This window comes from Muricoccus vinaceus (genome assembly GCF_042433125.1).
Lineage (GTDB): Bacteria > Pseudomonadota > Alphaproteobacteria > Acetobacterales > Acetobacteraceae > Roseomonas > Roseomonas vinacea.
Genome location: NZ_JBHLVZ010000043.1, coordinates 1 through 56,261, shown reverse-complemented (window position 1 = coordinate 56,261; position 56,261 = coordinate 1). Strand labels below are relative to the sequence as shown.

At 72.7% G+C, this 56,261-nt stretch carries 51 protein-coding genes (1 of these 51 running past the window's edge); 23 read left to right on the top strand and 28 right to left on the bottom strand.

Going from position 1 to position 56,261, the window contains the following annotated elements; translation table 11 throughout:
* From ACFFIC_RS15495 to ACFFIC_RS15475, 5 genes are all read left to right on the top strand, one after another.
* A protein-coding gene (locus ACFFIC_RS15495) for a D-2-hydroxyacid dehydrogenase (RefSeq protein ID WP_377051899.1) crosses the window boundary here: on the top strand, positions 1–893 show its 3' portion. The gene continues 76 nt to the left of window position 1, outside the view; the window shows 893 of its 969 coding nt (coding positions 77–969); its start codon lies beyond the left edge, outside the window; its stop codon occupies positions 891–893.
* Positions 890–1,015: a hypothetical protein gene (locus ACFFIC_RS15490; protein ID WP_377051897.1), complete on the top strand. Its 126-nt coding sequence runs from the start codon at positions 890–892 to the stop codon at positions 1,013–1,015. The genes ACFFIC_RS15495 and ACFFIC_RS15490 overlap by 4 nt, the downstream gene beginning before the upstream one ends.
* 27 nt (positions 1,016–1,042) lie before the next feature.
* Positions 1,043–1,381 carry a lipocalin-like domain-containing protein gene (locus ACFFIC_RS15485; RefSeq protein ID WP_377051895.1) on the top strand — a complete coding sequence of 113 codons (339 nt, stop codon included), beginning with the start codon at positions 1,043–1,045 and terminating at the stop codon, positions 1,379–1,381.
* Positions 1,382–1,460: 79 nt separating this feature from the next.
* Complete coding sequence (locus ACFFIC_RS15480) at positions 1,461–2,675, top strand: CoA transferase (RefSeq protein WP_377051893.1); 1,215 nt, start codon at positions 1,461–1,463, stop codon at positions 2,673–2,675.
* Positions 2,676–2,699: 24 nt separating this feature from the next.
* Entirely contained in the window at positions 2,700–4,352 is a 1,653-nt protein-coding gene (locus ACFFIC_RS15475) for an acyl-CoA dehydrogenase family protein (RefSeq protein ID WP_377051891.1), read from the top strand.
* Positions 4,353–4,358: 6 nt separating this feature from the next.
* On the opposite strand, the gene ACFFIC_RS15470 is transcribed toward ACFFIC_RS15475, so the two are convergent.
* From ACFFIC_RS15470 to ACFFIC_RS15440, 7 genes are all read right to left on the bottom strand, one after another.
* Positions 4,359–5,801 carry an amidohydrolase family protein gene (locus ACFFIC_RS15470; RefSeq protein WP_377051889.1) on the bottom strand — a complete coding sequence of 481 codons (1,443 nt, stop codon included), beginning with the start codon at positions 5,799–5,801 and terminating at the stop codon, positions 4,359–4,361.
* Positions 5,802–5,880: 79 nt separating this feature from the next.
* Positions 5,881–6,870 (bottom strand): tripartite tricarboxylate transporter substrate-binding protein, encoded by a 990-nt coding sequence (locus tag ACFFIC_RS15465; protein WP_377051887.1) that lies wholly within the window; start codon positions 6,868–6,870, stop codon positions 5,881–5,883.
* Positions 6,871–6,908: 38 nt separating this feature from the next.
* Positions 6,909–7,265: a cupin domain-containing protein gene (locus tag ACFFIC_RS15460; RefSeq protein WP_377051885.1), complete on the bottom strand. Its 357-nt coding sequence runs from the start codon at positions 7,263–7,265 to the stop codon at positions 6,909–6,911.
* Positions 7,262–8,266, bottom strand: coding sequence for a quinone oxidoreductase family protein (locus ACFFIC_RS15455; protein ID WP_377051883.1), 1,005 nt, complete (start codon positions 8,264–8,266; stop codon positions 7,262–7,264). The genes ACFFIC_RS15460 and ACFFIC_RS15455 overlap by 4 nt, the downstream gene beginning before the upstream one ends.
* Positions 8,267–8,279: 13 nt before the next feature.
* The gene (locus tag ACFFIC_RS15450) at positions 8,280–9,164 is read right to left on the bottom strand and encodes a BKACE family enzyme (RefSeq protein WP_377051881.1); all 885 of its coding nucleotides are present in this window, start codon (positions 9,162–9,164) and stop codon (positions 8,280–8,282) included.
* A complete protein-coding gene (locus ACFFIC_RS15445) occupies positions 9,161–9,901 on the bottom strand; it encodes an SDR family NAD(P)-dependent oxidoreductase (RefSeq protein ID WP_377051879.1) in 741 nt (246 codons plus the stop codon). Before ACFFIC_RS15445 ends, ACFFIC_RS15450 begins: the two co-directional genes overlap by 4 nt.
* The gene (locus ACFFIC_RS15440) at positions 9,898–10,782 is read right to left on the bottom strand and encodes a dioxygenase family protein (protein ID WP_377051877.1); all 885 of its coding nucleotides are present in this window, start codon (positions 10,780–10,782) and stop codon (positions 9,898–9,900) included. The genes ACFFIC_RS15445 and ACFFIC_RS15440 overlap by 4 nt, the downstream gene beginning before the upstream one ends.
* A gap of 76 nt (positions 10,783–10,858) precedes the next feature.
* Here ACFFIC_RS15440 and ACFFIC_RS15435 point away from each other — a divergent pair, with 76 nt between their 5' ends.
* Entirely contained in the window at positions 10,859–11,896 is a 1,038-nt protein-coding gene (locus tag ACFFIC_RS15435) for a LacI family DNA-binding transcriptional regulator (RefSeq protein WP_377051875.1), read from the top strand.
* A gap of 23 nt (positions 11,897–11,919) precedes the next feature.
* Here the strand turns inward: ACFFIC_RS15435 and eda are convergent, their stop codons facing one another.
* Genes eda through ACFFIC_RS15420 form a run of 3 tightly spaced genes read right to left on the bottom strand, consistent with a single transcriptional unit; the run spans position 11,920 to position 15,281 of the window.
* Positions 11,920–12,561, bottom strand: a complete 642-nt coding sequence (gene eda, locus ACFFIC_RS15430; protein ID WP_377051873.1) for a bifunctional 4-hydroxy-2-oxoglutarate aldolase/2-dehydro-3-deoxy-phosphogluconate aldolase — start codon at positions 12,559–12,561, stop codon at positions 11,920–11,922.
* The gene (locus ACFFIC_RS15425) at positions 12,558–13,490 is read right to left on the bottom strand and encodes a sugar kinase (RefSeq protein ID WP_377051871.1); all 933 of its coding nucleotides are present in this window, start codon (positions 13,488–13,490) and stop codon (positions 12,558–12,560) included. Before ACFFIC_RS15425 ends, eda begins: the two co-directional genes overlap by 4 nt.
* A gap of 21 nt (positions 13,491–13,511) precedes the next feature.
* On the bottom strand, positions 13,512–15,281 hold the full coding sequence (locus ACFFIC_RS15420; RefSeq protein ID WP_377052188.1) for an IlvD/Edd family dehydratase: 1,770 nt from the start codon (positions 15,279–15,281) through the stop codon (positions 13,512–13,514).
* 310 nt (positions 15,282–15,591) lie between these two features.
* Here ACFFIC_RS15420 and ACFFIC_RS15415 point away from each other — a divergent pair, with 310 nt between their 5' ends.
* Entirely contained in the window at positions 15,592–16,590 is a 999-nt protein-coding gene (locus ACFFIC_RS15415) for a Bug family tripartite tricarboxylate transporter substrate binding protein (RefSeq protein WP_377051869.1), read from the top strand.
* 1 nt (position 16,591) lies between these two features.
* Here the strand turns inward: ACFFIC_RS15415 and ACFFIC_RS15410 are convergent, their stop codons facing one another.
* Entirely contained in the window at positions 16,592–18,115 is a 1,524-nt protein-coding gene (locus tag ACFFIC_RS15410; RefSeq protein ID WP_377051867.1) for an alkaline phosphatase D family protein, read from the bottom strand.
* 3 nt (positions 18,116–18,118) lie between these two features.
* Positions 18,119–19,435 carry an NtaA/DmoA family FMN-dependent monooxygenase gene (locus tag ACFFIC_RS15405; protein WP_377051865.1) on the bottom strand — a complete coding sequence of 439 codons (1,317 nt, stop codon included), beginning with the start codon at positions 19,433–19,435 and terminating at the stop codon, positions 18,119–18,121.
* 160 nt (positions 19,436–19,595) lie between these two features.
* Here ACFFIC_RS15405 and ACFFIC_RS15400 point away from each other — a divergent pair, with 160 nt between their 5' ends.
* Complete coding sequence (locus ACFFIC_RS15400) at positions 19,596–20,714, top strand: maleylacetate reductase (RefSeq protein ID WP_456306937.1); 1,119 nt, start codon at positions 19,596–19,598, stop codon at positions 20,712–20,714.
* Positions 20,715–20,946: 232 nt separating this feature from the next.
* Here the strand turns inward: ACFFIC_RS15400 and ACFFIC_RS15395 are convergent, their stop codons facing one another.
* Positions 20,947–21,708 carry an MBL fold metallo-hydrolase gene (locus tag ACFFIC_RS15395; RefSeq protein WP_377051863.1) on the bottom strand — a complete coding sequence of 254 codons (762 nt, stop codon included), beginning with the start codon at positions 21,706–21,708 and terminating at the stop codon, positions 20,947–20,949.
* A gap of 111 nt (positions 21,709–21,819) precedes the next feature.
* On the opposite strand from ACFFIC_RS15395, the gene ACFFIC_RS15390 reads away from it, so the two are divergent.
* From ACFFIC_RS15390 to ACFFIC_RS15370, 5 genes are all read left to right on the top strand, one after another.
* Positions 21,820–22,845: an Ldh family oxidoreductase gene (locus tag ACFFIC_RS15390; protein WP_377051861.1), complete on the top strand. Its 1,026-nt coding sequence runs from the start codon at positions 21,820–21,822 to the stop codon at positions 22,843–22,845.
* 41 nt (positions 22,846–22,886) lie between these two features.
* Positions 22,887–23,891 carry a Bug family tripartite tricarboxylate transporter substrate binding protein gene (locus ACFFIC_RS15385; RefSeq protein ID WP_377051859.1) on the top strand — a complete coding sequence of 335 codons (1,005 nt, stop codon included), beginning with the start codon at positions 22,887–22,889 and terminating at the stop codon, positions 23,889–23,891.
* A complete protein-coding gene (locus ACFFIC_RS15380) occupies positions 23,884–24,732 on the top strand; it encodes an NAD-dependent epimerase/dehydratase family protein (protein WP_377051857.1) in 849 nt (282 codons plus the stop codon). Before ACFFIC_RS15385 ends, ACFFIC_RS15380 begins: the two co-directional genes overlap by 8 nt.
* A gap of 20 nt (positions 24,733–24,752) precedes the next feature.
* Positions 24,753–25,799, top strand: coding sequence for an Ldh family oxidoreductase (locus ACFFIC_RS15375; protein WP_377051855.1), 1,047 nt, complete (start codon positions 24,753–24,755; stop codon positions 25,797–25,799).
* Positions 25,800–25,876: 77 nt separating this feature from the next.
* Complete coding sequence (locus ACFFIC_RS15370; RefSeq protein WP_377051853.1) at positions 25,877–26,842, top strand: Bug family tripartite tricarboxylate transporter substrate binding protein; 966 nt, start codon at positions 25,877–25,879, stop codon at positions 26,840–26,842.
* 9 nt (positions 26,843–26,851) lie between these two features.
* Here ACFFIC_RS15370 and ACFFIC_RS15365 read toward each other — a convergent pair whose 3' ends face one another.
* From ACFFIC_RS15365 to ACFFIC_RS15330, 8 genes are all read right to left on the bottom strand, one after another.
* Positions 26,852–27,856, bottom strand: coding sequence for a Bug family tripartite tricarboxylate transporter substrate binding protein (locus tag ACFFIC_RS15365; protein WP_377051851.1), 1,005 nt, complete (start codon positions 27,854–27,856; stop codon positions 26,852–26,854).
* Positions 27,857–27,918: 62 nt separating this feature from the next.
* Entirely contained in the window at positions 27,919–28,722 is an 804-nt protein-coding gene (locus tag ACFFIC_RS15360) for a class II aldolase/adducin family protein (RefSeq protein WP_377051849.1), read from the bottom strand.
* Positions 28,723–28,864: 142 nt separating this feature from the next.
* Entirely contained in the window at positions 28,865–29,752 is an 888-nt protein-coding gene (locus ACFFIC_RS15355; RefSeq protein ID WP_377051847.1) for an ABC transporter permease, read from the bottom strand.
* On the bottom strand, positions 29,752–30,681 hold the full coding sequence (locus tag ACFFIC_RS15350; protein WP_377051845.1) for an ABC transporter permease: 930 nt from the start codon (positions 30,679–30,681) through the stop codon (positions 29,752–29,754). Before ACFFIC_RS15350 ends, ACFFIC_RS15355 begins: the two co-directional genes overlap by 1 nt.
* Positions 30,682–30,690: 9 nt before the next feature.
* Entirely contained in the window at positions 30,691–31,965 is a 1,275-nt protein-coding gene (locus ACFFIC_RS15345; protein ID WP_377051843.1) for an ABC transporter substrate-binding protein, read from the bottom strand.
* On the bottom strand, positions 31,962–33,014 hold the full coding sequence (locus ACFFIC_RS15340) for an ABC transporter ATP-binding protein (RefSeq protein WP_377051841.1): 1,053 nt from the start codon (positions 33,012–33,014) through the stop codon (positions 31,962–31,964). The genes ACFFIC_RS15345 and ACFFIC_RS15340 overlap by 4 nt, the downstream gene beginning before the upstream one ends.
* 111 nt (positions 33,015–33,125) lie before the next feature.
* Positions 33,126–34,100: a Bug family tripartite tricarboxylate transporter substrate binding protein gene (locus tag ACFFIC_RS15335; RefSeq protein ID WP_377051839.1), complete on the bottom strand. Its 975-nt coding sequence runs from the start codon at positions 34,098–34,100 to the stop codon at positions 33,126–33,128.
* A gap of 25 nt (positions 34,101–34,125) precedes the next feature.
* The gene (locus ACFFIC_RS15330) at positions 34,126–35,103 is read right to left on the bottom strand and encodes a Bug family tripartite tricarboxylate transporter substrate binding protein (RefSeq protein WP_377051837.1); all 978 of its coding nucleotides are present in this window, start codon (positions 35,101–35,103) and stop codon (positions 34,126–34,128) included.
* A gap of 106 nt (positions 35,104–35,209) precedes the next feature.
* Here ACFFIC_RS15330 and ACFFIC_RS15325 point away from each other — a divergent pair, with 106 nt between their 5' ends.
* The 6 genes from ACFFIC_RS15325 to ACFFIC_RS15300 all read left to right on the top strand — a co-directional run bounded on the left by ACFFIC_RS15325 (position 35,210) and on the right by ACFFIC_RS15300 (position 43,508).
* Entirely contained in the window at positions 35,210–35,986 is a 777-nt protein-coding gene (locus ACFFIC_RS15325) for a GntR family transcriptional regulator (protein WP_377051835.1), read from the top strand.
* A gap of 73 nt (positions 35,987–36,059) precedes the next feature.
* Complete coding sequence (locus tag ACFFIC_RS15320; RefSeq protein WP_377051833.1) at positions 36,060–37,061, top strand: amidohydrolase family protein; 1,002 nt, start codon at positions 36,060–36,062, stop codon at positions 37,059–37,061.
* 5 nt (positions 37,062–37,066) lie between these two features.
* Positions 37,067–38,152 carry an Ldh family oxidoreductase gene (locus tag ACFFIC_RS15315; RefSeq protein ID WP_377051831.1) on the top strand — a complete coding sequence of 362 codons (1,086 nt, stop codon included), beginning with the start codon at positions 37,067–37,069 and terminating at the stop codon, positions 38,150–38,152.
* Positions 38,153–38,357: 205 nt separating this feature from the next.
* Positions 38,358–39,584: a gallate dioxygenase gene (locus ACFFIC_RS15310; protein WP_377051829.1), complete on the top strand. Its 1,227-nt coding sequence runs from the start codon at positions 38,358–38,360 to the stop codon at positions 39,582–39,584.
* A 104-nt stretch (positions 39,585–39,688) separates the two neighbouring features.
* A complete protein-coding gene (locus ACFFIC_RS15305) occupies positions 39,689–41,956 on the top strand; it encodes a hypothetical protein (protein ID WP_377051827.1) in 2,268 nt (755 codons plus the stop codon).
* A gap of 511 nt (positions 41,957–42,467) precedes the next feature.
* Positions 42,468–43,508: an aldose epimerase family protein gene (locus tag ACFFIC_RS15300; protein WP_377051825.1), complete on the top strand. Its 1,041-nt coding sequence runs from the start codon at positions 42,468–42,470 to the stop codon at positions 43,506–43,508.
* 10 nt (positions 43,509–43,518) lie between these two features.
* Here ACFFIC_RS15300 and ACFFIC_RS15295 read toward each other — a convergent pair whose 3' ends face one another.
* From ACFFIC_RS15295 to ACFFIC_RS15275, 5 genes are all read right to left on the bottom strand, one after another.
* Positions 43,519–44,502, bottom strand: coding sequence for an aldo/keto reductase (locus tag ACFFIC_RS15295; protein WP_377051823.1), 984 nt, complete (start codon positions 44,500–44,502; stop codon positions 43,519–43,521).
* Between the two features lie 142 nt (positions 44,503–44,644).
* Complete coding sequence (locus tag ACFFIC_RS15290; protein WP_377051821.1) at positions 44,645–45,226, bottom strand: septal ring lytic transglycosylase RlpA family protein; 582 nt, start codon at positions 45,224–45,226, stop codon at positions 44,645–44,647.
* A 377-nt stretch (positions 45,227–45,603) separates the two neighbouring features.
* Entirely contained in the window at positions 45,604–45,843 is a 240-nt protein-coding gene (locus tag ACFFIC_RS15285; RefSeq protein ID WP_377051819.1) for a hypothetical protein, read from the bottom strand.
* 246 nt (positions 45,844–46,089) lie between these two features.
* Positions 46,090–48,105, bottom strand: a complete 2,016-nt coding sequence (locus ACFFIC_RS15280) for an ATP-binding protein (RefSeq protein ID WP_377051817.1) — start codon at positions 48,103–48,105, stop codon at positions 46,090–46,092.
* Between the two features lie 6 nt (positions 48,106–48,111).
* Positions 48,112–49,632, bottom strand: coding sequence for an ATPase domain-containing protein (locus ACFFIC_RS15275; protein WP_377052184.1), 1,521 nt, complete (start codon positions 49,630–49,632; stop codon positions 48,112–48,114).
* 262 nt (positions 49,633–49,894) lie between these two features.
* Here ACFFIC_RS15275 and ACFFIC_RS15270 point away from each other — a divergent pair, with 262 nt between their 5' ends.
* The gene (locus tag ACFFIC_RS15270; protein ID WP_377051815.1) at positions 49,895–50,881 is read left to right on the top strand and encodes a Gfo/Idh/MocA family protein; all 987 of its coding nucleotides are present in this window, start codon (positions 49,895–49,897) and stop codon (positions 50,879–50,881) included.
* Between the two features lie 70 nt (positions 50,882–50,951).
* Positions 50,952–52,532 (top strand): aldehyde dehydrogenase (NADP(+)), encoded by a 1,581-nt coding sequence (locus ACFFIC_RS15265; RefSeq protein ID WP_377051813.1) that lies wholly within the window; start codon positions 50,952–50,954, stop codon positions 52,530–52,532.
* Positions 52,533–52,560: 28 nt separating this feature from the next.
* Here the strand turns inward: ACFFIC_RS15265 and ACFFIC_RS15260 are convergent, their stop codons facing one another.
* Both ACFFIC_RS15260 and ACFFIC_RS15255 read right to left on the bottom strand, forming a co-directional pair.
* Complete coding sequence (locus ACFFIC_RS15260) at positions 52,561–52,767, bottom strand: hypothetical protein (protein WP_377051811.1); 207 nt, start codon at positions 52,765–52,767, stop codon at positions 52,561–52,563.
* Positions 52,722–53,858 carry a molybdopterin cofactor-binding domain-containing protein gene (locus ACFFIC_RS15255; protein WP_377051809.1) on the bottom strand — a complete coding sequence of 379 codons (1,137 nt, stop codon included), beginning with the start codon at positions 53,856–53,858 and terminating at the stop codon, positions 52,722–52,724. The genes ACFFIC_RS15260 and ACFFIC_RS15255 overlap by 46 nt, the downstream gene beginning before the upstream one ends.
* Positions 53,859–54,134: 276 nt before the next feature.
* Here ACFFIC_RS15255 and ACFFIC_RS15250 point away from each other — a divergent pair, with 276 nt between their 5' ends.
* Together ACFFIC_RS15250 and ACFFIC_RS15245 are read left to right on the top strand one after the other, a co-directional pair.
* Positions 54,135–54,656 carry a molybdopterin-dependent oxidoreductase gene (locus ACFFIC_RS15250; protein WP_377051807.1) on the top strand — a complete coding sequence of 174 codons (522 nt, stop codon included), beginning with the start codon at positions 54,135–54,137 and terminating at the stop codon, positions 54,654–54,656.
* Positions 54,653–56,261, top strand: a 1,609-nt coding sequence (locus tag ACFFIC_RS15245; RefSeq protein ID WP_377051805.1) for a PAS-domain containing protein, incomplete at its 3' end; no start/stop codon positions are given. The genes ACFFIC_RS15250 and ACFFIC_RS15245, both read left to right, overlap by 4 nt.

Below are 56,261 nucleotides of genomic sequence, written 5' to 3'. Positions count from 1 at the left end.
ACCTGCGCCTGCACCTGGCGCAGGACAACGGCGCCATCGCTGGCCGGGCGGCGGAATCCCAGGTGCTCGTCTCCATGGCGCCCGCGGTCAACGCCGCCACGGTGCGCGCGCTGCCGCGCCTGCAATGGGTGCAGGCCATGACCACGGGCGTGGACAATCTGCTGATCATGCCGGAGCTGCCGCCGGGGGTCGCGATCACCCGCGTGCGCGGCATCCACGGCCCCCAGATGTCCGAGCTCGCGATCCTCGACATGATGCTGCTCGTCCGCGACTTCCCGGCCGTGCTCCGCAACCAGGAGAAGCACCGCTGGGAGCGCTGGCCGCAGAAGCTGCTCGTCGGGCGCACCGCGGTCATCCTCGGCGTCGGCTCCATCAGCGAGGAGCTGGCGCCGCGCTGCAAGGCCTTCGGCATGCGCGTGATCGGCATCAGCGGCCGCAGCGCGCCGCCCCCGGGCTTCGACGCCATGATGCCGCGCGAGAGGCTGCACGAGGCCGCCGCCCTGGCCGACTTCCTCGTGCTGCTGATCCCCTACACCCCCGAGACCCACAACATCATCGACGCGAGGCTGCTCTCGGCCATGCGGCCGGGTTCCTTCCTGGTGAACCTCGCCCGCGGCAACGTGGTGGACGAGGACGCGCTGGCCGAGGCGCTCCGCGCCGGCACCATCGCCGGCGCGGCGCTGGACGTCTTCGCCCAGGAACCCCTGCCGGCCGAAAGTCCCCTCTGGGACGTGCCGAACCTCATGATCACGCCGCATATCGGCGGGATGAGCGACACCTACGCGGAACAGGCGCTGCCGACGCTCCGGCAGAACCTGGCCGATTTCGTGCAGGGCGGCGCGGGCGCCCTGAAGGACCGCGTGGAGCGGCCGGCGAGGGCGGGGACGGCATGATGCGCCGCCCCCTGCTGGCCGCCCTCGGCGCCCCGGCGCTGGCCACGTCCCCCGCCCGCGCCGACGAGGCATCCGACCGCGCCCGCGTCGTCGGCAACTGGAAGCTGGTCGGCGTGGTCTAGGAGGACGCGGCGGGCCAGCGCACCCCCGTGCTCGGCCAGCACCCCACCGGCTACCAGATCGCCATCGCCGGCGGCCGGTGGCTCGCCCTCGTCACCGCCGAGGGCCGCCCGGTGCCCCAGACCGACGTGCCCCAGACCGACGCGGAGCGCGCCCAGGCGCTGCGGACCATGATCTCCTACACGGGCCGCTGGCGCGTGAAGGGCGACCGCGTGGTCACGCACGTGGAGGCCGCCTGGAACCAGGCCTGGGTCGGCACCGACCAGGCCCGCATCTTCCGCTCCGAGGGCAACCTTCTGCACCTGGAAAGCCCGCCCCAGCCGCACCCCAACCTGCTGGGGCAGGTCGCGCGGATCATCGTCACCTGACAGCGGGACGAGGAGGGGCGGCATTCCGCCGCAGGGCCGGGCGCGCTATGCCGCTCCTCCTTTCCGGCGAGTGCCCGCAATGACCAACCCGATCCTGCAAGGCCTGCGCGTCGTGGAGGTCTCCGCCTTCATCGCCGCCCCCATCGGCGGCATGACGCTCGCGCAGATGGGCGCCGAGGTGATCCGCATCGACCCCATCGGCGGCAACATCGACTACCGCCGCTGGCCCCTCGCCCCCTCCGGCACCAGCCTCTACTGGGCCAGCCTGAACAAGCGGAAGCGCTCCGTCGCCCTGGCCCTCAACACGCCCGAAGGCCGCGAGATCGCGCGCGCCCTGATCGCCGCGCCGGGCGAGGATGCGGGCATCCTCCTCACCAACCTTCCCGCCAGCGGCTGGATGAGCTTCGACGAGCTCCGCAAGTCGCGGGAGGACCTCATCATGCTGCGCCTGACCGGCAACCACGACGGCACCGGCGCCGTGGACTACACGGTGAACTGCGCCAGCGGCTTCCCCATGGCCACCGGCCGCGGAGAGGAGCCCGTGAACCACGTCCTCCCGGCCTGGGACATCGCCGCCGGCCTCTATCTCTCCACCGGCCTGCTGGCCGCCGAGCGCGCCCGCCGCCGCGACGGGCAGGGGCGCGAGGTGACGCTGGCCCTGTCCGACGTGATGCTCGCCAGCGTCGGCAACCTCGGCTACCTCGCCGATGTCGCGGTGAACGGCACCGTGCGCCCGCCCATGGGCAACGAGCTTTATGGCGCGCTCGGCCGCGACTTCCAGACGGCGGACGGCCGCCGCGCCATGCTCGTCGCCATCTCCGGGCGCCAGTGGCGCGCCATCGGCAAGGCCACGGGCCTGGCGGAGAAGCTCGCCATGATCGGCCCGATGCTGGAGGTGGACCTTTCCACCGAGGGCGGCCGCTTCGCCGCCCGCCGCGCCATCGCCGCCGTGCTGGAGCCCTGGTTCGCCGCCCGCAGCCTGGCCGAGGTGGCCGCCGCCTTCGAGGGCAGCGGCGTCCTCTGGGGTCCCTACCAGGATTTCGGGCAGCTCCTGGCCGAGGACCCCCGCTGCTCCCCGGCCAACCCCCTCTTCGCCACCGTGGACCAGCCCGGCGCCGGTCCCGTCCTCGCCCCCGGCGTCCCCCTCGCCTTCTCCACCAACCCCCGCCCCGAGCCCGCCCCCGCCCCCGCCCTGGGCCAGGACACCGACGCGGTGCTGGCCGAGGTGCTGGGCCTCTCGACCACCGCCATCGGCCGGCTGCACGATGCGGGCACCATCGCCGGGCCCACATAGGGCCGGCTGCCGAGGAGACGCCCCATGCTGGACCACCCCGCCCCCGCGCTGGTCGATGGCTGCGCCGCCGTGCTGGACGCGGCCGAGCGCCTGCACGACGCGACGAGGGCCGCCCTCGCGGCGCGCCTCGCCCCCGAGGGCCGCGCCGACCCCGCCCGGCTGGAGGCCGCCCAGTTCGGCGCCCACGGCCTGGCCTGGCAGGCGACCTATGTGGAGGCGCTGCGCCAGTCCCTCGCCTGGGCCCGCCGGCTCCAGGACACGGGCCGGCTGGGCGAGGTGGAAAGCGCCATCCTCCGCATCGGCTTCGCGGAATACGGCGAGCAGCTTCTCGGCGGCATCCCCATGAGCCAGGCGGAGATCGTCCGCCCCGGGGACATGGGCGTGCCCGACGCCAGCCTGGAGGCGGCCCGGCCCGGCCTGCGCGCGCTGTCCGACCCCGCCGCCCTCGACGCCGCGCGCCTGTCGCTGGCCGCCGCCGTCTCGGAGAACCGCTTCGGCGACCTCGCCCTGGAGGACGAGGCCATGGAGGCCGTGCGCGGCGAGTTCCTCCGCTTCGCCGCCGCCGAGGTCGCCCCCCACGCCCAGGACTGGCACCGCGACAACGCCCTGATTCCCATGCCCGTGGTGGAGAAGCTGGCGGAGATGGGCGTCTTCGGCCTGACCGTGCCCGAGGAATTCGGCGGCCTCGGCCTCGGCAAGGTCGCCATGTGCCTCGTCTCGGAGGCCCTCTCCGGCGCCTATCTCGGCGTCGGCTCGCTCGGCACCCGCTCGGAGATCGCGGCCGAGCTCATCCGCCTCGGCGGCACCGAGGAGCAGCGCGCGCGCTGGCTTCCCCTCATCGCCTCGGGCGAGATCCTGCCCACCGCCGTCTTCACCGAGCCCGACACCGGCTCCGACCTCGGCAACCTGCGAACGCGCGCGGTGCGGGAGGGCGACACCTACCGCATCCACGGCGCCAAGACCTGGATCACCCATGGCTCGCGCTCGGACCTGATGACGCTGCTCGTCCGCACCGGCGCGCCCGGCTCGGGCTATCGCGGCCTGTCCATGCTGCTGGCCGAGAAGCCGCGCGGCACGGAGGAAAACCCCTTCCCCGCCCCCGGCATGAGCGGCGCCGAGATCCACGTCCTCGGCTATCGCGGCATGCGCGAATACGAGATCGGCTTCGACGGCTTCGCGGTGCCCGCCTCCGCCCTGCTGGGCGGCGTGGAGGGCCAGGGCTTCAAGCAGCTCATGGAAACCTTCGAGAGCGCGCGCATCCAGACCGCCGCCCGCGCCCTCGGCGTCGCGCAGAACGCGCTGGAGCTCGGTACCGCCTACGCCAACACCCGCGCGCAGTTCGGCAAGCCCATCCTCGCCTTCCCACGGGTGCACGCGAAGATCGCCTGGATGGCCGCCGAGACCATGATGGCCCGCCAGCTCTCCTACTTCGCCGCGCGCCAGAAGGATGCCGGCCGGCGCTGCGACGTGGAGGCCGGCATGGCGAAGCTGCTGGCCGCGCGCGTGGCCTTCGCCAACGCCGACTGCGCGCTGCAGATCCACGGCGGCAACGGCTACGCGCTGGAATACCCGATCTCGCGCGTGCTCTGCGACGCCCGCATCCTCTCGATCTTCGAGGGCGCCGCCGAGATCCAGGCGCAGGTCATCGCGCGCGGCCTGCTCGGGCGGGTGAACTGAGGGCCGTCAGCCCGCCGCCCGCGCCTCCAGCCCCGCCGCCCTGCGCCGCGCCTCCGCGGCGGCGGCCTCGGCATCCGCATGCAGCAGCCGCCCGTCGCGCTTCAGCACGCGCCCATCCACCATCACGAAGTCCACCGCCCCCGCCCCGCACTGCATCAGCGTGGAGGAGACGGGATCAAGCACCGGCGATGTGCCGACCGTATCCGCGCGCAGCAGCACGATGTCGGCCCGCTTGCCCGGCGTCAGGCTGCCCGTCACGTCGCCCAGCCCCGCCGCCCGCGCCCCACCCAGAGTCGCCCAGCCCAGCGCCTGGCGCGTGGTGAAGGCCACCGCCCGCAGCGGCGCCCCGGCCCGCAACGCCTCGGCATTGGCCAGGCCGCGCGCGGCGGCGAGCGCGATGCGCGCCTGGGCGAACACATCCCCGCCCACCCCGGCCGAGATGTCGCTGCCGATGCCGGCCACGCCGCCCGCCCGTTGCATGCGCGGCGCGGAGGGAAAGCCATGCCCCATCTGCATCTCCACCTCCGGCGTGGAAACGGTGCTGCCGCCGGCATCGGCCAGCATCTTGTACTCGTCCTCGTCAAGGTCGTTCGCGTGGGCGAGGCTGATGCGGGGGTTCAGCAATCCCTTCTCGTGCAGCGCCGCGATGCTGCGCCGCTTGCGCTCGGCATAAACCGGCGCGCCCGCGTGGAACTGCACGAGGAGATCGAGATCGCGGGCCAGCCGCAGGTCGCTCTCCGCCTCCTCCAGCGAGGAGAAGTCCGGCCCCCGCATGGCCAGCGCCAGCCGCACCCGTCCGGGCGAGGCCATGCGGCCCGCGCGCAGCCGACGGATGTCGGCGGCCACCGCCTCGGGGCTGTTGGCGCTGGTGGTGCTGCCCGCGCCCGACCCCGCCAGCCCATAGGCGAAGACGGCGCGGATGCCCGAATTCTCGAAGGCGTCCAGCGCGGCATCGGCATGGGCGGAACTGGTGGTCTCGCGGCTCCAGTCCACCACCGTGGTGACGCCCGCCGAGAGAAGCTCGAGCGCCCCCGCGTAATCCGCCGCGCGCAGGTCGTCGGCCGTCAGGCGCGAGGACCTGCGGGCCACCACGGCGCCGAAATACTGCGCCAGCGTCTGGTCGCCCGACATGCCCCGCTGCAGGGCCTGGCCGAGATGAATATGCGCGTTCACCAGCCCGGGAATGGCGATGCGCCCCGCGCCATCCACCACCTGCGCCCCTTCAGGCAGCGGAAGGTCGCGCCCGATCGCCGCGATGGCGCCGTCGCGCACCAGGATGTCCCCCGCGGGCAGGTCGGGCACCGAGGGGTCCATCGCCACGACGGTGGCGCCCCGGATCAGCACGGGCCGCGACGGATCGGCCGCGGGCGCCTGGGCCGCGGCGGGAAGGCTGGCGACCAGCGTGGCCGCGGGCACGGCGCCGAGCAGCGAGCGGCGGGACGGGGTCATGGACGCGTTCTCCTGCGCCCTTCGTTGCAGCGGAGCCGCGGGCGGGCGCTGCCCGCGGCCCCTTGAGGACACGCGCAGGTCAGTCGGCGTATTCGCCGGCGGACTGGATGATCGGGCGCCAGCGCGCGACCTCGGCCTCCAGCAGGGCGCGGTGCGCCTCCGGCGTCGCGCGGGCGGCCGGCTCCGGCGTGGTCGCCAGCTCCGCGAAGCGCGTCACCACCTTCTCGTCCGCGAGCGCGGTGCGGAGCGCCTGGGACAGGCGGTCGATCACCGGGCGCGGCGTGCCGGCGGGCACGTAGAAGCCATGCCACACCGTCACCGTCAGCCCGGGCAACCCGCCTTCCGCCGCCGTGGGCACGTTGGGCAGGGCCGCCAGACGCTGCTCGGTCGTGGTGGCGAAGGCGCGCACGCGGTTGTCCTGAATGTAGGGCACGGTGTTGGTGGTCTGGTCGCAGGTCAGGTCCAGGCGGCCCGCCATCAGCTCCGTCATGATCGGCGCGGTGCCGCGGAAGGCGATCGGCGTCATCGGCGTCTGCAGCAGGGAACGCAGCAGCGTCGCGCAGAGATGGCTGGCCGAGCCGAGCCCGGCATGGCCGATGTTCACCTCCGCCCCCGGCCGCTTCAGCCAGGCCACCAGCTCCTGCAGGTTCGCCGCCGGGATGTTCGGCCGGGCCACCAGGGTCATCGGCACGGGCGTGATGAGGCCCACCGTGTCGAAGGACTTCAGCACGTCATAGGGAAGGTTGCGGTACAGGGTCGGCGCCGTCGCCACGCCGATATTGCCGAGCAGCAGGGTGTAGCCATCCGGCCGCGCCTGCGCGACGCGCTGCCCGCCGATGGTGCCGCCCGCGCCCGTGACGTTCTCGGACACCACGGAAACCCCGAGGTCGCGCCCCATGGCCTCGCCGAGCTGGCGGGCCACCACGTCGGTCGGCCCGCCGGCCGCGAAGGGCACGATCACGGTGATGGTGCGCTCGGGGAAGCGCCCCTGCGCGCCGGCGCCCGGCAGGGAAAGCAGGACCGCCGCGAGGCCACCCACCAGGCGGGTGACGATGGATCGGATGTTCATTCTCTTTCCTCCCTTGTTCTCGTTCGGTCCGCCCCTGGTCACCCAGGCGGCGCGAGGGGCATGGCCAGCACCACCGCCGCCGGCCGGTTGGTCCGGTTCTCGAGCTGGCGCCCCTCGCCCGGAGCGATGCGGCAGGAATCGAGCCGCGCGAGCGTCGCCTCCTCCCTCGCGCCGTCGCGCTCCGCGATGATCGTCAGCTCGCCCTCGACCACGACGTAGTGCTTCTCCACGGGCGAGGCGTCGAGCGTGGTGCGCCCGCCCGGCAGCAGCCAGGAAAGCCCGAGCCAGAGGCTCTCCGCCGGTCCGGCCTCGCGCCCCTGCAGGCGCAGCATGCGCATGTCGAAATGCCCCGGCGCCTCGTAGGCGGGGGCATCGGCGAGGCGGGTGACGTTCAAGCGCCCATCTCCAGCAGCACGCGCTGCGGCGCGCCACCGAGCACGATGCGATAGGCCTCCTCCGCGCGCGACAGCGGGAAGACGAAGTCCGGCTCGATCTCATAGGGCGTCAGCGCGCCGGATTCGAAGCCCGGCCGCAGCGCCTCCAGCACCGCGCCCGTCTCCGCCGCCGAGAGCGCCAGCGTGTCCACCCCGACATAGCGGTGCTGCCCGCGGTAGAAGAGAAAGATGTCGAAGGGCACGGCGCGGTCGAGCGTCGCGATGAAGATCTGCGTCGCCCCATGCGCCATGGCCGCGTTGCCCGCCGCGAACCACGGCGAGCCGACGCAGTTGAACACGAGGTCGGCGCCGTGCCCCCCTGTGGCCTCGCGAACCGCCGCGGCCACGTCGCCCGCCTCGCTGTCGAACACCGCCTCGGCGCCCTCCACCGCGATGCCCGGCCGCCGCACGCCCGCGAAGACGCGCGCCCCCGCGGCCCGCGCGATGCGGCACGCCGCCTGCCCCACGCGGCCATTCGCCCCGAGCACGAGCACCACCTGCCCTGCCCTGACGCCGCCCGCCTCGCGGAACCCGACCTCGGCCGTCACGAAGGGCACGCCGATCGCGGCGGCCTCGCGCATGGAAAGGTTCCCCGGCTTGGCGAAGACCGCGTCCGGCGGCAGCGCCAGCAGGCTGGCATGGCTGCCGTCGCGGGAGATGCCGACATCCCCGCCCGACCCCCAGACCTCCATCCCGACCAGCCCCGCCGGCCCTTCCACGATCCGCCCCGCGAAGTCGCGGCCGGGCGTGCGCGGGAACACCGCCTTGGGCATGACGCCCATCAGCGCCTTCACGTCCGAGGGATTGACCCCCGCCGCCGCCACCTCCACCAGGCACCAGCCCGGCGGAACATCGGGCGAGACCTCCGCGTGGGAGAGGCCCAGCGCCCCGGGTCCGGCGGCCTTGGCCTCGATGCGCAGCCCCGGTCCGCGGCGCGCCTGGGTCTTGAGCGAAGCTGACACGTTCAGGACCCCTTCAGGACAGGCCGATGATTTCGCGCGCACGCGCGGGCCCGACGACGCGCGGCCCGAGGTCCTCCACCATCCGCCGGGCCTTCTCGACCATGGCGGCGTTGGAGGGGGCGAGCACGCCGCGCGCGATCATGGTCGCGTCCTCCAGCCCGACGCGCGCGTGACCGCCGGCCAGGATGGACTGCGCGAGCATCGGGAAGGCGCTGCGGCCGATGCCGATCGCCGTGAACTGCGCATCCGCCGGAAGCAGGTTGCGCGCGTAGACCACGGTCTCCGGCGAGGGCTGGAAGCCGTACTTCACGCCCATGACGAAGGAGGTGAGCGCCGGCGCCGCCAGGCTGCCATCCGCCAGCATGTCGCGCATCAGGGCGATGTCGCCGGAATCGAACAGCTCGATCTCCGGCACCGCCCCGGCCTCGCGCAGGAAGGCGGCCATGCGGCGCACGTTGCGGGGCGTGTTGATCACCACCTCCCGCCCGGAGTTCATGGTGTTGAGGTCGAGCGTCGCGATGTCGGGCCGCAGCGCGGTGATGTGGGCGGTGCGGATCTCGGGCGTCGTCAGCGTCGTGCCCGGCCCCGCGACCTTCGGGTCCTCCTCGCCGACCACGAAGCGGCCGCCGGGGCCGGTGGTCAGGTTGATGATGAGGTCCTTGTTGCGGCCACGGATGCGCGCGACCACGTCCTTGTAGTATTCCAGCTCCATGCTCGGCTTGCCGGTGGCCGGGTCGCGCACGTGCAGGTGCACCACCGCGGCGCCTTCCTCGGCCGCCGCCAGCGCCGCGTTCGCGATCTCCTCGGGCGTCACCGGCAGCTCCGGGTGCTGCTCCCGCGTCGTCAGGTTGCCCGTCACCGCGCAGGTGATGAAGACCTCGTCCCGAATGGACCTCAAAGCGCACGCCCTCCGTCGACCAGGATCAGCGATCCCGTGGAATAGGTCAGCAGCGTCGCGCAGGCGAGAACGGCATTCGCCACGTCCTCGGGCTGCGCCACGCGCTTCAGCGGAATGGAGGGCGCGAGCTTCGCGTTCGCCTCCGGCCCCCGCCCCGGCACGAAGCCCGTCTCCACCACGCCGGGGGAGACCGACATCACCCGCACCTTCGGCGCCAGCGCGCGCGCCAGCGACTTGGTCAGGCTGTCCGTCGCCGCCTTCACCGCCGCATAGACGAGGTTGGAGCCCGAGCCGTTCAGCCCCGCGATGGAGGAGATGTTCACCACCAGCCCCCCGGAGTCCTCCAGCAGCCCGCGAAAGGCGCGCACGGCCGAGAGCGGCCCGCGCCAGTTCACGCGCCACATGGAGTCCAGGAAGTCGTCGTCCAGCGCATCGAGATCCGTGTGCGCGATGGCCCTGGTGAAGCCCGCGCTGTTCACCAGCACGTCGCAGCGGCCATGGCTGCGCGCCACATCGGCCGCCAGCGCCTCCACCGAGGCGCGGTCCTCCATCGTGGCCGGCCGCGCGTCATGCCCCTCCCCCGGCAGGGAGGCCACCAGCGCCCGCGCCTCCGCCTCCCGCCCGCGATAGCTGACGATCACGGCGGCGCCCGCCTCCGCCAGCACCCTGGCCGTCGCGGCGCCGATCCCGCCGGAGCCGCCGAGGATAACCGCGGTCCTTCCCGCGAGCGCGCTCATTGGATCGGGGGCACCGGCAGGCGCGCCTCGCCCGGTTCCATGTGGAAGGTGTAGTCCAGCGACCACCACTCCCCCTCGCCCCCGTCCGGCGCCGGCCCCTCGCCCTTCACGTAGCCGCCGACCAGCGCCTGCGTCACGCCGAAGACCACGTCGCTCTCCAGGTGCTCGTCATCATCCACGAAAACCTGGGTGATCAACGTCTTGAGGCCGGGCTTGTGGATCAGGAAGTGCAGGTGGGCCGGGCGGAAGGGGTGCCGCTCCTGCGCCCGCAGCAGCTCCCCGGTGGGCCCATCCGTCGGCACCGGATAGCCTGCGGGCTTCACGGAGGTGAAGCGGAACCGCCCCTCGGCGTCGGTGGTGAACTGCCCGCGCAGGTTCATGTCCGCCATGCCCGGGTCCTGGTTCTCATAGACCCCCTCCGGCGAGGAATGCCACACATCCACCCGCGCCCCGGCCACGGGCTTGCCGCCGGAGAGCACCTGGCAGCCCGCGAACAGCCTGGGCCCCGGTGTCGGCCCGCGCACGATGCTGCCGCCATCCTCCACCTTGGGCGAGTTGTCGCGCCAGAACGGGCCGAGCAGCGCGGCGGCGGTTTCCGTCACGCCCGTCGCGCCGTTGTTCAGCAGGCACACCAGCGTCGAGACGCCCACCGCGTCGGAGAACAGCACGCCCTCGTTGTGGGTGGCACTGTTCGCCTGCCCGATACGGCCGAGGTAGTCCACGCCGAACTCCCACTCCTCCTCCGTCGGGCGGACCTCGCGGATAAAGGCGTGCAGGTGGCGGACCAGCGCCGCCGTCACCTCCCGCAGCCGCGCGTCCCTGGTGTTGGCCATCGCCTCCAGCACGGCCGGAGTGACCATGGCTTCGCCGTCGATGATCACGGATCGCCCTCCCGAAGAAATCTTGCAATCGTTTGTAGTGACGTTCGCGGCACGCTGCAAGTGCTATGTGGGGACCATGGCGCCTCCCCTCCCCCGTTCCGTCAATCTGCGCCGCGTGGCCGAGGAGGCAGGCGTTCACCCCTCCACCGCCTCGCGCGCGCTCAACCCGGCCACCCGCCACCTCGTCGCCGCCCCCGCCGCGCACCGGGTGCAGGAGGCCGCGGCGCGGCTGGGCTACCGGCCGGATGCCGCGGCCATGTCGCTTCGCACTGGCCGCTCCCGCCTGGTGGGCGCCCTGGTGCCCGGCATCGCCAATCCCGTCTTTGCGCCCATCCTCGCCGCCGCGGCGGCGGCCCTGGCGGAGGACGGCCATGCCCTGCTCGTGGCCGATCCCGGCGACGACCCGGCCCAGGCCGCCGAATTCGTCGCCGAACTCGCCGCGCGCCGCGTGGACGGCCTGTTGCTGGCCACCGTCGCCCTGCGCGACGACCCCGCCCTGGCCGCTTGCCTCGTGCGGGGCCTGCCCACTGTTCTGATCAACCGCAGCGGCGGAGAAGGCATCCCCGCCGTCGTCTCCGACGACCGCGCCGGGATGGCCATGGCCGTGGCCCATCTGGCCTCCCTCGGCCATCGCCGCATCGCCCATGTCGGCGGCCCCGCGCCGCTCTCCACCGGCCTGCTGCGGCGGGAGGGCTTCGAGGCCGCCATGGCCGCGCAAGGGCTGGAACTCCCCCCCGGCTGGGTGGAGGCCGCGCCCACCTATGGCCGCGCGGAGGGCGAGGCCGCGGCCAGCCTCCTTCTTTCCCGCTGCTCCGGCATCACGGCCCTGGCCTGCGCCAACGACCTGCTGGCGCTGGGCGCCTACGACGCCTGCCGGCGCGCGGGGCTGCGCATCCCCGCGGACATCTCCGTCACCGGCCACAACGACATGCCGCTGGTGGACATGATCGAGCCGCCGCTCACCACCATCCGCATCCCGCACGCGGAAATGGGCCGCCGCGCCGCGCGCCTCCTGCTGGACCGCATCCACCAGGGCACGGAAGCCGGAACCGCCGTGCTCGCCCCCGCGCTGGTGGAGCGCGGTTCCACCGGCCCGCCACGCGCTCAGGCCTGAGCAAGGCGGCCTCAGCCAGCCCCTCAGCCCGCCTGGGCCGCCTGCATCGTGCGGCGCGCCCGCGCCTCGATCGCGCTCCACTCGCCCGCCGCGATCTCCGCCGCCGGGGCCAGCCAGGAACCGCCCACCGCCACCACGTTCGGCAGGGCCAGGTAGTCGCGCATCTCCTCCTCCCCGATCCCGCCCGTGGGGCAGAAGCGCGCTTCCGGGAAGGGAGCGCCGAGCGCCTTCAGCGCCCCGATCCCGCCGAGCTGGGCGGCGGGGAACAGCTTCACCGTGGTGAAGCCCCGCGCCGCGGCCGCCATCAGCTCGGAAGCCGTCGCAATGCCGGGCACAAAGGGAATGCCGTCCTCCGCCGCCGCGTCCAGCAGCTCCGGCGTCGCACCGGGGGAGAAGGCGAAGGTGACGCCCAGCGTGCGGGCCAGGGCGAGGTCCCGCCGCGCGAGCACCGTGCCCAGCCCCACCACGGCACCGGGCACCTCCCGCAGGATGGCCTCCGCGGCCTTGGCGCCCGCCTCGGTGCGCAGCGTCACCTCCAGCGTGTTCACGCCGCCGGCCACCAGCGCACGGGCCAGCGGCACGGCCTGCGCCGCGTCCCGGATGGTCAGCACGGGCACGATCCGGGCCGCGCGCAGCAGGTCGGCGATGGGATTGGGCGTGGTCATGCGGACTCCGGGGAAAAGATGTCGGCTGGCATGGCGTCGCGCGGGATGATGGCGCCGGGGTACCGCACCACCACAGCCGCCAGGCGGTGCCCGGCCAGGGCCGCCGCCTCCGGCCCCAGGCCGCGCAGGCGGGCAGCGAGATAGGCGGCCGCGAAGCTGTCCCCCGCGCCCGTGGTGTCCACCGGCTTCACCGGGGCGGGCGGCGGCACCGGGGTGGATTGCTCCGCGGATGCCACGATGCAGCCGGGTTCGGCCAGCTTCACAACCACCTCGGGCACCCCGGCCTCGCGCAGCCGCGCGATCAGCCCCTCGGGCGTCGCCTTTCCGTCCAGCAGGGTGAAGTCCTCCACCCCCGCCAGCACGGTGGTGCTGAGGGCAACGGCACGGGCGAAAGCGGCGCGCGCCTCCTCCGGATCGGGCCAGCCGCGCGGGCGGAAGTTGCTGTCGAAGGCGACCTGTCCGCCCGCCGCCCGCACCGCCTCCAGCGCCGCGAAAAGCCGCTCGCGCGCCGGGCCGTGGAACAGGGACAGGGTGATGCCCGAAAGATAGACCAGCCCGGCCGCGGCCAGGCCCGCCTCGATCCGCGGCGTCTCCGGCTGGTCGAACAACTGCCGCACGGGCGCCTCGCCCCGCCAGTAGGAGAAGCGCCGCTCGCCCTTCTCGTCCGTCTGGATCAGGTAGAGGCCGGGCACACGCCCGGGCAGGCGGAGCACGAGGGAGGTTCCCACCCCCTCCTCCTCCCAGCCCCGGAGCATCTCCTCGCTATGCGCGTCGTCCCCCAGCGCCGTCGCATAGCCGACCTCCACGCCGAGGCGCGCGAGATAGACCGCCGTGTTCAGCGTATCCCCGCCAAAGGCGCGCGAGAGCAGCCCGTCCGGCCGCTCCCGCAACTCGATCATGCACTCGCCCAGGCAGACGATGCGGGTCACGGCCCCTTCCTCACCGGCGCATCAGTGCGAGTTGCGTGGAAGGCCGGCCGTGTGCACGAGGTCCTGGTAGGCCACCGTGTCCTCCATGCAGGCGCCGGTGGAAAGCTGCCCCACCGTGGCGCGGTAGATCGCCTGCCACGGCGTCTGGTTGGTCAGCTTCACCGGCGGCAGGGCGGCGCGCCGGGAGGCGATCTCCTCCTCCGACACCAGCAGGTCCACGCGGCGCTTGGGCAGGTCCACCCGCACGCGGTCCCCGGTGCGCAGGATCGCGAGGTTCCCCCCCGCCGCCGCCTCGGGCGAGACGTTGAGGATGGAGGGGCTGGCCGAGGTGCCGCTCTGCCGCCCGTCGCCGATGCAGGGCAGCGCGTGCACCCCGCGGCGGATGAGCTCGTCCGGCGGCTGCATGTTCACCACCTCCGCCGAGCCGGGATAGCCGACCGGCCCGCAGTTGCGGATGAACAGGATGCAGTGCTCGTCGATCTGGAGCGAGGGCTCGTTGATCCGGTGGTGGTAGTCCTCCGGCCCCTCGAAGACGATCGCCCGCCCCTCGAAGGCGTCGAGGTCGTCGGGGTTCGACAGGTAGCGGGCACGGAACTCGGGCGAGATCACGCTGGTCTTCATGATGCCGGAATCGAACAGGTTCCCGGTCATCACCAGCATCCCGGCCTCGGGCACCAGCGGCTCCGCGAAGGGCCGGATCACGTCGTGGTCGTGGGATTCCACACCCGACAGCGTCTCGCCCATGGTGCGGCCGGACACGCAGAGCGCATCGGCGTGCAGCAGCCCGGCATCCAGCAGCTCCCGCATCACCGCGGGCACGCCGCCGGCGCGGTGGAAGGCCTCGCCCAGATAGGCGCCGGCCGGCTGGCAGTTCACCAGCATGGGCACGTCGTGGCCCACCCGCTGCCAGTCGTCCAGCGAGAGCTCCACGTCCAGGTGGCGCGCGATGGCGATCAGGTGCGGCGGCGCGTTGGTGGAGGCGCCGATGGCGGAGGCCACCATGATCGCGTTCTCGAAGGCCTGCTTGGTCATGACCTTCCGCGGCGTCAGGTCCTCGCGCACCATCTCCACGATGCGCAGCCCGGTGTCGTAGGCCATCTGCCCGCGCTCGCGGTAAGGCGCCGGGATGGCCGCGCAGCCGGGCAGGCTCATGCCCAGGGCTTCGGCGAGCGAATTCATGGAAAGCGCGGTGCCCATGGTGTTGCAGTGCCCGACGCTGGGCGCCGAGGCCGCGGCCATGTCCATGAACTCGCCATAGCCGATCTCCCCGGCCGCGAGCCTCTGCCGCCCTTCCCAGATGATGGTGCCGCTGCCCGCCAGCCGCCCCTTCCAGTGCCCGTCCAGCATCGGCCCGCCCGAGAGCACGATGGCCGGCATGTTCACCGTCGCCGCCGCCATCAGGCAGGCCGGGGTCGTCTTGTCGCAGCCCGTGGTCAGCACGACGCCATCCAGCGGATAGCCGAAGAGCACCTCCACCAGCCCGAGATAGGCGAGGTTGCGATCGAGTGCCGCCGTCGGCCGCTTGCCCGTCTCCTGGATCGGGTGGACCGGGAACTCCATGGGGATCCCGCCGGCCTCGCGGATGCCCGCCTTCACGCGCTCCGCCAGCATCAGGTGGTGGCGGTTGCAGGGCGCGAGGTCGCTGCCCGTCTGCGCGATCCCGATGATCGGCCGCCCCGATTGCAGCTCCGCCCGGGTGATGCCGTAGTTCAGATAGCGTTCAAGGTAGAGCGCGGTCATGCCGGGGTCGTCGGGATTGTCGAACCAGGCCTGGCTGCGCAGCTTGACCATGACGTCGCTCACTTTCTTTCCGTGGGCCCCGGCCCGCCCGACACACCGCGCCGGACCGGCCCAACCGCCTTTGGTTTCGCGCCGCCCCCTTCCGCCGTCAACCGGTCCCGCCGACCGGCCAGCGAAAAGAAGGCCGTTGCGAAGGGACGGATCCGGTAGATGGCGCCGGCCCCGCGCCGCGCCTGTCACGGCTGCGCGAGCCCACGTCGCCCCGCCCCCCCTCCAAGCGGCGATCCGCCGCCCCCATCCTACCTAGCCAGGGCAGGGCGGAACCGCCACAAGGCGGCGCCTGAACAGGGAGAAAACGACGATGACGGCAGCAAACGATTCGGGCTGGCGGCCCACCCGGCGCGCGGCGATCGGCGCGGGCATGGGCCTCGCCCTGCCCTACGGCGCGCGCGCCCAGGCGCCCTGGCCCACCCGCCCGATCACCCTGGTGGTGGGCTTCCCCCCGGGCGGACAGACCGACTTCGCCGCCCGCATGGTGCAGCCCGGCCTGGGCACGGCGCTGGGCCAGACGGTGGTGATCGAGAACCGCGGCGGCGCCGGCGGCAACCTGGGCACGGAGGCCGTGATGCGCGCCCGCCCGGACGGCTACACCCTGCTGGCCGGCAATTCGAGCCCCATGGCCATCAACCCGCACACCTTCTCGAACATGGCCGTCAACCCGCTGGACATGGTGCCGATCGGGCTGTCGCTGCAAAGCTCCATGGTGCTCTGCGTGCATCCCTCCGTGCCCGCCAACAACGTCCAGGAATTCGCCGCCTGGGCCAAGGCGCAGCGCAACGGCGTGAACTACGGCACCCCCGCCGCCGGCAGCCTGTCCCACTGCGCGATGGAGCTGTTCCGCACCCGCATCGGCAACCCCGCGATGGAGAACGTGCCCTATCGCGGCAGCGGCCCCGCCATCCAGGACTTCATCGCCAACCGCTTCAGCGCGATGTTTGACGGCGCCTCCGTGGTCGCGCCCTTCGTCAAGTCCGGGCAGCTCCGCGCCATCCTCGTCACCGGCGCCAACCGCTCCTCCGCCTTCCCCGACGTCGCCACCTCCGCCGAGCAGGGCCTGAGCAACTTCACCTTCACCGCCTGGATCGGCCTCTTCGCCCCGCGCGGCACGCCCGACGACATCGTCCGCAAGGTCTACGCCGCCCAGAACACCGCGCTGCAGGACGCGACACTCCGCGAGCGCGTCACCAGCCAGGGCGACGAGCCCGGCAGCGGCACCACCGAGGAGTTCGCCGCCATGGTCCGCCGCGACCACGCCCTCTGGGGCGAGGTGGTGCGCGCCAACAACATCACCGCCACCTGAATCACCCCTGGTGGAGGGCGGCCCGCCCGGCCTCCACCACGAAACGCTGTTGCGTCGCGATCCCCGTGTCGCGGTCGCGGGGATCGTCGATGGCGCGCAGCTCGGCCGTCGCGGTCGCGGGCGTCAGCGTCATCATGAGGTATCCGCGCGCGCTGCCATTGGCGTAGGCGATGTGCGGATCGGCGGGGTAGGTCTCGCGGTACTGCCGGCCCTGGCTGGTGATGGAGGTTCCCGTGAACTCCACCGCCACCGCCGGGGTCTCCGGCCGGTCGAAATCGGGGCGAAGCTCCGCCACCAGGTGCGCGTGGATATCCCCGCCGATCACCAGCGGGTTCGGCGCACGGCTCGCGGCCAGATCCTCCAGCAGCCGGGCGCGCGCCGCCGGATAGCCGTCCCATCCATCCGTCCAGTAGGTGACGGGCGTGCGCTGCGTGCCGAGCCGCGCCATGCGCGTCTGCTGCGCCAGAACCGTCCAGCGCGCCCGTGCCGCCGCCAACCCCTCGCGCAGCCAGGATTCCTGCCGGGCGCCGAGCATGGAGCGCGCGGGGTCGTCCAGCTCCGCGCAGCCTTCCCGCGACACATACCCACCGCCCCCGCGCCCCGGCCGCTGGCAGGCCTGATAGGCCCGGTACTGGCGATCATCCAGCATGTGGAACCCCACCAGATCCCCGAAGCCCGCGCGCCGGTGGATCCGGGCCGAAGCCCCGTCCGGCCGCGCGGAAGCGGGCAGCGGCATGTGCTCCCAGAACGCCTTGTACGCGGCGGCCCGCCTGCCCAGGAAGGCCGCGCCCTCCTCCGCCTCCCCGCGGTCGGCGGCGTAGTCGTTGCTCACCTCGTGGTCGTCCCAGGTCACCAGCCAGGGGCAGGCGCGATGCATCGCCTGAAGGTCGGGATCGGTCTTGTACAGCGCGTAGCGGTCCCGGTAGCCCTCCAGGTCCCGCGCGCTCGGCCCCTCGTGGCTGCGCACGAGGTTCCGCCCCCAGGACGCCTCGTAGATGTAGTCGCCCAGGAACACGACGAGGTCCGGGTCCTCCGCCAGCATGTGGCGGTAGGCGGCGTAGAAGCCCTGCTCGTACTGCTGGCAGGAGGCCACCGCGAAGCGCAGACGCGCCGGCATGGTGCCGGGCCGGGGCGCGGTGCGCGTGCGCGCGGCCCCGCTCTCGGCGCCCAGCGCGGTGAAGCCGTACCAATAGGGCCGGTCCGGCTCCAGGCCGGACAGCTCCACATGCACGGAATGCGCGTCCTCCGCCACCGCCATGGCGCGGCCCCGCCGCACCACGTCGCGCAGCCCCTCGTCGCGGGCCAGCACCCAGTCCACCGGCACGGGCGCCTCGCCCATGCCCCCATCCCGCCAGCGCCGCGCCAGGCGCGTCCAGAGCACCACCGAGTCCGGCCCCGGCTCGCCCGAGGCGACGCCGAGCGCGAAGGGATACTCCTCCGCTCGCGCGCGCAGGTGGCCGAGCGGCGCCAGCCAGGGCGCCGCCAGCCCCGCCCGCAACAGCCCGCGCCGGGGAAGCAGGAGCATCGCTCAGAACTCCAGCAGGTTCTCGCGGAAGGTCGCATGCCCGTAGCCGCGCCGCGTGAGCCCCCGCGCCTGCAAGGCCGGCACGAGCCCGTCCGCCACCTCCGCCACCACGCGCCGGCTGACATCGCCCATGGAGAACAGGAAGCCGTCGCCGCCGATCTCCTCCATCGCCTCCGCCATCTGCCCGGCCACGGCATCCACCGTGCCGCAGAGATCCACCGAAAGACCGCTGCCGCTGTAATCCGCGAAGGCCTGCCGCAGCGTCTTGCCGCCCGCCCCCATCTTCTTCAGCGTGTCCAGGTTCTGCTGGTGCCCGTTGGTGCGCAGCCCCTCGTCGATCGGCTGGTCCAGGTCGAAGCCGGAGAAGTCGATGTTGGTCACCTTGCTGAAATGCGCCAGCCGCTGCGCGATGCGCCGGTCGGCGGCGGCGATGCGCTCCAGGCGCCGCATCTCCGCGTGCTCCGCGCTTTCCCCGATGATGGGATTGATCAGGAACAGCACCTTGATCCCGTCGGGGTCGCGGCCGGCGGCCGCGGCACGCGCCCGGATGTCGTCGCGGTAACTCTTCATCGCCGCGATCCCCTTCGGATTCGCCACAACCGTCTCCCCGTGCGTCGCGGCGAACTGCCGCCCGCGCGGCGAGCCGCCGGCCTGGGCGATCACCGGCCGCCCCTGCACGCAGGGCCCCGAGTTCAGCGGCCCGCGGGAGCTGTACCATTGCCCCTTGAAGTCCACCGCGCGGACCTTCGCGTGGTCCACCAGCACGCCGCTTTCCGCATCGGCCAGAAGGGCGCCCGGCTCCCAGGAATCCCACAGCGCGTTCACGCAGGCCATGTACTCGTCGGCCATGTCGTAGCGCAGGTCGTGCTCGGGCAGCCCGTCCAGCCCGTAGTTGCGCGCCGCCATGTCGCTGCTGCCGGTCACCATGTTCCACCCGGCCCGCCCGGCCGAAACCTGGTCCAGCGTCGCCATGATCCGCGCCAGCAGATAGGGCGGATGGGTGAAGGTCGCGAGCGTGGTCGCGATGCCGATGCGGCGCGTCGCGGCGAACAGCAGCGTCGCCACGATGGAAGGGTCCTGCCGGGGCACCGACAGCCCGTGCTTCAGGTAGATCTCGCGCGACCCGCCATAGGCCTCGCCGATGTAGGAACTGTCCTCGATCAGGATATAGTCAAAGCAGGCGCGCTCCAGCGCGCGCGCCATGTCGGCGAACAGGTCGGGCTGCATCCAGTCGCGGCCGATGGCGCCGGTCCAGGGCTCGCCCCAGGCCTGCACGCTGGAGCCCTGGAGGAACCAGCCGAGATGAAAGGGGCGCGCCATGGGTGGTCTCCGATCGGTTCAGGGCCGCCGTGTTGATGGTCGCTCCGGCACGGGTGGTCTTCGCCGCCTCTCCCGGCAGCCTTCCCCAGCGGCGGTGGCTTGGCAACCCGGCGGCGCCCCCATGGATCGCGGCTCTTGGCGATCCGGCCGCCCGGGGGCGATGATCCCTCCCGCCACGGCCGCCCGTGGCGTGACGGCACCGGGGGAAACGATCGCCATGCAACCCTTCACCTACGAGGCGCTGCCCGCGCGCGTGATCTTCGGCGCCGGCACCCTCGCCCGCATCGGCGATGAGGTTCGGGCCCTCGGCTGCAAGCGCGCCCTCGTGCTCTCCACCCCCGAGCAGCGCGGCATGGCCGAGGACCTCGCGGCCCGCCTCGGCCCGCTTTCCGCCGGCATCTTCGCCGAGGCCACGATGCACACGCCGGTGGAGGTGACGCAGCGCGCCATGGAGGCGCTGCGCGCCCTCGGCGCCGACTGCACGGTCGCCATCGGCGGCGGCTCCACCACCGGGCTCGGCAAGGCCATCGCGCTCCGCACCGACCTGCCGCAGATCGCCATTCCCACCACCTATGCGGGATCGGAGGCAACGCCGATCCTGGGCGAGACCGAGGGCGGGAAGAAGACCACGCAGCGCACGCTGAAGGTGTTGCCCGAGGTCATCCTCTACGACGTGGACCTCACGCTCAGCCTGCCCCCCGGCCTGTCCGCAACCTCCGGCATGAACGCCATCGCCCATTCGGTGGAAGCGCTCTATGCCCGCGACGGCAATCCCATCACCTCGGCCATGGCCGAGCAGGGCATCGCCGCCCTCGCCCGCGCCCTGCCCCGGATCATGCGCGACCCCACCGACCGCGAGGCGCGCTCGGACGCGCTGTTCGGTGCCTGGGCCTGCGGCGTCTGCCTGGGCACGGTGGGCATGTCGCTGCACCACAAGCTCTGCCACACGCTCGGCGGCTCCTTCGACCTGCCGCACGCCCAGACCCACACGGTGGTGCTGCCCCACGCCACCGCCTTCAACGCCCCCGCGGCGCCGGATGCCATGGCGCGCATCGCCCGCGCGCTGGGCGCCGCCGATGCCGCGACGGGCCTCTTCGACCTGGCCCGGGGCATGGACGCCCCCACCGCGCTGCGCGACCTCGGCATGCCCGAGCACGGGCTGGACCGTGCCGCCGACCTCGCCACCGCCAACCCCTACTGGAACCCCCGCCCGGTGGAGCGCGCCGCCATCCGCGCCCTGCTGGACGACGCCTGGCACGGCCGCCGGCCAGGCGGCTGAACGAGGAGGCCGACCACGGCCGCCGCATGCGGGATTCGGCGACCCCGCCCTGCCTCGGGCGCTGGAGGAAGGCGGCCGCGCCCCACCACGCCCGAACATGCCCGCCCCGACACGCCCGCCGCGACATGCACGTGCCCTGGCGCGGCCAGGACGCATCCGCCCCCGAACGGCCGGAGGAACGCCCTCCCCGGCCGCCCCGCCGGGCCCGTGGCGCGCGGCCGGGATGCGGCGCTCAGCCGGCGGCGCGCTCCGAAAGCTCGAAGCGCGTGACCGCCTCCAGCTTGTCGCCGAACCAGGCATCGATGGCACAGGTGCGCGCCCCCTGCGCGGCGATGCGCCCATCTCCGTCCAGCACCAGCGGCAGGTCATGGCCGGGCAGCAGCACGGTGCCGGGCACCGCGCGCCACGCCGCGTTGAGCCGCGCGATCGAGGCCGCGTGCGCCGCCGCATCCAGCGTCATGTCCGCGCGCCCCGTCGCCAGCTCCGCCCGGTTCTTCGCCACGTCCGCCGAGAAGATCACGGGCGGGTCGCCCGCCAGCACGAAAACCAGATGGTGCATGGTGTGGCCGGGCGCGGTGAAGCAGGTGATGCCGGGCAGGCCCGTCTCTCCGTCCCGCAGCCGGCGAAGGCGCGGGTGGCGGGCCAGCTCGCGGATGGTGAACTCGGGATAAAGCGGGTCACCGTCCGGCAGGGCCAGCGCCATCTCCAGCTCCGCCTCGCCCGCATGGATCGTGGCGCGCGGAAACATGGGCCAGTTCATGCAGTGGTCGTAGTGCAGATGCGTGAGCAGAAGGTCCGTCACGTCCCCGGGCTCGATGCCGAGCGCGCGCATCTGCGCCAGCAGCCGCCTGCGCGCGCCGAACGCACCGGTGTCCAGCACCGCGATGCGCCCCTCCGGCCCGCGCGCCACCGCCACCGTGCTCCAGCCCAGCCCGCCGTGATAGGCGGACTTGCCGGGAAAGCCCTGCTGCACCGTCTCAACCGTCCAAGCCATCGCGCACCACCCCTCGATCCGGCCGCACGCTATCGCGCTTCTTCCCCGATGGGATAGGCTCGCCCCCTCCCGCGGCCCGGACCGCGGCGGACAGGAAGGAAACGGTACGGAATGGGCGAAGCCTTGGTTGCCGAGGGCGATCTGCTCGACCTCGCGTCGCGGGCGCTGACGGCGGGCGGCATGCGGGAGGACGAAGCGGCGCAGGTGGCGCGCGTCCTCGTGCTCGCGGACCTGTTCGGCGTGCGCACGCACGGCATCAGCCGCGTTCCGCAATACCTCGACCGCGTGCGTATCGGCGGCATCGACGCGCGGGCGGAGGTCGCGACCCTGCGCGTGGCTCCGGGCCTGGCCACGGTGGACGGCCGCAACGGCATCGGCCCGCTGGTCGGCATGCGCGCGCTGGAGGCCGCGACCGAGGGTGCCCGCGCCGCCGGCATCGGCGCCGCCTTCGCACGCGGCAGCAACCACTTCGGCCCGGTCATGCCCTACGCGCTTCTCGCGGCCGAGGCCGGCTTCGCCTCGATCATCGCGAGCAACGCCACCACCACCATCGCCCCCTGGGGCGGGCGCGACACGCGGGTGGGCAACAACCCCATCGGCATCGGCGTGCCCAACCCGGGCGGCGACCCCGTGATCCTGGACATGGCGCTGAGCGTCGCCGCCCGCGCCAAGATCCGCGCACTGGCCGAGAAGAACGAGCCCATGCCGCAGGGCTGGGCCACCGACTCCGCCGGCCAGCCCACCACCGATGCCAGGGCGGCGCTGGCCGGCTTCCTGCTGCCCGTCGGCGGGCACAAGGGCTATGGCCTGGCCGTGATGGTGGACATGCTGGCGGGCCTGCTCTCGGGCGCCTCCTATCTCACGCGCGTGCAGGCCTGGGACAAGAACCCGGGGGCCGCGCAGGACCTCGGCCACGTCTTCATCCTGATCGACACCGCGCGCCTGGGCAGCACCGAATGGCTGCGCGAGCGCGTGGCGGATTTCACCGCCATCCTGCACGACACCCCCGCCGCCGACCCCGCTTCCCCCGTGATGCTGCCGGGAGAGCGGGAGATGACATCCCTTGCCCGCGGCCGGCAGGAGGGCGTGCGCGTCGCCGAGGCGGACCTCCAGAAACTCCGGACGCTGGCGGGCTAGATCCCGCCGCCAGGAACAACAAAAGGGAGAACCCGGAAACCATGCCCACCGCACGCCCCACCCGCCGCGGCCTGATCGCCGCCGGCGGCGCCCTCGCGCTGGCCCGCCCCGCCCTTGCCCAGACATCCGCGCAGGGCGACTACCCGAACCGCCCCATCCGCATCATCGCTCCCTATGCCGCCGGCGGCGGGCAGGACATCACCGCGCGCCTTCTGGCGGACCCGCTGCGCCTGTTGCTGGGCCAGCCCGTCGTGGTGGAGAACCGCGCCGGGGCCAGCGGCATGATCGGCGCGCAGGCCGTCGCGACGGCAGCGCCCGACGGCTACACCTTCCTTCTGGGCGGCGCCGGGGAAACCGCCGTGAACCAGCACCTCTACAAGGAGAAGATGAGCTACGACCCCCAGCGCGACCTCCGCCCGGTCACGCTGGTGGTGAAGGTGCCGAACATCCTGATGGCCAGCATGGACGCGCCCTTCAAGACGGTCGCGGAACTCGTCTCCTATGCCCGCGCCAATCCCGGCAAGCTCTCCTACTCATCCTCCGGCATCGGCAACCCGCAGCATCTGGCGGGGGAACTGTTCAACAGCATGGCCGGCATCCAGACCGTGCACGTGCCCTATCGCGGCTCCGGCCAGGCCGTTACCGACATCGCGGCCGGGCGCGTGCAATACGGCTACAACAGCCTCGCCTCCGGCCTGTCGCTGATCGGCGCGGGCCGCATCCGCGCCGTCGCCGTCACCTCCAGGGAACGGCTGCCGCAGATGCCCGACGTGCCTTCCGTGTCGGAATACGGCCCGCTCGTCCAATACGAGCTGATCAACTGGTTCGGCCTCTTCGCCCCCGGCGCCACGCCGGACCCGATCGCGCGGCGCGTGTCCGAGGCGGTGGCCAAGGCGCTGGAGGAACCGGAGCTGCGCACGAAGTTCGAGACCCAGGGCCTGCTGCCCCAACCCATGACCCCCGACGACTACCGCCGCTTCGTGTCGGCGGAATCCGAGAAGTTCGGCCGCATCGTGCGCGAGGCCAACGTGACGGTCGATGGCTGAGGTGGCACCCCCCAACGGCCCCCCCTGGGGCCGCATCCTGCTGACCGGCGCCGCCGGCGAGATCGGCCGCGTGCTGCGCCCGGCGCTCCGCGGCGCCGCCCCCCGCCTGCGCCTGCTGGACCGCCGCCCGCTGGAGGCGGAAACCGCGGAGGAGGAGGTGATGCAGGGCGACCTGTCCGACCCCGCCATGGCCGATGCCGCCACGCGCGGCGCCGATTGCGTCATCCACCTGGCGGGCATCCCGCGCGAGACGGGCGGCACGCCCGAGGAGATCCTGCACACCAACATCGTCGCCTGCCACGGGCTGTTCGAGGCGGCGCGGCGCAACGGCGCGCGGCGGCTGGTTTTCGCCAGCAGCAACCACGTCATCGGCTTCTACCGCGCCGACCGGCCCGTCGGCACCGAGGAGCCTCCGCGCCCGGATGGCTTCTACGGCGTCAGCAAGGTCTTCGGCGAAGCCATGGGCCGCCTTTACGCCGACAAGTACGGGATGGATGTGGCCTGCCTGCGCATCGGCGCCTTCCGCGCGCGGCCGGGCAACGCGCGCGAGCTCGGCGGCTGGATCAGCCACCGCGACATGGCCCAGCTCGCCCGCCGCTGCGTCGAGGCGCCGCCCTTCGGCTTCCTTCTGCTCTACGGCGTGTCGAACAACCGCCGCGCCCTCTGGGGCGGCGATGCCGAGGCGCGCGCCCGCATCGGCTACGCGCCCGAGGACGACGCCGAAGGCTTCGCCACCGAGCTCTCCGCCGTGCCCACGCCGGGCGGCCCGGTCGCCGCCCTTTTCCACGGCGGCTCGGTCTGCGCCCTCGGCTTCGAGGGCGACCCGGCGCGGGTCCCATAACACCAGCGGAACGCAACACCATGACACCCATCGCGCCCGGCACGCTCAGCACCTTCACCGCCGCCCTCTACGCCGCCGCCGGCCTGCCGGAGGAGGACGCGGCGCTGGTGGCCGACACCCTCGTGCGGGCGGACATGTGGGGCCATTCCTCCCACGGCGTGCTGCGCGCGGCCTGGTACATCGACCGCCTTCGCGCCGGAACGATGAAGCCCGTGACGGAACCCGAGGTGCTGGTGGATGCCGGCGCCATCTCCGTGATCGACGGGCGCGACGGCGTCGGCCAGGTGATCGCGCGCCGCGCCATGCTGGATGCGGTGCGGCGCGCGAAGCAGCACGGCGTCGGCATCGTCTCCGTGCGCGATTCCAACCACCACGGCGCGCTCGGCTACTTCACGCGCATGGCGGCGGAGGCCGGCTGCATCGGCGTGCTGACCACCAATGGCAGCCCGGCCATGGCGCCCTGGGGCGGCCGCGCCAAGCTCCTGGGCAACAACCCCTGGTCCATCGCCGCCCCCGCCGGGCGCCACCCGCCGATGATGCTGGACATCGCCAACACCGTGGTGGCCCGCGGCAAGATCTTCCTGGCCCGCCAGAAGGGCATCCCCATCCCGGAGGGCTGGGCCATCGACGCCCAGGGCCGCCCCACCACCGACCCCGTGGCGGCACTGGGCGGCGTGATCCTGCCCATGGCGGAGCACAAGGGCTACGGCGTCACCGTGATGATGGACGTGCTCTCCGGCGTGCTCTCCGGCAGCGGCATCCTGGACGAGGTGAACGGCCCCTACCAGGCCGAGCGCCGCAGCCGGTGCGGCCACATGGTCATGGCGCTCAACATCGAGGCCTTCGGCCCCCTCTCCCGCTTCGAGGCGCGGATGGAGGAGATGATCGCCTCCATCAAGTCCGTCCCCCTGGCGGAGGGCTTCGAGGAGGTCTTCTACCCCGGCGAGATCGAGGCGCGGAACGAGGCGCGCCACCAGGCCGAGGGCCTGATGCTGCCCGGCCAGACGCGGCTCGACCTCGTGCGCGTGGCCGGCGAGCTCGGGGTCGCGCTGCCCGAGGGCTGGTGAGCCCCGGCCGTTGCGCCCCGCCCCGCGCGGGGTGCAGCATCGGCGCGATCGTTCCGGAAGAACGGCGGGAGGACACGATGCAGCGCAGAACCCTGGCTCTGGCCGCCCTCGCCCTGCCCGCCCTTCCGCGCGCCCCGTGGGCGGAGGAAGCCTGGCCCGTCCGCACCGTGCGGCTGGTCGTGCCCCAGGCCCCCGGCAGCCCCATCGAGATCCCCACACGCATCGTCGCGGACCGGCTGAGCCGCCGCCTCGGCGCCAACTTCATCGTGGAAAGCCGGCCCGGCGCCGGGGGCGGCATCGGCTCGCAGCACGTGGCCCAGCAGCCGCCGGACGGCGCCACCTTTCTCGCCACCTCCGCGGGCATCTCCATCATCCCGACGCTCCAGCCGGCGCTGGGCTTCGACCCCCAGCGGGACCTCGATCCGGTCAGCCTGATGTGCGACGTGCCCTCGGGCCTGCTGGTGCGCTCGCAATCGCCCTTCACCTCGCTTCCCCAGATCATCGCCCACGCCAGGGCGCATCCGGCGGAGCTGACCTATGCCTCGGGCGGCGTGGGCTCGGCCAACCACCTGGCGGGCGCCCTGTTCTGCGCCCTCGCGGGGGTGGAGATGACGCATGTGCCCTATCGCGGCATCAGCCCCGCCGTGACGGCGGTCTATGCCGGCGACATCTCCCTCATCTTCGGCTCGACGATCGAGGTGCTCCAGCACATGCGCCAGGGCCGCGCCCGCATCCTCGGCGTCACCATGCCCGAACGCGTCACGGCCCTGCCGGACATCCCCGCCATCGCCGAAACCGTGCCCGGCTACGCCGCGCCGAACTGGTTCTGCCTGATGGCGCCGAAGGGCCTGCCCGCTCCCTTGCTCACGCTCCTGACCACCGAGCTCGCCGCCCTGCGCGACGCGCCCGAGTTGCAGGCCCGCATGGCCGAGGGCGCCGCGACCGCGCGCATGGACGGCCCCGCCCCCCTGGCCGCGCGCCTGGCCGAGGAAGTGCCCAAATGGCGCGGCCTCGTCGCCCAGGCCGGCATCCGCGTGGAATAGGGCGCGCGCCTATTCCGGCCTGAGCCCGGCCACCGCGATGGCCCGCCGCGCCTTCGCCATCTCCCCCTGAAGAAAGGCCGCCACCCCCGGCGTGGTCAGCTCCGCCGCCGTGGGCGGATCGGCCCCGAAGGAGGCGAGCCGCGCCAGAACCTCCGGGTCCGCCGCCGCCTCGGCCAGTGCCGCCTGCAAGGCTTGCATCACCGGCTCCGGCGTGCCCGCCGGCGCGAAAAGCCCCACGAAGGACGCCGCGAGGAACCCCTCCAGCCCCTGCTCGATAAAGGTCGCGACCTCCGGCACCTGCGGGGACCGCGCGGCCGAAGCCACGCCCAGGATGCGCCCGCGCCCGTCCCGCTGCAGGTCCAGCACGCTCGGCAGCTCGATCAGGATGCCGTCCACGTTGCCCGCAACGAAGTCGGGCAGGGTGGAGCCGCCGCCGCGATAGGGCACGTGCACGAGGTTGGCCCCCGTGGCCGCCTTGAACAGCTCCAGCGGCAGGTGGTTGGCCCCACCCACGCCGGAGGTGCCGATGGTGACGCCCCCCGGCCGCTCCTTCGAGAAGGCGACGAGTTCCGCGAGGTTCCGCACGGGCAGGTCGGGCCGGACGATGATCACCATGGGCACCTGCCCCAGCAGCGCCACCGGCAGAAGGTCCGCCATGGTGTCGTAGCGCGGCGCCGCCATCAGCAGCGGGCCGTTCACGATGGAACCGGGGCTGCCGATCAGCAGCGTGTAGCCGTCGGGCCTGGCGCGGACCACGGCCTCGGTGCCGATGGCTCCCGTGGCGCCGCTGCGGTTCTCCACCACGATGGGCTGGCCCAGGCGCGGCGCGATGCGCGCGGCGAACAGCCGGGCCGTCACGTCGCTGTTCCCGCCGGCCGCGAAGGGCACGATGAAGCGGATGGGCCGGTTCGGCCAGGCCCCTTGCGCCGTTCCCTGGGCCCCCGCCCCGCCCCGCAGGAGCGGCAGCGCGGCCAGCGCCAGGAGCCCGCGCCGGCCCGGCATGAATCGGTTCATCCTCTCTCCTCCCTTTCTCCCGGCACCCGCTCTCGCGTCGGGTTTCGCCGTTCAGCCGCGCGTCACACCCAATAGGGCGGGAAGCCCGAGGACTTCTGCTCCGCCTCCAGCAGCCGCAGCATGGCGTGCCATTCCAGCACCCCATAGGGCCGCCGCGCGCCGGGCTGGTACAGGTGCGCCGTGCGCTCCAGCACCTCGGCCGAAGGCAGCGTCAGCTCCGCCCGCGCCGCCATGGCGTCCACCTGCGCCCGGCAGGACATCTCCAGCTGGTACATGGTGTTGAAGGCCTGCTGCAGCGTCGCCCCGCAGGTGAGCAGCCCGTGGTTGCGCATCACCATGGCGTCGTGCGGGCCCAGGTCGCGCACGATCCGCTCGCGCTCCGACAGGTCGATCGCCGGGCCCTCGTAGTCGTGGTAGCCGAGATGGCCGACGAAGCGGATGGCGGTCTGGTTCAGCGGCAGCAGCCCCTCCTTCATGGCGGCCACCGCCATGCCGGCCCGCGTGTGCGTGTGGAGCACCGCCGAAACCTCCGGCCGCGCCTTGTGGATCGCGCCGTGGATCACGTAGCCGGACTTGTTGATCCCGTAATCGGTGTCCGGCTTCCAGACGATGTTCCCCTCCACGTCGATCTTCGCGAGGCTGGTCGCGGTGATCTCCTTGTAGAGCAGCCCGTAAAGGTTGATCAGCAGATGCTCCGTGCCGGGGATGCGGAGCGTGATGTGGTTGTAGATCATGTCGGTCATGCCGTAGGCATCGACCAGCCGGTAGCAGGCGGCCAGGTCCAGCCGGGCCTGCCATTCCGCCTCGCTCACCTCGTCGCGGATCGAGGGCCAGGCGGTGCCGAAACGCGGCGCGGCGTTGTCCATGGGGGTTCCTCCCTGTTCCGGGCGGCCTTTGGCGCCGTCCTCGTCGCCGCGCTGCGCGGCGGAAGGGCGATCCTAGGCACGCGGGGCGGGAGGCGGCCAGGGCTTCGCGCCGCCACAGGGATCACGCCTGCGACGACCAGCCTCAGCGCGAGGCCGCGGCCCTGCGGCGCCGGAGGATCACCACGCAGCCCAGCGCGATCCCGATCACCGCCAGCGACATGGCGGTGGTGACCGTGCCCAGCGCGTAGATCTCCGGCGTGGTCACCGTGGTGGTCAGCCCCTGCAATTCCAGCGGCAGCGTGTTGCGCCCGCCGATCGCCTGGCTGGTGCGCGCCACCTCGTCCCAGGACAGCGTGAAGCCGAACAGCGCGACGCCCACAAGGGAAGGCGCGATGATCGGCAGCACCACATGGGCGAGCGTGCGCGCGGGCGTCGCCCCCAGGTCGCGCGCCGCCTCCTCGTAGGCCGGGTTGAAGCGGTTGAAGACCGCGAACAGGATCAGCAGCCCGAAGGGCAGCGTCCAGGTCAGGTGCGCCCCCAGTGCCGAGGTATAGAGACCCGCCGAGGTCTCGTGGCGCCGCAGGAAGTCCCAACCCGTGGCCTCCCCCAGCGCCTTCACCGCGTCGTCCAGGATGCGGAACTCCAGCCCGATCCCGAGGCTGACCACGATGGAGGGCACGATCAGGCTGGCCACCGCCACATAGAACAGCGCCCCCTGCCCGATGAAGCGCTTGCGGAAGGCCAGCCCTGCCGGCAGCGCCAGCAGCACCGTCAGCAGCATCACCACCGCGCCGAGCCGCAGAGAGCGACCGAAGGCCGCCCAGATGTCGACCACCCCCACGCCCTGCCAGAGCTTGGAGAACCAGAAGGTGGAAATGCCATTCATCGGAAAGGTCAGCCCGCCCGAGGGGCCCTGGAAGCTCAGCACGACGATCGCCAGGATCGGCCCGTAGAGGAACAGCACGAACACGCTGAAAAGGGCCGCCAGCCACCAGAAGGAGGCCGGGCGGCGGTCGCCGTCGCGGTTCATCACAGCTCCCGCCGGATATCGACCAGCCGCGTCAGCGCCCAGATCATCAGCAGCACGATGCCCAGCAGCACCACCGCGTTGGCGGCCGCGATCGGGAACTGAAGATAGCTCATCTGCACCTGGATCACCTTGCCGATCGAGGCGATCTGCTGCCCGCCCATGATCCCCACCGTCACGAAGTCCCCCATCACGATGGTCAGCACGAAGATGGAGCCGATGACGATGCCGGGCTTGCAGAGCGGGATCACCACGTTCCACAGCGTCTGCCAGCCCGAGGCCCCGGCATCCCGCGCCGCCTCGATGAGCGACCGGTCGATGCGCGCCATGGAGTTGAAGATCGGCACCATCATGAACAGCGTGTAAAGGTGCACGAAGGCCAGCACGACCGAGAACTCGGAGTAGAGCAGCCAGTCCAGCGGCGCGCGCGTCAGCCCCACCGCCTGCAATCCCTGGTTCACCAGCCCGTTCCGCCCCAGCAGCGGCACCCAGGCCACCATGCGGATGATGTTGGAGGTCCAGAACGGCACCGTGCACAACAGGAACAGCGCCATCTGCATGGGCACGCTGCGCACGTGGAAGGCCAGGAAATAGGCGATGCCGAAGCCGAGCACGAGGGTGATCGCCCAGGCCATCAGCGCGAAGCGCAGCGTGGAGACATAGGTCGCGAAGGTCACGCAAAGGGACGGCAGCTTGTCGATGCAGCCCTCGAAGACCTCCCGGTAGGCATCGAGGTTCAGGTCGGGGCTGAGCACATAGTCGTCGAACCGCCAGAACGACACCGCCACCGTCAGCAGCAGCGGCACGATGAAGAACAGCAGGAACAGCAGCGCGAAGGGCGCCGCCTGCCAATAGGCGGTCCCCCTGCCGCGCCGCACGGGGCGCGCGTCCTTCACGGTCATGCCGGACACGCGCGCCCCGCCATCCATCATGCCCCCTCCTCAGGCGGCAATGAACTCGTTCCACTTTCGAATGAGATAGGTGTTCTCGTCCATCACCGCGTTCCAGCAGGCCACGCGCCCCATCCGCTCCTCATAGGAGCCGCCGTCGCGCACCGTGCCAGCCTTTTCCAGCAGCGAGCCGTCCGGCGCCTTGATGTCCTGCGCGGCCGGCTTGCCCTCCATCCAATAGGCCCACTCATAGGGCTCCATGTTGGCCTGCGCCGTCTCCAGCACCGCCGAGTAGTAGCCCTGGCGGTTCAGGAAGGCGCCGGCCCAGCCGGACAGGAACCAGTTGATGAATTCGTAGGCACCATCGAGCTTCCGCCCCTCCAGCGTGCGCGGCATGCCGAAGCCCGAGGCCCAGGCGCGATAGCCTTCGCGCAGCGGCTGGTAGACGCAGGCCACGCCCTGGCTGCGCACCTTGGTCACGGCCGGCGACCACATGGACTGGATGACGGTCTCCCCCGAGGCCATCAGGTTCACGCTCTCGTTGAAGTCGGACCAGAAGGCGCGGAACTGCCCGGCCTTCTTGGCCTCGGTCAGCATGGCCATGGTGCGGTCGATCTCGGGCCGCGTCATGTTGCCCTTGTCCGGGTATTTGTACCGGCCCGTCGCCTCCATCACCATCGCCGCGTCCATGATGCCGATGGACGGGATGTTGAGGATGGACGCCTTGCCCTTGAACTGCGGGTTCAGCAGCTCCGACCAGCTCTCGATCGGGCGGCCGATCAGGTCGGGGCGGATGCCCAGCGTGTCCGCGTTGTAGGTGGTGGGGATCAGCGACATCCACTCGGTGGGGGAGGACGCGAACTCGCGCGAGTTGCGCCCGGCCAGGAACTGCACCTTCTTGGGCGCGGTGCCCTGGTCGCCCAAGGTCTTGCCGCCCGCCGTCACGCCGCGCGTGAACACCGGCGTGATCTTGTCGAACAGCTTGATCCGCCGCGCCTCGATCCCCTGCAGGTTGCCGGAGGGCGCGACGCGCTTGGTGGAGAAATACTCCATGTCCAGCAGGTCGAAGGTGTTGGGCTGCGTCACCGCGCGGCGGATCACGTCGTCCGTCGTGACCGGGATGTACTCGATGGTGATGCCCAGGTCCTGCTTGGCCTTGGCGGCGATCTCGGCGCTCTGGTTCACGGCCGTGCCGAGATAGCGCAGCACCACCGGCTCCTGCGCGTGCACGGCGGGCGCGGCCAGGCGCGTCGCGGCGCCGGCCACGGCAAGGCCCGCCGTCGCGCGCAGCATGTCGCGCCGGCCGGGATGCCTGGTATCGGTCATGGCGTCAGTTCCTCCAGGGCCGGCGCGGCGGCCGGCGGTTGCGCATCGCGCAGGGGATGGGCATCGCCCGCCTCCCAGCGCGCGGTCACGGCATCGCCCACCGCGAAGGGCCGGGCGGCGAAGGCGTCGTCGGGGATCACGGCGAACAGCTCCGTGGTGCCCAGGGCAGGGTCGAGCGGGCGGAGCCGGAGCTGCACGAAGGAGCCCTGGTACTCCACCGTCTCCACCCACGCACCGAGCGAGGCCGCGGTGGCCGGCATGGCGCCCGGGGAGAGCCGCATCCGGTCCACCCGCACCGCCACCATCCCGCCGGCCCGCGGGGCGATCACGTTGTGCCCGCCGATGAAGCGGGCGACGAAGGCCGTGTCGGGGCGGGAGAACACCTCGCGCGGCGTCCCCGCCTGCTCGATCCGGCCCCCGTTCATCACCACCACCAGGTCGGACAGCGCCATGGCCTCCTCCTGGCTGTGGGTGACGTGGATGAAGGTGATCCCCAGCTCCGCCTGCAGCCGCTTCAGCTCCGCCCGCACCTGGATGCGGAGAAAGGGGTCCAGCGCGCTCAGCGGCTCGTCCAGCAGCAGCACGGAGGGCTCGGTCACCAGCGCCCGGGCCAGCGCCACCCGCTGCTGCTGTCCGCCGGAGAGCTGCGCGGGCAGGCGGTGGGCGAAGCCCTCCATCCGCACGAGCGCCAGCATCTCCCGCGCCTTCTTCTGCCGCGCCGCCTTGTCCACGCCCCGCATGCGCGGCCCGAAGGCGACGTTGTCCAGGCAGTTCAGGTGCGGGAACAGGGCATAGGACTGGAACATCATGGCCGTGCCACGCGCGGCCGGCGGCAGGTGGCCGACCTCGCGCGGGCCGATCAGCACGCTGCCGTCGCTGGCCGTCTCATGCCCCGCGATCATCCGCAGCGTGGTGGTCTTGCCGCAGCCCGAAGGCCCCAGAAGGCAGCAATAGGAGCCCTCGGGAATCCTCAGGCTGACGGAATCCACCGCCAGCGCCGCCCCGTAGCGCTTCGTGACCGATATGAGTTCGACGCTGGCGCCGTGCATCCCGTTCCCGCATGTCCTGGGCCGCTGCCCCTTGGGCCAGGGGCGCAGCAAGCGACGTGCCATCCGGCGTCCGGGAAACAGGAGCTCCCGGGCTGGAACGGAACCGGGGCCTCAGTTCAGGGCGATGCTGAACTCCCGCGTCAGCGCCGTCCAGCGCGCCACATCCGCGCCGACGTAGTCCGCGAAGGCGGCCGGGCTCCCGCTCGGGGTGGCCCGCACCGCCTGGCGCTCCAGGTTCGCCAGCACCTCGGGGTCGCGCAGGATGCGCGTCACCTGGGCGTGCAGCGTGGCCAGGATGGGTGCCGGCGTGCCCAGCGGCGCGAACAACCCGTTCCACAGGGTGGTCACCAGGTCGGGAAAGCCCGCTTCGATCGTGGTCGGCACCTCCGGCAACTGCGCCACCCGCTCGCGCGAGACCACCGCCAGGGGGCGCAGCCGCCCCGCCTGGATATGCGGCATGGCCGAGGAGATGTTGAACTCGGTGATCTGCGCGTCGCCCCGCAGCATCACCGGCACCATCTCCCCCGCGCCGCGCAGCGGCAGATGGGTCAGGCTGATGCCCGCCCGCCGGGCGAAGGTCTCGAGGTCGATGTGCTGGTAGGAGCCGACGCCTGCCGAGGCATAGACCAGCGGCGTGGGGGAAGCCTTGGCGCGCGCCACGAACTCCGCCAGCGAGCTCACGGGGAAATCGGCCGGCGCCAGGAACAGCTGCGCCGCCTCGATCAGGTTGGTGATGGGCGTCAGCCCGCGCGACGGCACCAGCGCCCGGTCCCCCGCCATGGCGGAGTTGATGCCATGGGTGGAAACGTTGTTGACGATCAGCGTGTGCCCGTCCGGCCGCTCGCGCATGACATGGTCGTTGGCGATCCAGCCATTGGCGCCAGGCCGGTTCTCCACCACCACGTTCTGCCCGATCGCGCGCCCCAGCGGATCGGCGATCACCCGCGCGATCAGGTCCGTCGTGCCCCCGGGCACCAGCGGCACCACCAGCCGCACCGGGCGCGAGGGCCAGGCCTGCGCCAGCGCGGGCCGCCCGGCGGCCAGAAGGGCGGAGCCCAGGAGAAGGCGTCGATGGATGGCCGGCATGAACATGTCCCTTCGGCTTCGCCCGCTATTCCATCCGGATCCCGGCGGCGCGGATCAGATCGGCCATGGCGGCGTGGTCGCGCGCCAGCCCCGCGGCGAAGTCCTCCGGCGCGTTGCCGACGACCTCGTAGCCCAGCCCCTCCAGCCGCTCCCGCACGGCGGGCAGGGCCAGCGTTTCGCGCAGGGCCGCGTTCAGCCGCGCCACCACCGCGGGCGGCGTGCCGGCCGGCGCGAGGAAGGCCCCCCAGGTGAAGAAGGCGAAGCCGGGCACCCCGGCCTCCGCGATCGTGGGCGCATCCGGGAAGGCGTCGATCCGGGCGGGCCCGGCGGTGCCGAGCACGCGCAACTGCCCGTCCCGCACGAAGCTGTTGGGCGTCGGCAGCCCGAAGAAGCCGTAGGGCACCTCCCCCGCCGTCACGGCGGTCAGCGCCGGCGTCGCGCCCCGATAGGAGATGTGGTTCATCCGCACCCCCGCCTTCTGGAGAAACATCTCCATCGCGATGTGCTGCGGGCTGCCCGCCCCGCCCGAGGCATAGTCGATCCGCCCGGGCTGCGCCCGCGCCGCCGCGATCAGGCCCGCCACGTCCCGCGCAGGCGCCGAGGGATGCGCCACCAGCGCCCAGCGGATGCGCACGATCTGCCCAACCGGCGCGAAGTCCCGCAGCGGGTCGTAGCCGGCCTGCGCGTTCAGGTTGGGCAGCATGGTCAGCACGGCGTCGTTCACCGCCAGCAGCGTGTAGCCATCCGCCGGCGCCCGCGCCCCCGCCCGCATCCCGATCATGCCGGAGGCACCCGTCTGGTTCTCGATCAGCAGGCGCTGCCCCAGCAGGTCGCCCATGCGGTCCGCCACGATGCGCACGACCACATCGACGGCACTGCCCGCCGCCAGCGGCTCGATCACCCGGATAGGCCGGTCGGGATAGGACGCCTGGGCGGCGACGCCTCCCGGCGAGAGCGTGGCCGAGAGCGCGCCCATGACCAGCGCGAGAAGCCATCGCCGCATCGCGTTTCCCCCTGGGGCGGTTGCTCCGCCACCCTTGCCTTAAGACAACACAAGACATATCCAACCGGCCAGGTGTCAAGCGCGCGTTCCGGGGAGAGCGAGAGACATGGACGGCGAGGCCGGGGCGGCCGAGGGCCCGCCGATCCTGCGCCCCCTCCGGGGCGGCCCGGCCATCCCGCTCTGGCTGCAGCTCAAGCACGCCCTGCGGGACCTCATCGCCTTCGACCTCGCCCCGGGCGACCGCATCCCGACGGAGGCCGAACTCTGCGCCCATTACGGCCTGTCCCGCATCACCGTGCGCCAGGCCGTCACCTCCCTGGCCGATGAAGGGCTGCTGCACCGCCAGCAGGGCCGCGGCACCTTTGTCCGCCTCGCCCGCCGCGACGCGCCGCTGCCGGAGGGCGGCCACTTCCTCGCCAGCGCCTTCGACCAGGTGCCGCCCGGCACAATCCGCCTCCACGCCGCCGAAACCGTGCCCGCGCCGAGCTGGGTGGCGGCACGCCTGGGGATCGCCCCCGAGGCCCCCGCCCACAAGCTGCGCCGCGTGCTGGACCGCGACGGCGGCACGGCCGCCATCCGCACCTGCTTCGTGCCCGCCGCCCTGGCGCCGGACCTTCTGGACACCGACCTGTCCCGCCCCCTCCACCTCTTGCTGGAGGGCGTCTTCGGCCTCGTGGCGCAGGAAGCACGGGAAAGCATGGAGGTCATCCGCGCCGACGCCTTCCGCGCGGGCCTGCTGGGCATCGCCCCCCACCAGCCGCTGGTGCTCACCGAGCGCGTCTCCTTCGACGCCACGGGCCAGGCCATCGAATGCGCGCGCACCTATTACCGCGCCGACAGCTTCTCCTTCAGCCGCACCCTCCGCCGGGAGGCGGGCGCTTGACCTGGCCCAACCGGATTCATCTTATAAGGTACTAACAAGGCGCCGCCGCAGGGCCGGGCCGGAGGAAAACGCCATGACCGTGATCGACGCCCACACGCATATCCTGACCGAGGCGATGATCGCCGCCATCGCCCGGGACGTCCCCTCCCTCGCCCCGAAGCTGACGCGCGTGGACGACGAATCCGCCATCCTCGAAATTCTCGACGTCAAGCAGAACCCCTTCCCCCGCGCCGCCTGGGACCTGGAGCGCCGCTTCGCCGACATGGCCGCGCAGCGTGTGGACATGCACGTCGTCTGCAACATCCCCCACACCTTCCTCTACGAGGCCGATGGGGGCGCGGCCAGCACGGTCGCGGAAATCCAGAACGAGGCCATCGGCGCCCTCTGCCGCCAGCACCCCGACCGCTTCATGGGCCTGGCCACCGCCGCCATGCAGGATCCCGCCCGCGCCGCGGCCACCATCGAGCGCGCGGTCACGGCCCACGGCCTGCGCGGCCTGCACCTCGGCAGCAACATCGCCGGCCGCAACCTCGACGACCCCGCGCTGGATGCCGTGTGGGAGGTGCTGGACCGCCACGCCCTGCTCGTCCTCGTCCACCCGCACAAGGTGGTCGCGGCAGAGCGGATGCGCGGCTACTACCTCACGAACCTCGTTGGCAACCCGCTGGAAACCACCATCGCCGCCGCCTCGCTCATCTTCGGCGGCGTGATCGAGCGGCACCCCAGCATCCGCTTCCTCCTGTCCCACGCGGGCGGCTTCATGCCCTTCCAGGCCGGCCGCTTCCGCCACGGCTGGAAGGTGCGCCCCGAACCCCGCGCGCGCCTGAAGGGCGACCCCGCCGAAAGCCTCGGCCGCCTGCTCTACGACAGCATCACCCACGCCCGCGGCGCGCTGCGCTTCCTGCTGGACGAGGTCGGGCCGGAGCGCATCCTCTTCGGCACCGACTATCCCTTCGACATGGGCACCACCCGCGGCGTGGAGGAGATCGAGGAGGCCATCCCCGACGCCGACGCCCGCGCCGCCATGCTCTCGGGGAACGCGCGGCGCCTCCTCGGCACGCCGGTCGCGGCCTGAACCCCATGGCCCTCGACGACGCCACCGCCGCGACCCTTCCCCGCCAACGCGCCGAGGCGATGATCGCCTTCGCCGCCGATATCCTGGCCGCACAGGGCCTGCGCCCCGCCGATGCCGCCCGCGCCGCCGAGCTCATGGTGGAAGCCGACCTCACCGGTGCCGATGCCCACGGCATCTTCCGCCTGCCCCAGTACGTCCGCCGCCTCCGCGCCGGCGGCGCCAAGCCCCGGCCCGACATCACCGTGCGCCGCCTGGCCCCCGCCGTCGCGATGGTGGAGGGCGACAACGGCCTCGGCCACCTCGTGATGTCGCGCACGGCCGAAACGGCCATGGAGATCGCGCGCGAGGCCGGGATCGCCTGGGTCGGTGCGCGGGGCTCCAACCACGCGGGCTCGGGCGCCGTCCATGCCTGCCTGCCGCTCGCGGCCGGGATGGTCGGCATCTACACCGTGGTCGCCAGCGCCAACCACATGGCCCCCTGGGGCGGCACCGAATCCCTCCTCGGCACCAACCCGATCGCCATCGCCATCCCCATGGGCGAGGCCGACCCGGTCGTGCTCGACATGGCCACCACCGTCGTTTCCTACGGCACGGTGAAGGGCCACGCCCTCCGCGGCGCCCCCATGCCCGAAGGCTGGATGATCGACGCCCGCACCGGCGAGCCCCTGACCGACCCTGCCCGCAGCCACGAGGGCATCCTGCTTCCCGTCGGCGGCTACAAGGGCAGCGGCCTCGCCCTCGTGCTCGGTCTCCTCGCCGGCCCGCTCAACCGCGCGGCCTTCGGGCGCGACGTGGTGGACTTCAACGCCGACGACCGCACGGTGACGGAAACCGGCCACGTCCTCATCGCCCTCGACGTGTCCCGCTTCCTCGACCCCGCGGCCTTCCAGGCCGAGGTGTCGCGCCACCTGGCGGACCTCCGCAACTCCGCGAAGCTGCCGGGCGTGGACCGCATCCGCACCCCCGGCGAGCTTCGCGCCGAGCGGCGGCGTGACAGGGTGGCCAGGGGCGTGCCGCTGCCCGCGCCGCTGATGGCCCAACTCGACCGCCTCGCAGCGGAAGCGGGCGTGGTCCCGCTGCGAGAGCGGTGACGGCGCCCGGCCAGCCGCTGTCATGACAACCCATGGCCGGCCCGGGCTGCCGCCGCCGGACGCCGCACCTCGCCAGCGCCGCAGCCCGCAACGCACTGGCCGTGGCCGTGGCCGTGGCCGTGGCCGTCCGCGCGGGGAGCGACGATAAAAACCACGCACCGAAGGCCAGGCCACCGGCCGGGCGAAAAAAGGGGAGCACCGCTGCATGGCCAGGATCATCGGTGGGATCGGCACCTCGCACGTGCCCACGATCGGCGTCGCCTATGACAAAGGGAAGCAGGACGTGCCCGACTGGGCGCCGCTGTTCCGCGGCTACGAGCCCGCGCAGCGCTGGCTGGCCGAGAAGAAGCCCGACGTGCTCGTCTTCTTCTACAACGACCACCTGAACGCCTTCTTCTACGACCTCTATCCCACCTTCGCGGTGGGCGTGGCGCCGAGCTACGACGTGGCCGACGAAGGCGCGGGACGCCGCCCCCTGCCACTGCTGCCCGGCCATCCCGGCCTGTCCAGGCACATCGCGGAATCCCTGGTGAACGAGGAGTTCGACCCCGCCGTCTTCCAGGACCGCCCGCTCGACCACGGCGTCTTCTCGCCGCTCCCGCTGCTCTGGCCGCACAAGGATGGCTGGCCGGGCGCGGTGGTGCCGATCGAGATCAACGTGGTGCAATACCCGCTGCCCACGGCCATGCGCTGCTTCAAGCTGGGAAAGGCCCTTCGCCGCGCCATCGAATCCTACCCCGAGGACCTCTCGGTGGTCGTGGTCGGCACGGGCGGCCTCTCGCACCAGGTGCACGGCGAGCGCACGGGCTTCAACGACACGGATTGGGACATGCGCTTCATCGACCTGATCGAGCACGATCCCATGACGCTCGCGAACATGAGGCACGTCGACTACATCCGCCTCGGCGGCGCGGAGAGCGTCGAGGTCATCATGTGGCTCGCCATGCGCGGCGCGCTCAGCGACAGGATCGAGAAGGTCCACCAGAACTACTATCTCGCCACCACCACCGCGATGACGGTGCTGGTGTTCGAGGAGAAGGGCGACACCGCCTCCACGGCGCCCGCCGTCGCATCCAACCCGCAGCTCGCGGGCGTGGAGGAGATCGGGGGCACCTATGCCTTCGACATCGCGACGGCGCGCGAGCGGCTCCGGCTCAACCGCTTCTTCTGGAACATGAAGGACGCCGCCTTCCGCGATGCCTTCCTGGCCGACGAGCCCGCCGCCTGCGCGCGCGCGGGCCTCACGCCCGAGGAAACGAAGCTGGTTCTCGACCGCGACTGGATCGGCCTGATCCGCTACGGCGCCAACTTCTTTGTGCTGGAGAAGTTCGCCCGCACCGCCAGCCGCTCCAACCTCGAGGTTTACGCCGAGATGCGCGGCGAAACCTTCGAGGAATTCCTGGCGACCCGGCAGGTGCCCGGGGCGCGCTGAGCCGCCGCCGCTTCCTTCAACTCCCCGCCAGGGAAGCACGGGGATGCCGGACTCGCGCCGTTCTGGGCTATGACCCCCTTCTGCCGCCTGGGCGAGGATTTCGATTGAGCCACCCGAACGACGCAGCCTCAGACCCGGCGCTGCCCATCCCCTCCCCCGAAGCCGCACGCCAGGTTGTGCCGCATTCCGGCCTGAACGACGCGCGTCACCAGGCCATGGCGGCTCTGGACGCGGGGGCGCGCACCATTGCCGTGATCGGCGCCGCCGGAACCGGCAAGACCCTGCTGATGGGGGAGCTGGCCGACCTGCTCCGGGCCCGGCAGGCCACCGTCCACCTGCTGCGCACCACCCATGACCTCCTGACCTTCCGCCTCGCCCAGGGAGACGCTCCCGATCCGTCGGCCGCGGTGCTGCTGGACGAGGCGGACCGGGCCGGCGATGCCGAACTCGCCTCCGTGCTCGGCCGGGGCAAGGCCGCGGGCCAGGAGGGAGGCCTTCGCATCCTCGCGGGCCTGCCGCCCCTGCTGCGCCGGCTGGACGCGCTGGGGCGCCCGGCGGTGGCCGTCACGCTCAACCCCGTCCCGCGCGAGGAGCTGTCCGGCTTCATCGCGGCGCGCCTCGGCGCCTCCGGCTACGCGCCGGATTTCTTCACGCCCGAGGCGGTGGAGGAGCTGGCCACGCGCTCCGGCGGGGTGCCGCGCCTGGTGAACGTGCTCACCGCGGCGGCGGCCTTCGCCGCCTCGCTCGACCACGCCCCTGAGGTGACCGCCCGCCACGTGGTGGAGGCGACACGCCACGCGGCCGGTTCCGCCCATGTTGTCCGTCCGGCGTCAGACCCGCAGATCTTCGCCGAACGCCCGGCCCCGCAGCCCCGTGCCCCCGGGGAGCCTCCGCCGGCGGACCGCCCCCATCTGGTGGATGCCGTCGCGCGCTGGGCCGGCGCCTCATGGCTGGCGCCGGGCGAGAGGCATCCTGGCCTCACCCCGCCGGACGAGAACCCTCAGGCCACGCCCGCCGGCGAGGACCCGCTGCCCCCCGGCCCGGCACGGCCCCGTGCCCAGGCGGAGGCCCTGGGCGAGGTGGAGCCGCTTGCCCCGGCCATCCTCCCCAACCCGGAGACGCCGGCCGATCCCGCGCAGCCGGACGCGGCGGAACGGTCCGCCGTGGAAAGCGGGCCGGCACCGGCTTCCCTTCCCGCCGATGAACTCGTGATCCCCCCGCAGCCGGCTCCGGTGCTTCCCGTGACCGTGCCAGAGCCTGCGATGCCCGCCCCCCTCCCGCCGGCCGAACCGGTGGCGGAGGCCATTCCCCCAGCGAGGGAGCCGGCGGAGCCCGGCATTCCCACCCCCATTCCCACTCCCGTCGCGGCGAAGACCGCCGCGCGCCACGCCTTGGCCGAACCGGCTGCGGAACCGGCCCCGGACGCGGCGCCGCGCCGCCGCCATGGCTGGACCTATGCGGTGGCGGCGCTGCTGGTGCTGGGCGGGGCGGGCTTCGCGCTGGACCGCTCGCGGGACGCGCCGGCCGGCAGCCCGCTGGCCCGCCTCTCGCCCCTCCGCGCCTGGATCGAGGAGCGCACGGGGCTTGCCCCCGCGAACCGCCCCGCCGACACGGCCGCGGTCTCGCCACCCGCCAGCACCGCGCTGCCGGCACCCGCCGCTGCGGTGCCGGACAGGCCGGTGGCCGGCCCCACGGCGCCAGCGGCCGGAACCGCCGCGCCATCCATCTCACCGCGCACGGACGAAGCGCGGCCGCCGGCAACTGTCACCGGGACCGGGTCCACGGTGACACCGCCGGCACCCGCCGAAACCGCGCGGACGGACGACTCCCCCGCCGGCCGGTTGCCGGCTCCATCCGCCCTGGCGCCGCCCTCGCAGGAAAGCCGGCAGGCCGAGGCGCCTGCCCCTTCGCCGCCCCAGCCTTCCGTGCTCCAGCCTTCTGCGTCCCGGCCTTCGGAGTCCCAGGAGGCGGTTGGCCGGGCTCCAGGCTCCACCGCCCCGCCCTCTCAAACCGTGCCCAGCGCTCCGGCAGCCGCCCCGCCCCCCGAGAACCCCGCCCCGCCCGTCGTGGCCGCGGCGCCGTCGGCCAACCCACCCCGCGTCATGATCCATGTCCTGTCCCGCCAGGCACGCGGCGGTGAAGGGGAGCGGGCGCTGGCGGAACTTGCCGAACGCTATCCCGGCGCCAGCACCCTGCGCGGCGGCCGCGGCCCGAGCTTTCCCGTTGTCCGCCATTTCTTTCCCGCGGATGCGCAGAGCGCGGAGGCGATCGCCGCCCTGCTTTCGGCCCGCGGCATCACGGCGCGCGTGCAGGACTTCTCCGCCTTCCGCCCGCAGCCGCGGCCCGGCACCGTGGAGGTCTGGCTGCCCTGACCTCCGGCGGGAAGGGGCGTCCCTCCCGGGCTTTCACGGACGGGGATGCGATCCGGCAGGAGCAGGACGGCGTCACGGCCACCTTTGGCCGCGCGCCCGCCAGCATCCGGCGGCTGGCCGGGCATGCCCCGGGCGCCTGATCGCGCCGCGGCCGGCCGCGCGGCTTCGAGGCGCCGGGCCGCGAAGGCGGTGCGCCGGACCGCCGGACGGGGGGAGCCGGTCCTCGCCTGGCGGGCACGCTGGCGGGGCGGACCGACCGAGGCGGGAGCCACATGGCGCAGGCCATGCGGCGCGGCCTCGCCCCGCCTGAGGTGACGGATGGGCCCGTGCAGCGGCTGGTGGCCGGCGGCACGACCGCCTGGAACAGCACGGTGTCGTCGCGATGAAGCATCGCGCGGGCCTGCCCGGGGCTGACGGCCAGCGCGCACGGACAGGCAACGCGGCTCCTGCTCGCGGCTTTTACCGTCCGGGGAACGGTGCCTCTGCCGCGCCCGCCACCGGGGGTTCCGCCATGCAGCCCGATCTCGCCGGCCTCCTCGCGGACGGCACGGAAGTTCAGCGTTACGTCCTGGAGGCCGAGGGCCTCCGGGCCACCATCCTCACCCTCGGCGGCGTGATCGCGCGGCTGGAGGTTCCGGACCGGCAGGGCCGGATGGCCAATGTGGCGCTCGGCTTCCGCACGCCCGCGGAATACGCCGAGCCCGGCCCCTATTTCGGCGCCCTGATCGGGCGCTACGCCAACCGGATCGCGCGGGGCCGCTTCACCCTGGACGGCCGCGGGCACCAGCTGGCCACGAACAACGGGCCGAACAGCCTGCACGGCGGGGCCCAGGGGTTCGACAAGCGCATCTGGTCTGTGGCGGAGGCCGGCGCGGGGCGGCTCGAACTGGCGCTGGAAAGCCGGGATGGCGAGGAAGGCTATCCCGGCCCGCTTCGCGTGCGTGTCACCTACTCGGCCGGGGCCGGCCGCACGCTGCGGATCGACTACCGCGCGGAGGCGGAGGCGCCCACGGTGCTGAACCTGACCAACCACAGCTACTGGAACCTGGCGGGCGAGGGTTCGGGCACCGCGCTCGACCACGAGCTTCAGATCATGGCCGACCACTTCACCCCCGTGGACGCCACCCTCATCCCCACCGGCGAGTTGCGCGCGGTCGAGGGCACGCCCTTCGACTTCCGCACCCCGGTTCCGATCGGCGCCCGCATCCGGACCGAGGACCCACAGCTCCGGATCGGCCAGGGCTACGATCACAACTGGGTGCTGCAGGGCGACGGCACGGAGCCGCGCCTGTGCGCGCGCCTGCGCGACCCCGCCAGCGGGCGCGTTCTGGAGGTGCTGACCGACCAGCCCGGCCTGCAGTTCTACAGCGGCAACCTGCTGGACGGCACGCTGGTTGGCCCCGCCGGGCGCCTTTACCGCAGCGGGGACGGAGTGGCGCTGGAAACCCAACACTTCCCGGACAGCCCGAACCAGCCGGGCTTCCCCTCCACGATGCTGCGCCCGGGGGAGGTGTTCCGCTCCACCACCCTGCTGCGCTTCGCCACCGGCTGAACGGCGCGAATCACCCCGCCGGGGTCGGCGCGTCCTGCGGCAACAAGCCCTCGGCCTTCAGGGCGGGCCAGAACGCCCCGGGAATGGTCTGGCCCATGAGGTCCAGGTTCTGCCGGACGCGGTCGGCATGCCGCGCGCCCGGGATCACGGCCGCGACCACCGGATGGGCGGCGCAGAACTGCAGGGCCGCGGCACGGATATCGACACCGAAGCGGCCGCAGACCGCCGCGATCCGGTCCCGCGCCGCCACCATGGCGGCGGGCGCCTCCGCGTAGTCGTAGTGCCTGCCACCGGCCAGCAGCCCGGAATTATAGGGCCCGCCCACCACAACATGCACCCCGCGCTCCGCGCAGGCCGGGAACAGCCCGCCCAGCGCGACGGTGTCGAGCAAGCTGTAGCGGCCGGCCAGCAGAAAGACATCGGGATCCGACATGCGCAGCGCGCGCTCGCAGGCCTCGGTGCGGTTCACGCCCAGGCCCCAGCCCTTGATGGTGCCTTCCTCGCGCAGGCGGATCAGCGCGCGGGCGGCGCCCTCCATGGCCGTGTCGAACACGCGGGTCCAATCCGGCCCGAGGTGGTCCTCGGCCACGTCATGGATGAAGGCGACCTCGAAGCGGTCCATGCCCAGCCGCTGGAGGCTGTCCTCCACGGAGCGCAGGGTCGCGTCGAAGGAGTAGTCCGCCTCCACCCGGAAGGGCAGGCCCTGGACGAAGGGCGGGTTCTCGGGCCGCGACGCGTCGGGCCGCAACAGGCGCCCGACCTTGGTGGAGAGCACGAACTCGCCGCGCGGACGGTCGCGCAGGGCCTCGCCGAAGCGATGCTCGGACAGGCCGGATCCGTAATGCGGCGCGGTGTCGAAGTAGCGGATGCCGCCCTCCCAGGCGGCATCGAGCGCGGCATGGGCCGTGGCCTCGTCGATCGGGCCGAACATGTTCCCCAGCGGCGCGCCGCCGTAGCCGAGAGGTCCTGGAGGGGCGAAGCGTGCATCGGCCAAGGGATCTGTCTCCTGAGAAGGCGGTGGGTATCTTGCCGAGGAATAGAACGCGGGTGGTGCGAGACCGTCTCTCCCGCATGGCACGACCCAGGCCCGCCGTGACCGCTCATCCCCAAGGGCGACGCCCCGCCGCCCCGGCGGCTCAGCGGCGCGGCGAGTCCCGGCCGCCGGACGGAGCGGCCTCCGCGCGGGCCACCAGGCCCGGCAGGGGCGTGACCGCCACCGGCGCCGTGCCGGCATCCGCCATGCCCAGCCGCGCCGCGACACCCGGGCTGACATCGAGGATGCGCCGCCGCGTGCTGGGTCCGCGGTCCCGCACCCGAACGACCACGCTCCGCCCGTTGCGGAGATTGGTCACCCTGGCCCGCCCGCCCAGCGGCAGGGTGCGGCTGGCCACCGTGTCGGAATGGGGATCGAATCGCCCGCCATCCGCCATGCGCCGGCCCGCGAGGCTATAGGCGTAAACGGACGCGTGGCCGCGCTGCGTGGCCCCCTGGGCATGGCGCCCCCCCGCATGATGGACCGCCGCGCGGGCAGGCCGGGCAGGGCGGCGGACATGCGGCCTGGATTGTGCCCGCGCATGGACCGGCCCATGGACGTTGTGCCGGACCGGCACCTCCACCCGTCGCGCTTCATGCCCGCCCGTCCGTGCCTCGGACGGGGTGAAGCCGCCGAGGGCCAGCACCATCGCTGCGAGAAGCCCCGCAATCGCACGCAACCTCATGCCTCGAAGAACTCCCTTCCGCCCGCGATCCAGACCGGGCCGGCGGCATGGCCAATTTCTATATGGTGATCGCAACCATCCCGCAGAATGGTTGACCGCGGCGCGGTTCGGACGGCATTCGGACGCCCATGCAATCGAAAGCCATTGTTGTTTCGGGCCGAACCTTTGTCGCGCTTCAGAAGGCCGGCCGTTCGACCCGTGGGCGCACGGCGGTCTTTCACGCCGTGAGCCCCAACTGCCGCATGTCGCTCTGCGCCGACGAGCCCGGCGCCGGGTCCTCCTGGGCGCAGCCGCCCGCGGAGGCCGTCACCTGCCCGGACTGCCTCCGCCGGCTGTCCAGGATCGGGAGGGCCTGAGGGCCCTCCCGCCAAGCCTCCTCAGGACGCGCCGGCCTTGCCCATCTTGCGCTCGCGGTCGGAACGCTCCTGCCAGAACTCCATGTCCGCATCCTTGCTGAACATGACGCGCACGCCGGTGGCGCCCTTGCTGACCCGCAGCTTTCCGCCGTTGCGGGCCTTGTGGTCCGCCATCCACTCCTTGAACTCGGGATCCTCGCTGGTGCGTCCCTCGAACTCCAGGATGCCCGCGATCTCTTCCTGCTTGCGACGTTTGACCATGATTCCGTGCCTCTTCTTCTGGGCGCAGTCGATGCTTCTCAGGCCGGATCGATTCGGTCGTCGCGCACTGCACCCGTACAATAGCGGTTTCGCGACCCGCTCCTAGGGGCCGCTCCCCATGGCTGCCCCGCCCGGCGCGCTCTGGCACGCGCCTATCGGGGTTTCAGGCGTGGATGGCGCCGCCCGCGGGGAAACGGCGCGTGAGCCATGTTTGAACGCCGGGCCCTGCCCGGTGTTGCCGCCCCTTCAGCCGCGGCCGAGCACCACCCGCAGCTTTTGCGCCAGCTCATCCCGGCGATAGGGCTTGTTCAGCACGTCCACGTCGTCCGCGATGGGCTTCTGCGTCATCGGCTCCCCCACATAGCCGGAGGTCAGCAGCACCTTCATCTCCGGCCTGAGGTGCCGTGCCTCCACCGCCAGCTGGGCGCCGTTCATGCCGCCGGGCATCACCACGTCCGAGAACATGATGTCGATCCGCGCGGGCCCGCGGATGTGCTCCAGCGCCTCGCGCGCGTTGTGGGCCACGATCACGGTGTAGCGCAGCTCCTCCAGGCTCTCGATGGCCATGGCCAGCACCTGCTCGTCGTCCTCCACCAGCAGCACCGTTTCCCCGCTCGCGGCCGGGCGGAGCGGGACCTTGTTCGGGGTGGCGGGCGGCTCCTCCGCCGGGGCATCGGCGGAGGGCGGAAAGTAGAGCCGCACGCAGGTGCCGCGCCCCAGCTCGGATTCGATCGCCACGTCGCCCCCGGCGCTGCGGGCGAATCCATAGACCTGGCTCAGCCCCAGCCCCGATCCCTTGCCAACCTCCTTGGTGGTGAAGAAGGGCTCGAAGGCGCGCGCCAGGGTCTGCGCGTCGATCCCGCTGCCGTTGTCGGTGACGCTGACCTCCACATAGGCCCCGGGCGAGATGCCCCGTTCGGAGGTCGCGCGCGTGTCGCGGTGGACGTTGCGGCTCGACACCCTCACCACCCCGCCATCGGGCATGGCGTCACGCGCGTTCACCACGAGGTTGAGGACGGCGGACTCGAACTGGGCGGGATCGATCCGGATCGGGTCCACCGCGGGGTCGAGCTCGAGGCGCAGCGTCACCGCCTCGCCCACCGCGCGACGGGCCAGCTCCTCGAATTCCAACAGCAGGCGGTTCGGGTTCAGCGTCTGCGGCCGCAGCATCTGCCGCCGCGAGAAGGCCAGGAGCTGCTGCGTCAGCTGCTCCCCGCGCCGCGCCGCGGTCATGGCGGCGGAGGCCAGGCGGGTCACGCGCTCGGTCTGCTCGGGCCGGCGCAGAACCATGTCCAGCCCGCCCACGATCACCGTCAGCAGGTTGTTGAAGTCGTGGGCGACGCCCCCGGTGAGCTGCCCGATCGCCTCCATCTTCTGCGCCTGGTGCAGCGCGTCCTCGGTCATGCGCCGGTCGGTGGTGTCCATGACCACGCCGGCCATGCGAACCGGCCGGCCGGCGGCGTCGTAGCCGGCGCGGCCCTTGGCCACGATCCAGCGCACGGCGCCGTCGGCGCGGCGGATGCGGCACTCGATGTCGAGCGTGCCGCTCGCCGTGGCCTTGGCGAAGGCCGCCGCGACCGCCGCGCGCTCCTCCTCCACCACGTGCCCCAGCAGGTGCTCCGCCCCCCAGGCGGGCTGCGGCTCGGCATAGCCGAAGATGCGGTCGTGCTGCGGCGTGCGGCGGGAGGAGTCGCTCAGCAGGTCCAGGTCCCAGGAGCCCATGCCGGCGGAATCGAGCGCGAATTCCAGCGCCTCCCGGGCCTTTTCCAGCTCCAGCGCGCGCTCCCTCACGCGCTGCTCCAGGGTCTCGTTCAGCACGCGAAGCTCGCGCTCGCGCCGCTCGCGCTCGTCCAGCAGGTCGCGGGTCTGGTACTGGCGGCGCCGCACCCGGAGCGAGGAGCGCGCGGCGCTGGACAGCGTTTCCGCGTTCACCGGGCGCTCCAGCAGCACGACGTTGCCCAGGCGCTCCAGCACGCCGGCCGCGATGGCGGAGCGGCGGCCGGTCTGGCGCGTGGCCATGACGATGAAGGGAATGTCGGACCAGGATGGCTGCGCGTCGCAGAAAGCGAGCAGCGGCTCCAGCTCGGGGCCCGACAGCGCCTCCTCCGTCACCACGGCGCCGCCGGCATGGCCTTGCAGGCAGGCGCGGAGGCAGCCCAGGTCCTCGCAGACGCGGCCGGTGATCCCGTCGCGCTGCAGCACATCCTGGATGACCCGGGCGTCACGCCCCCGGGGGGCCAGGATGAGGATGCGCTCGGACACGGGCGCTCAGCCCCCGGCCTTGCCGGGCGGAACATCGTCCAGCAGCGAGATCGTCCCCTTGTAGGAAGGCAGCCCGCTCATGACGCCCTCGAAGTCGGTCAGGGCCTTGCCGACCTGCACGCCGTGCTGGCCGATGCGCAGCTCGCGGATGGTCCGCTCGGGCGCGTTGCTGCGGGTCTTGACCACCGAGATGGCCGAGCGGATCTGCCCCTGCGCCTCGAAGAAGCGAAATACCAGGATGCTGTCGCTCAGATAGCTGAGGTCAACATCCGCGCGCATGTCGCCCATGATGCCATGGTGCCCGAGGATCAGGATCGTCTTGACGCCGCGCTGGCCGAGATAGCTCAGCATCTCGTGCATCTGCAGCAGCAGGTACTTCTCGCCGGGCATGGACTGGAGATAGGCGTTCAGGCTGTCCACCACGATGAAGGAGCAGTTCTCCTCCTCCACCGCCTGCCGCACCCGGCTGGTGAATTCACCGGGCGAGAGCTCGGCCGGATCGATCTGGCGGAGGGTGAGGCGCCCCGCCTCGACATAGGGGGCGAGATCCATGCCAAGCGCCGCGCTGCGGCCGAGAAAGGTGCCGAGCCCCTCGTCGAACAGGTAGTAGGTGGCGAACTCGCCCCGCTCCAGCGCCGCCACCATGCAGCTGACCGCCGTGGTGGACTTGCCCACGCCGGAGGGGCCGCTGAGCAGGATGTTGGTGCCCGGCACAAGCCCGCCGCCCAGCAGTTCGTCGAGCTCGCGGTTGCCGGTGGAGTGGACGGCGGCATCGAACGCCGCGTGGTGGTCCGCGGCGATCAGGCGCGGGAACACCGTCAGCCCGCCCGTGTCCAGCACGAAGTCGTGGAAGCCGCCGCGGAACTTGATGCCGCGCATCTTCACCACCCGCAGCCGCCGCCGCTCCGCCCCGTAGTCGCGCGGTGCCTGCTCCAGCGAGACGACGCCGTGCGCGATGCTGTGCAGCTGCAGGTCGGTCGGATCCGCCGTGCGGTCGTCCAGCATCAGCACCGTGCACTGCCGGCTGGAGAAGAACTGCTTCAGGGCCAGGATCTGGCGGCGGTAGCGCAGCGGGCTCTGCGCCAGGAGCCGCATCTCGGACAGGCTGTCGAACACCACGCGGGCCGGGCGCAGCTCGCCCACCTGGCGCATCACCTCCCGCGTGGTTTCGCCCAGCTCCACCTCGGAGGGATGCAGCACCGTCTGCTCGCCATCCGGGTCCAGCCCCATGTCGCCCACCAGCTCGAACACGGAGAGGCGGTCGAGCGACCAGCCGTGGGAGGCCGCCACCGCGCGCAACTCGTCCGCCGTTTCGGACAGGGTGATGTAGAGCCCGGCTTCGCCGCGGGCCGCCCCCTCCAGCAGGAACTGCAGGGACAGGGTGGTCTTGCCCGTGCCGGGCGTCCCTTCCACGAGGTAGAGGCGGTCGCGCGTCAGACCACCGCCGAGGATGTCGTCGAGGCCCACGATGCCGGTGGAGGCCCGCTGGGGGGTGGAGAGGAACTCGGTGGCCTGGTGACCATTCACGGGCAAGGGCGACTCTCTGTCAGGCAGGTGGCGAGAACGAGGACTCAAAGCCCGCTAGCGCGCCGGGTTTGCACGCAAAGGCAAATCACTTGTCGGAAGGATCGCCTCCTTTCCCGCCCGCCCGGCCGCCCTGGTGCCGCCTTGCCACCATCACGGCGGAGGCGGGCGCCGCCGGCGGGTCTGGCCCGGGGGCCGGCCAGGGGGCATGGTCCGCCCCCTGGAATCCTGGCCACCGGCTGCGGCCAGAAGGAGAAAGCCCGCTTTGAGCACCACCGCTTCCGCCCCGCTGCGCCTGGGCATCGTCGGCTTCGGCATCATGGGGGAACGACTGCTGCGCGCGGCGCGGGACCAGCCGGATGCCCCGATCCGCCCGGCCGGCGTGTGGGACCCCTCGCCGGAGGCCGCCGCCCGTCTCTCGGGGGTCGATCCTGGCCTCGCGATGTCGGGCAGCGCCGCCGCGGTGGTCGAGAACTGCGACTGCCTCTACGTGGCCGCACCGCCCGCGGCCCATATCCCCCTGGCCGAGGCCGCGCTCGGCGCCGGGCGGGCCGTGTTCCTGGAAAAACCCCTGTCGCACGAGCTGGAGGCGTCCCGCGCCTTCGTGGCGCGGGCGGAGGCGGCGGGCGCCCGGGCGGCGGTGAACTTCCCCATGGCCTCCTCGCCGGCCGTGGCCCAGCTCCGCGCCTGGCTCGGGGCGGGCGCGGTGGGCGCGCCGCGTTCGCTGGAGATCGCGGTCGCCTTCGCCGCCTGGCCCCGCTCCTGGCAGCGCGATGCCTCCGGCTGGCTGTCGCGCCGGGCGGAGGGCGGCTTCACGCGGGAGGTGGTGTCGCACTTCCTGTTCCTGACCCGTCGCCTGCTCGGCCCGCTGCAACTGGAGGAGGCCCGCGCCACCTTCCCCGGCGGCGACGCCGCCGAGAGCGCGATCGAGGCGAGGCTCCTGGCGGGCGGCATCCCCGTGCTGTTGCGCGGCGGCGTCGGCACCACGGACCGGGACGACACCAATGCCTGGACCCTTCGCGGCGCGGCCGGCGCCATCCGCCTGCGCGACTGGTCCGTCGCGGAGCGGGAGGGCCCGGAGGGATGGGCCCCCGCCCCCGATGCCCTGCCCAACGAGCGGATGCGCCCCCTGGTTCTGCGCGGGCAACTGGAGAAGGTGGCCGCCATGACGCGCGGGCAGCCCCAGGACCTGGCAACCCTGCGGGAGGCGCTGGAGGTCCAGGAGGTGGTCGAGGCCATCCTCGCGGCCTGAACAACTGGCCAAGCGCCGTGATCCATGGCCCCTTTCCCGGCCATGCACCAACCAGAACAAGGAGAGCGCCATGACCATCACCGGTGAGATGCTGCTGGGCGCCACCGCGCTGCGCGGCACCGACAAGCCCATCCGCGCCGTCGAGGCGGCGACGGGCGAGCCGATGGAGCCCGCCTTCGGTGGCGGCACGGCGGCCGATGTGGAGCGCGCCTGCGCCCTCGCCTGGGCGGCCTTCGACACCTATCGCGAGACCGCTCCCGAGGCGCGGGCCGCCTTTCTCGAGGCCTGTGCCCAGGCCATCCTCGACACCGGCGACGAGCTGATCACCCGCGCCATGGCCGAGAGCGGCCTGCCCCGCGGGCGGCTGGAGGGCGAGCGCGGCCGCACCGTCGGCCAGCTCCGGCTCTTCGCCTCGGAACTGCGCGACGGCGGCTGGACCGGCGCCCGCATCGACCCGGCCCTGCCCGACCGCAAGCCCCTGCCCCGCCCGGACCTCCGGCTGCGCCAGATCGCCCTCGGCCCCGTGGCGGTGTTCGGTGCGTCCAACTTCCCGCTTGCCTTCTCCGTGGGCGGCGGCGACACGGCCTCGGCGCTGGCCGCCGGTTGCCCGGTGGTGGTCAAGGCCCATTCCGCCCATCCCGGCACCTCCGAGCTCGTGGGGCGTGCCATCCAGTCCGCGGTGAGGTCCTGCGGCCTGCCGGAGGGTGTCTTCTCCATGCTCTTCGGCTCCGGCCAGGTGGTCGGGCAGGGGCTGGTGGCCGATCCCCGCATCAAGGCGGTCGGCTTCACCGGCTCGCGCGCCGGCGGCACCGCGCTGATGAAGACCGCGGCCGGCCGCCCCGAGCCGATCCCGGTCTATGCCGAGATGAGCAGCATCAACCCGGTTTTCCTGCTGCCCAAGGCGATGGCCAGCCGTGCCGCCGCGATGGGCAGGGGCTTCGTGGGCTCGCTGACCCTCGGCGCCGGGCAGTTCTGCACCAATCCCGGCCTGGTGATGGCCCTCGATGGGCCCGACCTCGACAACTTCCTCGCCTCCGCCACCGAGGCGCTGGGCGGGGCGCCGGCCCAGACCATGCTGACGCCGGGCATCCTCAAGGCCTACCAGACGGGTGTCGCGCATCTCGCGGGCAACAACCGCGTGCGCAAGGTCGCCTCGGGCCAGCTCGCCACCGCCGGCACCCAGGGGGAGGCCGCGCTGTTCGAGACCACCGCCGCCCACTTCATGGAGGACCCCGCGCTCGCCGAGGAGGTGTTCGGCGCCGCCTCCCTCGTGATCCGCTGCCCGGACGTGGAAACGATGCTGCGCCTGGCCGAGGGGCTGGAAGGCCAGCTCACCGCCACCATCCAGATGGACGAGGGCGACCTTGAGGCCGCGCGGCTGCTGCTGCCCGTGCTGGAGCGCCGGGTGGGCCGCATCCTGGTGAACGGCTATCCCACGGGGGTCGAGGTCAGCCACGCCATGGTGCATGGCGGCCCTTATCCCTCCACCTCCGATGGCCGCTCCACCTCGGTCGGCTCCCTCGCCATCGCGCGCTTCCTGCGGCCGGTCTGCTACCAGGACATGCCGGAGGCGCTGCTTCCGGCCGCGCTGCGGGATGGCAACCCCATGGGGCTGTGGCGCCGGATCGACGGGGTGCTCGGCAAGGACTGAGCCGCCCCGCCCCTCACCCACCGGGGCTTCACCCCATGGCGGCCGCGAGGTTCTCCGGGGTGAAGGGCATGGCGCGCGGCCGGACGCCGAGGGCGTCGTGAATGGCGTTGGCGATGGCCGCGACGCTAGGCCCGAAGGAGGGCTCGCCGGCGCCGCCCTCCAGCTGGTTCGCGGCGCCATCGGGGTTGATCACCTCCCCCAGGTCGGCGGCGATCCAGATCCGCCGGGCGCGCACGACCTCTTCCGCCTCCACCTCGGCGAAGACCGCGCACCACCCGCCCAGGTTCTTGTAGCGCGCCAGCGCCATGCCCAGCCCAAGCCCCCCCGCCGGGTCCGTCCTTCCCAGCCGGCCATCGCCGCCGCCTCGCGCAGCACCGCGGCCGCACGCGGGTCGTCCAGGTGGCGCAGGCGGAAATGGAGCGGGTCGGCGCCGGCGAGGGCGGCCAGCTCGTCCATCACGGACTCGATGGCCCAGACGTTCAGCGGCGCCCCCAGGCGGCGCATCGCGGAGGCACGGAGAGGCATCTCCGTCACCGTGCGCATCCGCACCCGGAGCGCCGGCACGCGGTCGATCGGCACCGCGTTGCGCTGCGCCCCGCCGCCGCGCTCGGCGGAGACGTTGATGGCCGGGGGCACGGCGAAGGGCTCCGCCAGATGCGCCGCCGCCAGCAGCGTCGGCAGCTTCCCCCGCCCCGGGCGGGAGGAATGGCCGTTGCTCGTCACCTCCAGCCGGAAGGCGCCGATGTTCCCGGCCTCGTCCAGCGCGGCCTCCACCTCCACCAGCATGGCGGAGGAGACGGGCGGCCAGGCCAGCTCGTCCGCCCGGCTCCAGAGCACGCGCACCGGCCGGCCCGGCACGGCGCGCGCGGCCAGCGCCGCGTCCAGGGCCATGTCATCGGCGCCGTTGTGGCCGTAGCAGCCCGCGCCCTCCACGTGGCGGATGGTGACGGCTTCCTCGGGGATGCGCAGGGCGAGGGCCATGTCCGTGCGGAGGTTGTAGGGCCCCTGGGTGTGCGACCAGACCTCCACCCGGCCTTGCTCCCACCGCGCGATGGCGCAGGAGGGGCCTATGGAGGCGTGCGCCACGGGCGGGCGGAAGAAGCGTGCCGCGACCCCGCGGGCGGGGGGTGCCTCCCCGCGCGCGATGATCACGGTTTCCTTCTGCGACGCGGCGTGGAGCCATTCGGCCATGGCGGCCTCGTCCGGCAGGGTGTCGCGCTCCTCCCAGGCCAGGCGAGCGCCCAGGCAGGCGCCCAGGCGGGCGGCGGCGGCCTCGGCCTCGTGCTCGGTTTCCGCCAGCACCGCCAGGAAATCCCCGTCCCGCACGAGGCCAGCGGGCAGGGCGGCCAGCCGGCCCCCCCGGCGAGGGCAGGCGCAGCACGCGGTTAGGACACTGAAGGCCGCCGGAGGAAATATTCCGGCCGAGGCGAAACCTGGTAAAACCCCCGCCCTTGGTTGCATTGTCATAACATCGCGCGAGAAGTCACGGAAAAGTGTGCAGTTTGGCGTATGGTCGGCGTAGAACGAGTCTCACGCTGGACCAGCAGGATCCACTTTCAGCATGAAAACGAACTCTCAGGGTTCGCCAACTCGGCCCGCCGGATGATTGCCGGAGTTCAGCCGCGGATCGGCCGGCGCCGCCTGGGGCTGCTTCTCGGGCTGCTGCCGGTGCGGTCCTGGGCCAGGGAGCTTCCGGGCCGCACCCAGCCCGCGATCCTCACCGTGTCGGGCCGGATCCGGCGCAGGAACGAGGGGGACCGGGCGGTTTTCGACCGCCCCATGCTGCATGCCCTGGGCTCGGCCTCCATCACCACCCAGACGCCCTGGTACGATGCCCCCGTGCGCTTCGACGGCGTTCCGCTGGCCAGCGTGATGGAGGCGGTGGGAGCAGCGGGAACCACGGTGACCGCGATCGCGCTCAACGACTATTCCACCGACATTCCCATGCCGGACCTCACCCGCTTCGACGTGCTGCTCGCGACTCACCGCAACGGGGTTCCCATGCCCGCCAATGATCGCGGCCCGCTGTTCATCGTGTACCCCTACGACGCCAACCCGGTGCTGCGCTCGCCCCTGTATTACGGCCGCTCGGCGTGGTCCGTTTCCCAGCTGATCGTCCGATGAAGGTGCTGGGCGTGCCCACCCCCGGCGCATCCCCGGCCACGCCGGGGTTCTTCGGCGGGGCGGCGTCGCGCTGGCTTCGTGCCCGGCTGTCGGAGACGCATGTGCAGGCCGGCTTCGTGCTGCTCGGCGCGGCGCTTGCGGCGGCGGCCATCGCCACCTCCATCCTGATCTTCGACCGGCAGGCCGCCCTCGGAAAGATGTCGCGCTACAATCTCGGCTGGCCCGCATCCCAGGCCGGCATGGAGGTGGCGCGCCTCCAGGGCGCGCTCGGGGAACTCGCGATCACCCCGGGCGAGGCGGAACAACAGACGGTGCGGACCTGGTTCGGCATCGTCGAGTCCCGCCTTTCCATGTTGCTGAACGGGGAGGTCGCGGCCCTGGTCCGCACCCGTCCCGAGCTCGAGCCCGTCGTCAGCAGGCTCTCGGCCGCGGTGGAGGCGTCGCGGCCCCTGATGCGGACCCTGGGCGACGAGGCGGCCGTTGCCGCCATCATGGCCGAGTTCACGTCGCTCAACCGGCCGCTGGCGCGGCTCGCTTCCGTCGCCCGGGCCCACGCCCTGGAACTGGACGCGCAGGACGTGCGCCACCTGGACCGGCTGCAATGGCTGTTCTCGGGCCTGCTGGTGGCGCTGATCGGCTGCTCCCTGGCGCTCGCGGCCTTCGCCGTCCGGCGCAACCGCCTGCTCGCGCGCTCCAACGCCGAGGTGCGCGCGCTCGTGCTCGACCTCACCCGCACCGGCGAGCGCCTGGCCGCCGCCAACGAACGCGTGCAGGAGGCCGTCAGCGCGCTGACCGAGCAGAACGCGACGCTGAAGGAGCGGGACGCGGAGATGCTGCGGCAGAACCGCTTGTTCGAGGCGGCGCTGAACAACATGTCGCATGGCCTGGGCATGTTCGACGAGGAGCACCGGCTGATCGTCGGCAACCGGCGCTTCAGCGAGCTGTTCGCTCTTCCCCCCGGCCTGGCCGTGCCCGGGGCGGAGGCCAAGGCGCTCCTCGCGTCCTCCGCCAGCTTCGGCCGCCGTGCCACCGAGGCCACCTGGGCCGAGCACCGGCGCCTGACCGAGGCCGCCGAGGCGGCGGCCTTCGTGCGCGCGGACGGTGCGGGGCGCTCCCTCTCGGTGTCGCACCAGCCGCTGGCCGATGGCGGCTGGGTCGCGACCTACGAGGACGTGACCGCGCGCCTGCTCCACCAGACCAAGCTCGAGGAACAGGCCGCGCTGCTGGACCTCGTGCAGGACGGGATCGTGGTGCACGGCATGGACGGCCGCATCGTCTATGCCAACCGCAGCGCCGTGCGCATGCATGGCTGGACGCCGGCGGAGGTCGCCGGCATGGACAGCGGCGAGCTGGTCGAGCGGATCTACGAGGACCCCGCCAGCTATCACGAGGCCTTCCGCACCGTGCTGGAGACGGGCCAGTGGAGCGGGCGCTTCAAGCAGCGGCACAGGAGCGGCCACCGCGTGGTGGTGGAATCCAACTGGAGCTTCGTGCGGAACGAGCCCAGGGCGCCCGACGCCATCCTGGTGGTGCACACCGACATCACCGAGCGCTTGGCGCTGGAGGAGCGTTTGCGTCAGTCGCAGCGGCTGGAGGCGGTGGGGC

Bases quoted from the DNA above. Each gene is read 5' to 3' on its own strand.
- ACFFIC_RS15350 (WP_377051845.1), bottom strand. From the start codon at position 30,681: ATGATGGATGGCGGGGCGCGCGTGTCCGGCATGACCGTGAAGGACGCG.
- ACFFIC_RS15405 (WP_377051865.1), bottom strand. From the start codon at position 19,435: ATGGCGCGCCCCTTTCATCTCGGCTGGTTCCTCCAGGGCTCCAGCGTG.
- ACFFIC_RS15435 (WP_377051875.1), top strand. From the start codon at position 10,859: ATGGCGCCTCCCCTCCCCCGTTCCGTCAATCTGCGCCGCGTGGCCGAG.
- ACFFIC_RS15415 (WP_377051869.1), top strand. From the start codon at position 15,592: ATGACGGCAGCAAACGATTCGGGCTGGCGGCCCACCCGGCGCGCGGCG.
- ACFFIC_RS15300 (WP_377051825.1), top strand. From the start codon at position 42,468: ATGCAGCCCGATCTCGCCGGCCTCCTCGCGGACGGCACGGAAGTTCAG.
- ACFFIC_RS15320 (WP_377051833.1), top strand. From the start codon at position 36,060: ATGACCGTGATCGACGCCCACACGCATATCCTGACCGAGGCGATGATC.
- ACFFIC_RS15475 (WP_377051891.1), top strand. From the start codon at position 2,700: ATGCTGGACCACCCCGCCCCCGCGCTGGTCGATGGCTGCGCCGCCGTG.
- ACFFIC_RS15410 (WP_377051867.1), bottom strand. From the start codon at position 18,115: ATGCTCCTGCTTCCCCGGCGCGGGCTGTTGCGGGCGGGGCTGGCGGCG.
- ACFFIC_RS15310 (WP_377051829.1), top strand. From the start codon at position 38,358: ATGGCCAGGATCATCGGTGGGATCGGCACCTCGCACGTGCCCACGATC.
- ACFFIC_RS15385 (WP_377051859.1), top strand. From the start codon at position 22,887: ATGCCCACCGCACGCCCCACCCGCCGCGGCCTGATCGCCGCCGGCGGC.
- ACFFIC_RS15290 (WP_377051821.1), bottom strand. From the start codon at position 45,226: ATGAGGTTGCGTGCGATTGCGGGGCTTCTCGCAGCGATGGTGCTGGCC.
- ACFFIC_RS15345 (WP_377051843.1), bottom strand. From the start codon at position 31,965: ATGACCGATACCAGGCATCCCGGCCGGCGCGACATGCTGCGCGCGACG.
- ACFFIC_RS15420 (WP_377052188.1), bottom strand. From the start codon at position 15,281: ATGGTCAAGCTGCGCAGCCAGGCCTGGTTCGACAATCCCGACGACCCC.
- ACFFIC_RS15390 (WP_377051861.1), top strand. From the start codon at position 21,820: ATGGGCGAAGCCTTGGTTGCCGAGGGCGATCTGCTCGACCTCGCGTCG.
- ACFFIC_RS15325 (WP_377051835.1), top strand. From the start codon at position 35,210: ATGGACGGCGAGGCCGGGGCGGCCGAGGGCCCGCCGATCCTGCGCCCC.
- ACFFIC_RS15370 (WP_377051853.1), top strand. From the start codon at position 25,877: ATGCAGCGCAGAACCCTGGCTCTGGCCGCCCTCGCCCTGCCCGCCCTT.
- ACFFIC_RS15250 (WP_377051807.1), top strand. From the start codon at position 54,135: ATGATTGCCGGAGTTCAGCCGCGGATCGGCCGGCGCCGCCTGGGGCTG.
- ACFFIC_RS15315 (WP_377051831.1), top strand. From the start codon at position 37,067: ATGGCCCTCGACGACGCCACCGCCGCGACCCTTCCCCGCCAACGCGCC.
- ACFFIC_RS15395 (WP_377051863.1), bottom strand. From the start codon at position 21,708: ATGGCTTGGACGGTTGAGACGGTGCAGCAGGGCTTTCCCGGCAAGTCC.
- ACFFIC_RS15365 (WP_377051851.1), bottom strand. From the start codon at position 27,856: ATGAACCGATTCATGCCGGGCCGGCGCGGGCTCCTGGCGCTGGCCGCG.
- ACFFIC_RS15340 (WP_377051841.1), bottom strand. From the start codon at position 33,014: ATGCACGGCGCCAGCGTCGAACTCATATCGGTCACGAAGCGCTACGGG.
- ACFFIC_RS15285 (WP_377051819.1), bottom strand. From the start codon at position 45,843: ATGGTCAAACGTCGCAAGCAGGAAGAGATCGCGGGCATCCTGGAGTTC.
- eda (WP_377051873.1), bottom strand. From the start codon at position 12,561: ATGACCACGCCCAATCCCATCGCCGACCTGCTGCGCGCGGCCCGGATC.
- ACFFIC_RS15360 (WP_377051849.1), bottom strand. From the start codon at position 28,722: ATGGACAACGCCGCGCCGCGTTTCGGCACCGCCTGGCCCTCGATCCGC.
- ACFFIC_RS15265 (WP_377051813.1), top strand. From the start codon at position 50,952: ATGACCATCACCGGTGAGATGCTGCTGGGCGCCACCGCGCTGCGCGGC.
- ACFFIC_RS15490 (WP_377051897.1), top strand. From the start codon at position 890: ATGATGCGCCGCCCCCTGCTGGCCGCCCTCGGCGCCCCGGCGCTGGCC.
- ACFFIC_RS15445 (WP_377051879.1), bottom strand. From the start codon at position 9,901: ATGAGCGCGCTCGCGGGAAGGACCGCGGTTATCCTCGGCGGCTCCGGC.
- ACFFIC_RS15380 (WP_377051857.1), top strand. From the start codon at position 23,884: ATGGCTGAGGTGGCACCCCCCAACGGCCCCCCCTGGGGCCGCATCCTG.
- ACFFIC_RS15480 (WP_377051893.1), top strand. From the start codon at position 1,461: ATGACCAACCCGATCCTGCAAGGCCTGCGCGTCGTGGAGGTCTCCGCC.
- ACFFIC_RS15330 (WP_377051837.1), bottom strand. From the start codon at position 35,103: ATGCGGCGATGGCTTCTCGCGCTGGTCATGGGCGCGCTCTCGGCCACG.
- ACFFIC_RS15400 (WP_456306937.1), top strand. From the start codon at position 19,596: ATGATCCCTCCCGCCACGGCCGCCCGTGGCGTGACGGCACCGGGGGAA.
- ACFFIC_RS15375 (WP_377051855.1), top strand. From the start codon at position 24,753: ATGACACCCATCGCGCCCGGCACGCTCAGCACCTTCACCGCCGCCCTC.
- ACFFIC_RS15355 (WP_377051847.1), bottom strand. From the start codon at position 29,752: ATGAACCGCGACGGCGACCGCCGCCCGGCCTCCTTCTGGTGGCTGGCG.
- ACFFIC_RS15465 (WP_377051887.1), bottom strand. From the start codon at position 6,870: ATGAACATCCGATCCATCGTCACCCGCCTGGTGGGTGGCCTCGCGGCG.
- ACFFIC_RS15335 (WP_377051839.1), bottom strand. From the start codon at position 34,100: ATGCCGGCCATCCATCGACGCCTTCTCCTGGGCTCCGCCCTTCTGGCC.
- ACFFIC_RS15470 (WP_377051889.1), bottom strand. From the start codon at position 5,801: ATGACCCCGTCCCGCCGCTCGCTGCTCGGCGCCGTGCCCGCGGCCACG.